61 protein-coding genes and 1 tRNA gene (1 of these 62 running past the window's edge) are annotated in these 57,671 nt (G+C 43.1%); 51 read left to right on the plus strand and 11 right to left on the minus strand.

Annotated elements, in window-relative coordinates; genetic code table 11:
- Positions 1-43: 43 nt before the first annotated feature.
- Complete coding sequence (locus ACFI6L_RS01965) at positions 44-820, minus strand: 3-hydroxyacyl-CoA dehydrogenase (RefSeq protein WP_462573333.1); 777 nt, start codon at positions 818-820, stop codon at positions 44-46.
- A gap of 103 nt (positions 821-923) precedes the next feature.
- Entirely contained in the window at positions 924-1,217 is a 294-nt protein-coding gene (gene yhbY / locus ACFI6L_RS01970) for a ribosome assembly RNA-binding protein YhbY (RefSeq protein ID WP_014949363.1), read from the minus strand.
- Positions 1,218-1,312: 95 nt separating this feature from the next.
- Between yhbY and rlmE the strand changes: the two genes are divergently transcribed.
- The 9 genes from rlmE (at position 1,313) to ACFI6L_RS02015 (ending at position 10,749) form a co-directional block, all read left to right on the plus strand.
- Positions 1,313-1,942, plus strand: coding sequence for a 23S rRNA (uridine(2552)-2'-O)-methyltransferase RlmE (rlmE, locus tag ACFI6L_RS01975; RefSeq protein ID WP_014949364.1), 630 nt, complete (start codon positions 1,313-1,315; stop codon positions 1,940-1,942).
- Positions 1,943-2,043: 101 nt separating this feature from the next.
- Positions 2,044-3,990 carry an ATP-dependent zinc metalloprotease FtsH gene (gene ftsH, locus ACFI6L_RS01980; protein ID WP_014949365.1) on the plus strand — a complete coding sequence of 649 codons (1,947 nt, stop codon included), beginning with the start codon at positions 2,044-2,046 and terminating at the stop codon, positions 3,988-3,990.
- Positions 3,991-4,330: 340 nt separating this feature from the next.
- Positions 4,331-5,155 (plus strand): dihydropteroate synthase, encoded by an 825-nt coding sequence (gene folP, locus ACFI6L_RS01985; RefSeq protein WP_156086379.1) that lies wholly within the window; start codon positions 4,331-4,333, stop codon positions 5,153-5,155.
- A 9-nt stretch (positions 5,156-5,164) separates the two neighbouring features.
- Positions 5,165-6,508: a phosphoglucosamine mutase gene (glmM, locus tag ACFI6L_RS01990; protein WP_014949367.1), complete on the plus strand. Its 1,344-nt coding sequence runs from the start codon at positions 5,165-5,167 to the stop codon at positions 6,506-6,508.
- Positions 6,509-6,604: 96 nt separating this feature from the next.
- The gene (gene tpiA / locus ACFI6L_RS01995; protein ID WP_039232718.1) at positions 6,605-7,348 is read left to right on the plus strand and encodes a triose-phosphate isomerase; all 744 of its coding nucleotides are present in this window, start codon (positions 6,605-6,607) and stop codon (positions 7,346-7,348) included.
- A gap of 10 nt (positions 7,349-7,358) precedes the next feature.
- Entirely contained in the window at positions 7,359-7,772 is a 414-nt protein-coding gene (gene secG, locus ACFI6L_RS02000) for a preprotein translocase subunit SecG (RefSeq protein ID WP_281716320.1), read from the plus strand.
- Positions 7,773-7,781: 9 nt separating this feature from the next.
- Positions 7,782-7,867, plus strand: a tRNA-Leu gene (locus tag ACFI6L_RS02005).
- A gap of 235 nt (positions 7,868-8,102) precedes the next feature.
- Positions 8,103-10,397 (plus strand): putative bifunctional diguanylate cyclase/phosphodiesterase, encoded by a 2,295-nt coding sequence (locus ACFI6L_RS02010; protein WP_039229424.1) that lies wholly within the window; start codon positions 8,103-8,105, stop codon positions 10,395-10,397.
- 193 nt (positions 10,398-10,590) lie between these two features.
- A complete protein-coding gene (locus ACFI6L_RS02015) occupies positions 10,591-10,749 on the plus strand; it encodes a YqaE/Pmp3 family membrane protein (protein ID WP_014949371.1) in 159 nt (52 codons plus the stop codon).
- A gap of 152 nt (positions 10,750-10,901) precedes the next feature.
- Here the strand turns inward: ACFI6L_RS02015 and ACFI6L_RS02020 are convergent, their stop codons facing one another.
- The 3 genes from ACFI6L_RS02020 to ACFI6L_RS02030 form a co-directional block, all read right to left on the minus strand.
- Positions 10,902-11,357, minus strand: coding sequence for a hemerythrin domain-containing protein (locus ACFI6L_RS02020; RefSeq protein WP_014949372.1), 456 nt, complete (start codon positions 11,355-11,357; stop codon positions 10,902-10,904).
- Between the two features lie 229 nt (positions 11,358-11,586).
- Positions 11,587-12,942: an NADP-specific glutamate dehydrogenase gene (gene gdhA / locus ACFI6L_RS02025; protein ID WP_281716321.1), complete on the minus strand. Its 1,356-nt coding sequence runs from the start codon at positions 12,940-12,942 to the stop codon at positions 11,587-11,589.
- A 7-nt stretch (positions 12,943-12,949) separates the two neighbouring features.
- On the minus strand, positions 12,950-14,578 hold the full coding sequence (locus ACFI6L_RS02030; RefSeq protein WP_281716322.1) for a diacylglycerol kinase family protein: 1,629 nt from the start codon (positions 14,576-14,578) through the stop codon (positions 12,950-12,952).
- Positions 14,579-14,728: 150 nt separating this feature from the next.
- On the opposite strand from ACFI6L_RS02030, the gene ACFI6L_RS02035 reads away from it, so the two are divergent.
- On the plus strand, positions 14,729-15,259 hold the full coding sequence (locus ACFI6L_RS02035; protein WP_039229417.1) for a DUF2878 domain-containing protein: 531 nt from the start codon (positions 14,729-14,731) through the stop codon (positions 15,257-15,259).
- 20 nt (positions 15,260-15,279) lie between these two features.
- The gene (locus ACFI6L_RS02040; RefSeq protein WP_281716323.1) at positions 15,280-15,984 is read left to right on the plus strand and encodes an SDR family NAD(P)-dependent oxidoreductase; all 705 of its coding nucleotides are present in this window, start codon (positions 15,280-15,282) and stop codon (positions 15,982-15,984) included.
- Between the two features lie 71 nt (positions 15,985-16,055).
- Here ACFI6L_RS02040 and ACFI6L_RS02045 read toward each other — a convergent pair whose 3' ends face one another.
- Positions 16,056-16,886 carry an HAD family hydrolase gene (locus ACFI6L_RS02045; RefSeq protein ID WP_014949377.1) on the minus strand — a complete coding sequence of 277 codons (831 nt, stop codon included), beginning with the start codon at positions 16,884-16,886 and terminating at the stop codon, positions 16,056-16,058.
- 179 nt (positions 16,887-17,065) lie between these two features.
- Positions 17,066-17,656 carry a hypothetical protein gene (locus tag ACFI6L_RS02050; RefSeq protein ID WP_462573334.1) on the minus strand — a complete coding sequence of 197 codons (591 nt, stop codon included), beginning with the start codon at positions 17,654-17,656 and terminating at the stop codon, positions 17,066-17,068.
- Positions 17,657-18,240: 584 nt separating this feature from the next.
- Between ACFI6L_RS02050 and ACFI6L_RS02055 the strand changes: the two genes are divergently transcribed.
- The 5 genes from ACFI6L_RS02055 (at position 18,241) to ACFI6L_RS02075 (ending at position 24,621) form a co-directional block, all read left to right on the plus strand.
- Positions 18,241-19,287 carry a DNA topoisomerase IB gene (locus ACFI6L_RS02055; protein WP_462573335.1) on the plus strand — a complete coding sequence of 349 codons (1,047 nt, stop codon included), beginning with the start codon at positions 18,241-18,243 and terminating at the stop codon, positions 19,285-19,287.
- Between the two features lie 367 nt (positions 19,288-19,654).
- On the plus strand, positions 19,655-21,169 hold the full coding sequence (gene putP / locus ACFI6L_RS02060; protein ID WP_462573392.1) for a sodium/proline symporter PutP: 1,515 nt from the start codon (positions 19,655-19,657) through the stop codon (positions 21,167-21,169).
- Positions 21,170-21,185: 16 nt separating this feature from the next.
- The gene (gene proB, locus ACFI6L_RS02065) at positions 21,186-22,295 is read left to right on the plus strand and encodes a glutamate 5-kinase (protein WP_014949381.1); all 1,110 of its coding nucleotides are present in this window, start codon (positions 21,186-21,188) and stop codon (positions 22,293-22,295) included.
- On the plus strand, positions 22,292-23,539 hold the full coding sequence (locus ACFI6L_RS02070; protein WP_039229394.1) for a glutamate-5-semialdehyde dehydrogenase: 1,248 nt from the start codon (positions 22,292-22,294) through the stop codon (positions 23,537-23,539). Before proB ends, ACFI6L_RS02070 begins: the two co-directional genes overlap by 4 nt.
- Before the next feature lie 131 nt (positions 23,540-23,670).
- Positions 23,671-24,621: a mechanosensitive ion channel family protein gene (locus tag ACFI6L_RS02075; RefSeq protein ID WP_168533464.1), complete on the plus strand. Its 951-nt coding sequence runs from the start codon at positions 23,671-23,673 to the stop codon at positions 24,619-24,621.
- A 3-nt stretch (positions 24,622-24,624) separates the two neighbouring features.
- Here the strand turns inward: ACFI6L_RS02075 and ACFI6L_RS02080 are convergent, their stop codons facing one another.
- Positions 24,625-25,179 (minus strand): HNH endonuclease, encoded by a 555-nt coding sequence (locus ACFI6L_RS02080; protein WP_014949384.1) that lies wholly within the window; start codon positions 25,177-25,179, stop codon positions 24,625-24,627.
- 339 nt (positions 25,180-25,518) lie between these two features.
- Here ACFI6L_RS02080 and pnp point away from each other — a divergent pair, with 339 nt between their 5' ends.
- From pnp to ACFI6L_RS02095, 3 genes are all read left to right on the plus strand, one after another.
- A complete protein-coding gene (gene pnp / locus ACFI6L_RS02085) occupies positions 25,519-27,630 on the plus strand; it encodes a polyribonucleotide nucleotidyltransferase (protein WP_039232945.1) in 2,112 nt (703 codons plus the stop codon).
- 174 nt (positions 27,631-27,804) lie between these two features.
- The gene (locus ACFI6L_RS02090; RefSeq protein ID WP_462573336.1) at positions 27,805-28,098 is read left to right on the plus strand and encodes a DUF1244 domain-containing protein; all 294 of its coding nucleotides are present in this window, start codon (positions 27,805-27,807) and stop codon (positions 28,096-28,098) included.
- A 125-nt stretch (positions 28,099-28,223) separates the two neighbouring features.
- Positions 28,224-29,117 (plus strand): SinI family restriction endonuclease, encoded by an 894-nt coding sequence (locus tag ACFI6L_RS02095; RefSeq protein WP_171337108.1) that lies wholly within the window; start codon positions 28,224-28,226, stop codon positions 29,115-29,117.
- 15 nt (positions 29,118-29,132) lie between these two features.
- On the opposite strand, the gene ACFI6L_RS02100 is transcribed toward ACFI6L_RS02095, so the two are convergent.
- The gene (locus ACFI6L_RS02100) at positions 29,133-30,554 is read right to left on the minus strand and encodes a DNA cytosine methyltransferase (RefSeq protein WP_171337107.1); all 1,422 of its coding nucleotides are present in this window, start codon (positions 30,552-30,554) and stop codon (positions 29,133-29,135) included.
- A 374-nt stretch (positions 30,555-30,928) separates the two neighbouring features.
- On the opposite strand from ACFI6L_RS02100, the gene ACFI6L_RS02105 reads away from it, so the two are divergent.
- The 29 genes from ACFI6L_RS02105 (at position 30,929) to ACFI6L_RS02245 (ending at position 51,337) form a co-directional block, all read left to right on the plus strand.
- The gene (locus ACFI6L_RS02105; protein ID WP_462573337.1) at positions 30,929-31,498 is read left to right on the plus strand and encodes a hypothetical protein; all 570 of its coding nucleotides are present in this window, start codon (positions 30,929-30,931) and stop codon (positions 31,496-31,498) included.
- 66 nt (positions 31,499-31,564) lie between these two features.
- On the plus strand, positions 31,565-32,032 hold the full coding sequence (locus tag ACFI6L_RS02110; protein WP_171337105.1) for a hypothetical protein: 468 nt from the start codon (positions 31,565-31,567) through the stop codon (positions 32,030-32,032).
- Between the two features lie 44 nt (positions 32,033-32,076).
- Positions 32,077-32,526, plus strand: coding sequence for an acyltransferase (locus tag ACFI6L_RS02115; RefSeq protein WP_171337104.1), 450 nt, complete (start codon positions 32,077-32,079; stop codon positions 32,524-32,526).
- Between the two features lie 296 nt (positions 32,527-32,822).
- The gene (locus ACFI6L_RS02120) at positions 32,823-34,322 is read left to right on the plus strand and encodes an amidohydrolase family protein (protein WP_462573338.1); all 1,500 of its coding nucleotides are present in this window, start codon (positions 32,823-32,825) and stop codon (positions 34,320-34,322) included.
- A gap of 34 nt (positions 34,323-34,356) precedes the next feature.
- Positions 34,357-34,767: a hypothetical protein gene (locus ACFI6L_RS02125; protein WP_462573339.1), complete on the plus strand. Its 411-nt coding sequence runs from the start codon at positions 34,357-34,359 to the stop codon at positions 34,765-34,767.
- A gap of 193 nt (positions 34,768-34,960) precedes the next feature.
- On the plus strand, positions 34,961-35,689 hold the full coding sequence (locus ACFI6L_RS02130; protein WP_014949399.1) for a trypsin-like serine protease: 729 nt from the start codon (positions 34,961-34,963) through the stop codon (positions 35,687-35,689).
- 172 nt (positions 35,690-35,861) lie between these two features.
- Positions 35,862-36,716: a DUF1444 family protein gene (locus tag ACFI6L_RS02135; protein WP_462573340.1), complete on the plus strand. Its 855-nt coding sequence runs from the start codon at positions 35,862-35,864 to the stop codon at positions 36,714-36,716.
- A gap of 159 nt (positions 36,717-36,875) precedes the next feature.
- Entirely contained in the window at positions 36,876-37,370 is a 495-nt protein-coding gene (locus ACFI6L_RS02140) for a P-loop NTPase family protein (RefSeq protein ID WP_462573341.1), read from the plus strand.
- 150 nt (positions 37,371-37,520) lie between these two features.
- On the plus strand, positions 37,521-37,844 hold the full coding sequence (locus ACFI6L_RS02145; RefSeq protein ID WP_283622558.1) for a hypothetical protein: 324 nt from the start codon (positions 37,521-37,523) through the stop codon (positions 37,842-37,844).
- Between the two features lie 48 nt (positions 37,845-37,892).
- The gene (locus ACFI6L_RS02150) at positions 37,893-38,291 is read left to right on the plus strand and encodes a hypothetical protein (RefSeq protein WP_171337168.1); all 399 of its coding nucleotides are present in this window, start codon (positions 37,893-37,895) and stop codon (positions 38,289-38,291) included.
- Positions 38,292-38,429: 138 nt separating this feature from the next.
- On the plus strand, positions 38,430-38,897 hold the full coding sequence (locus ACFI6L_RS02155) for a nuclear transport factor 2 family protein (RefSeq protein WP_171337101.1): 468 nt from the start codon (positions 38,430-38,432) through the stop codon (positions 38,895-38,897).
- Between the two features lie 262 nt (positions 38,898-39,159).
- On the plus strand, positions 39,160-39,618 hold the full coding sequence (locus tag ACFI6L_RS02160) for a hypothetical protein (protein WP_171337100.1): 459 nt from the start codon (positions 39,160-39,162) through the stop codon (positions 39,616-39,618).
- A gap of 98 nt (positions 39,619-39,716) precedes the next feature.
- Positions 39,717-40,748 (plus strand): serine hydrolase domain-containing protein, encoded by a 1,032-nt coding sequence (locus ACFI6L_RS02165; protein ID WP_171337099.1) that lies wholly within the window; start codon positions 39,717-39,719, stop codon positions 40,746-40,748.
- An 88-nt stretch (positions 40,749-40,836) separates the two neighbouring features.
- Positions 40,837-41,244: a DUF6419 family natural product biosynthesis protein gene (locus ACFI6L_RS02170; RefSeq protein WP_171337098.1), complete on the plus strand. Its 408-nt coding sequence runs from the start codon at positions 40,837-40,839 to the stop codon at positions 41,242-41,244.
- Between the two features lie 126 nt (positions 41,245-41,370).
- Positions 41,371-41,652 carry a hypothetical protein gene (locus ACFI6L_RS02175; RefSeq protein WP_171337097.1) on the plus strand — a complete coding sequence of 94 codons (282 nt, stop codon included), beginning with the start codon at positions 41,371-41,373 and terminating at the stop codon, positions 41,650-41,652.
- 55 nt (positions 41,653-41,707) lie between these two features.
- Positions 41,708-42,649: a hypothetical protein gene (locus ACFI6L_RS02180; RefSeq protein WP_462573342.1), complete on the plus strand. Its 942-nt coding sequence runs from the start codon at positions 41,708-41,710 to the stop codon at positions 42,647-42,649.
- A 24-nt stretch (positions 42,650-42,673) separates the two neighbouring features.
- The gene (locus tag ACFI6L_RS02185; protein WP_462573343.1) at positions 42,674-43,078 is read left to right on the plus strand and encodes an MAPEG family protein; all 405 of its coding nucleotides are present in this window, start codon (positions 42,674-42,676) and stop codon (positions 43,076-43,078) included.
- A gap of 14 nt (positions 43,079-43,092) precedes the next feature.
- Positions 43,093-43,317, plus strand: coding sequence for a hypothetical protein (locus ACFI6L_RS02190; RefSeq protein WP_014976508.1), 225 nt, complete (start codon positions 43,093-43,095; stop codon positions 43,315-43,317).
- Between the two features lie 21 nt (positions 43,318-43,338).
- Complete coding sequence (locus ACFI6L_RS02195) at positions 43,339-43,596, plus strand: hypothetical protein (protein WP_462573344.1); 258 nt, start codon at positions 43,339-43,341, stop codon at positions 43,594-43,596.
- A gap of 1 nt (position 43,597) precedes the next feature.
- A complete protein-coding gene (locus tag ACFI6L_RS02200; RefSeq protein WP_462573345.1) occupies positions 43,598-44,188 on the plus strand; it encodes a hypothetical protein in 591 nt (196 codons plus the stop codon).
- Positions 44,189-44,266: 78 nt separating this feature from the next.
- Positions 44,267-45,313: a DUF2157 domain-containing protein gene (locus tag ACFI6L_RS02205; protein ID WP_462573346.1), complete on the plus strand. Its 1,047-nt coding sequence runs from the start codon at positions 44,267-44,269 to the stop codon at positions 45,311-45,313.
- A gap of 165 nt (positions 45,314-45,478) precedes the next feature.
- Positions 45,479-45,586 (plus strand): DUF4328 domain-containing protein, encoded by a 108-nt coding sequence (locus tag ACFI6L_RS02210; protein WP_249922609.1) that lies wholly within the window; start codon positions 45,479-45,481, stop codon positions 45,584-45,586.
- 9 nt (positions 45,587-45,595) lie between these two features.
- Positions 45,596-45,832 carry a hypothetical protein gene (locus ACFI6L_RS02215; protein ID WP_462573393.1) on the plus strand — a complete coding sequence of 79 codons (237 nt, stop codon included), beginning with the start codon at positions 45,596-45,598 and terminating at the stop codon, positions 45,830-45,832.
- A 267-nt stretch (positions 45,833-46,099) separates the two neighbouring features.
- Complete coding sequence (locus ACFI6L_RS02220) at positions 46,100-47,815, plus strand: OFA family MFS transporter (protein WP_462573347.1); 1,716 nt, start codon at positions 46,100-46,102, stop codon at positions 47,813-47,815.
- A gap of 127 nt (positions 47,816-47,942) precedes the next feature.
- On the plus strand, positions 47,943-48,989 hold the full coding sequence (locus tag ACFI6L_RS02225) for a succinylglutamate desuccinylase/aspartoacylase family protein (protein WP_462573348.1): 1,047 nt from the start codon (positions 47,943-47,945) through the stop codon (positions 48,987-48,989).
- A gap of 95 nt (positions 48,990-49,084) precedes the next feature.
- Positions 49,085-49,261, plus strand: coding sequence for a hypothetical protein (locus tag ACFI6L_RS02230; protein WP_014979255.1), 177 nt, complete (start codon positions 49,085-49,087; stop codon positions 49,259-49,261).
- Between the two features lie 100 nt (positions 49,262-49,361).
- On the plus strand, positions 49,362-50,054 hold the full coding sequence (locus ACFI6L_RS02235; RefSeq protein WP_239257561.1) for an energy transducer TonB: 693 nt from the start codon (positions 49,362-49,364) through the stop codon (positions 50,052-50,054).
- 9 nt (positions 50,055-50,063) lie between these two features.
- Positions 50,064-50,666, plus strand: coding sequence for an RNA polymerase sigma factor (locus ACFI6L_RS02240; RefSeq protein WP_462573349.1), 603 nt, complete (start codon positions 50,064-50,066; stop codon positions 50,664-50,666).
- A 2-nt stretch (positions 50,667-50,668) separates the two neighbouring features.
- The gene (locus ACFI6L_RS02245) at positions 50,669-51,337 is read left to right on the plus strand and encodes a hypothetical protein (protein ID WP_075176555.1); all 669 of its coding nucleotides are present in this window, start codon (positions 50,669-50,671) and stop codon (positions 51,335-51,337) included.
- A gap of 93 nt (positions 51,338-51,430) precedes the next feature.
- Here ACFI6L_RS02245 and cdd read toward each other — a convergent pair whose 3' ends face one another.
- The gene (gene cdd, locus ACFI6L_RS02250; protein WP_039220705.1) at positions 51,431-51,838 is read right to left on the minus strand and encodes a cytidine deaminase; all 408 of its coding nucleotides are present in this window, start codon (positions 51,836-51,838) and stop codon (positions 51,431-51,433) included.
- A 135-nt stretch (positions 51,839-51,973) separates the two neighbouring features.
- Here cdd and nlpI point away from each other — a divergent pair, with 135 nt between their 5' ends.
- Both nlpI and ACFI6L_RS02260 read left to right on the plus strand, forming a co-directional pair.
- Positions 51,974-52,876, plus strand: a complete 903-nt coding sequence (nlpI, locus tag ACFI6L_RS02255; protein WP_014949420.1) for a lipoprotein NlpI — start codon at positions 51,974-51,976, stop codon at positions 52,874-52,876.
- Between the two features lie 12 nt (positions 52,877-52,888).
- Positions 52,889-54,553 carry an SEL1-like repeat protein gene (locus tag ACFI6L_RS02260; RefSeq protein WP_321825436.1) on the plus strand — a complete coding sequence of 555 codons (1,665 nt, stop codon included), beginning with the start codon at positions 52,889-52,891 and terminating at the stop codon, positions 54,551-54,553.
- A 35-nt stretch (positions 54,554-54,588) separates the two neighbouring features.
- Here ACFI6L_RS02260 and cysZ read toward each other — a convergent pair whose 3' ends face one another.
- A complete protein-coding gene (gene cysZ, locus ACFI6L_RS02265; protein WP_014979262.1) occupies positions 54,589-55,326 on the minus strand; it encodes a sulfate transporter CysZ in 738 nt (245 codons plus the stop codon).
- Positions 55,327-55,588: 262 nt separating this feature from the next.
- On the opposite strand from cysZ, the gene smc reads away from it, so the two are divergent.
- On the plus strand, positions 55,589-57,671 hold the 5' portion of the coding sequence (gene smc / locus ACFI6L_RS02270) for a chromosome segregation protein SMC (RefSeq protein ID WP_462573350.1). The gene runs 1,457 nt beyond the window's last position; only the first 2,083 of its 3,540 coding nucleotides appear in the window; it begins with the start codon at positions 55,589-55,591; its stop codon lies off the right edge, out of view.

The following is a 57,671-nucleotide window of genomic DNA, read 5'->3' on the forward strand; positions in this document are numbered from 1 at the left end:
GAAAGGCGGTTTTTTTTGATTAAATTATTAATGTGCTTATTCACTACTTTGGAGGCATGCGCAGCCCGCCGTCTAAGCGGATTGTCTCACCATTTAGGTAGCTATTGTTCGCCATATGGATAACTAACTTAGCAAATTCTTCTGGTAGCCCAAGGCGCTTAGGAAACTGAACGTTAGCAGAAAGGGTGTCTTGCACTTTTTCTGGCATAGCAAGTAGCATTGGCGTGCCCATTACACCCGGCGCAATGGTGTTAACACGAATACCCAACGGGGCTAAGTCTCGAGCCATTGGAAGGGTTAAGCCGATAATACCACCTTTACTCGCGGCATAAGCGGTTTGCCCTATTTGACCTTCGTAACCAGCAACTGAAGCAGTGTTTACGATAAGACCGCGTTCGCCTTCCTCGTTAATTGGCGATTGCTTTGCCATCGTCGCTGCAACTAAGCGAGAAACATTAAAGCTTCCTACTAAGTTAATATCGATAGTTTTCTGGAAGTCACCCAACGGCGCCGGATTGCCTTCTTTGTCAAGCAGTCGCTTAGCTGGGGCGATGCCTGCACAGTTAACCACTAAAGAAATGGCGCCAAACCTTTCGGTTGTCGCGTCTATAGCCGCTTGAACAGAAGTTTCATCGCGTACATCGACTTTGGTGAAAAGTGTGTTGTTATTGCCTAATTCTTCTACGCGCTGTGCGCCAAGCTCTTCATTTAAGTCGAAAAGGCTGACGTTAGCACCTGCATCTCGAAGTGCGATAGCAGTGGCGTGACCAAGTCCGGAGCAACCGCCAGTAACAATGGCAGTAAGATTATTTAGCGTCATAGATTTCCCTTAAACCCTAGTTTTTCACTATTATTAACGTGATGTTAACGGGAAGTAAGAAGAAAAACTACGGTGCCGACGGGGATCGGCACCTTATATTCAGCTATTTTGGCAACTGAATTTTACAGTCTTCGCTTTGACGGTAGATAATTAGCGTGTGGCCGATTACCTGTAGCTTAACTGAGTTTGTTTCACGAACAATGGCATCCATGATTAGCGCTTTTTCTTCGCGATCGTCTGTTGGCACCTTAACTTTAATTAATTCGTGATGGCTAAGGGCGTTGTCAATTTCGGCAACCACACCTTCTGTCAGGCCGTTCCCACCTAGCTGCACAACAGGTTTTAAAGGGTGTGCAAGGCCTTTTAGGAATTGTTTCTGTTTATTTGAAAGTTTCATGAAGTAATATTTCTTACAATTAATCTGTTAGTTTATGCTTGAAATAACGTATTCTAACGCCATCTTCTCTACAATCCTAATGACATTGTATTGGAATGACAAAAAAGAAACACTCCGCCAGCAGTAAACGCTGGCTACAAGAACACGTTAACGACCATTATGTGCAAAAAGCAAATAAGGAAGGTTGGCGCTCGCGAGCTATCTATAAACTGGAAGAAATTCAGAAAAAAGATAAGCTTATTAAACCAGGAATGACACTTGTAGACCTTGGTGCTGCACCGGGGGGCTGGTCACAGCTAGCCGCACAGCTCGTTGGCGACAATGGTCAAGTTATCGCGTGCGATATTTTGCCCATGGACCCAATCGTGGGCGTAGACTTTTTACAAGGTGATTTCAGAGAGGACGCTGTTCTCGACGCACTATTGAACAGAATTGGTGGGAACACCGTAGATATTGTGTTGTCTGATATGGCACCGAACCTTGCAGGTAACGCGTCGGTTGACCAGTCTCGCTCTATGTATCTTTGCGAACTAGCGCTTGATATGTGTCACCAAGTGTTAAAGCCCGGTGGTTCGTTTGTCATAAAGGTGTTCCAAGGTGAGGGGTTTGTTGAGTTCATGAACGCACTTAAACAATCTTTCACAACCATAAAGACGCGTAAGCCTGACTCGTCCAGATCACGTTCGCGAGAGGTGTATTTGGTGGCTTGTGGGTATAAAGTGTAGTACGCTTTGAGATAAGCGGTTTTCGTTGCGAGTTGTGTCGTTTATTCAATAAACAACTTGTTGAATATACAAGCAATTCGGGTTTATAGAGGTTAGTAGCATTGAGCGATATGGCAAAAAATTTAATCTTATGGTTAGTCATCGCCGTTGTTTTAATGTCGGTTTTCCAGAGCTTTTCACCGAGTGAATCGTCTCGTTCGCAAACTGACTACACAACGTTTTTGAGAGAAGCAGAACAGGGAAATATTCGAGAAGTTCGCATCAATAATAGTGGCGAAATTCGAGGTACTAAGCGTTCAGGCGAAACTTTCCAAACATTCGTACCTTACTTCGATGACAAGTTAGTATCTGACTTGGTTAAGAACGACGTAAGAGTGTACGGTGAACCACCAGAAGAGCAGTCTCTTCTGACGTCTATTTTCATTTCATGGTTCCCCATGTTACTGCTTATTGGTGTATGGATTTTCTTCATGCGTCAAATGCAGGGTGGCGGCGGCCGTGGCGCTATGTCATTCGGTAAAAGCAAAGCTCGCTTGCTTGGTGAAGACCAAATTAAGACAACATTTGCTGACGTAGCAGGCTGTGACGAAGCGAAAGAAGATGTATCTGAATTGGTAGACTTCCTGCGCGACCCGTCTAAGTTCCAAAAGCTTGGTGGTAAAATTCCGAAGGGCGTACTTATGGTAGGTCCTCCTGGTACAGGTAAAACGTTGCTTGCAAAAGCCATTGCCGGTGAAGCGAAAGTACCATTCTTTACGATCTCTGGTTCTGATTTCGTTGAAATGTTCGTGGGTGTAGGTGCATCTCGTGTACGTGACATGTTTGAGCAAGCGAAAAAAGCGGCGCCTTGTATCATCTTCATCGATGAAATCGATGCGGTAGGCCGTCAACGTGGTGCTGGTCTAGGTGGTGGTCACGACGAACGTGAGCAAACCCTTAACCAGATGCTTGTTGAAATGGACGGCTTTGAAGGTCATGAAGGTATTATCGTTATTGCGGCAACTAACCGTCCTGACGTACTAGACCCTGCGCTTCTTCGTCCTGGTCGTTTTGACCGTCAAGTAGTGGTTGGTCTTCCTGACATCCGCGGCCGTGAACAAATTCTTAAGGTTCATATTCGCAAAGTGCCAGTGGCTGATAACGTAGAGCCGTCAGTTATTGCTCGTGGTACACCAGGCTTCTCAGGTGCTGACCTTGCTAACCTAGTAAACGAAGCTGCATTGTTCGCTGCTCGCGGCAACAAGCGCCTTGTTTCTATGGAAGAGTTTGAGAAAGCGAAAGACAAAATCATGATGGGCTCTGAGCGTAAGTCTATGGTGATGTCTGAGCCTGAAAAAGAAATGACTGCGTATCACGAAGCGGGTCACGCTATCGTAGGTCGCTTAGTGCCAGAACACGATCCGGTATACAAAGTGTCAATCATTCCGCGCGGTCGCGCGCTGGGTGTGACCATGTACTTACCAGAGCAAGACCGAGTGAGCCACTCTAAACAGCACTTAGAAAGTATGATTTCTAGCTTGTTTGGTGGGCGTATTGCTGAAGCCATTATTTATGGTGACGACAAAGTTACCACGGGTGCATCTAACGACATCGAACGCGCAACTGAAATTGCACGTAAGATGGTGACCCAATGGGGCTTGTCGAGCAAAATGGGCCCAATGCTTTACGCTGAAGACGAGGGTGAAGTGTTCCTAGGCAAGTCTATGTCTAAGGCAACAAACATGTCTGATGACACAGCACGTGCCATTGATGCGGAAATTAAGTCACTGATTGACCGCAACTACGAGCGCGCTCAAAAGATCCTTGAAGACAACATCGATATTTTACATTCAATGAAAGACGCACTGATGAAGTACGAAACCATTGATGCTAAGCAAATTGATGATTTGATGAACCGCACTGACGTTCGTCCTCCTGCTGACTGGGATGACAGCAAGCCATCGGGTGGCGACAAGCCAAGTGGTGGTGCGCCGGTTCGCGAAGGTGAAATCAAAAATGACGGTGTAGACAAGCCGTCGGTAGGTAAGCCGGGCGATATTCCAAGCTAACCTTCTACATCCATTGAAAAACGCCAGTTTAACTGGCGTTTTTTGTTAGAGCTGATTGATTTTAACCTGGGAATTTGACTTACAGTTTATGTCACTGTGTTAGCTGAGTTATTTATTTCGTTACGCTTTACACTGTTCTTTGCAAAGAACAATGAAAAAATCACGGCGAAGAACTAACCAAAGAATTCAGCAAGCAACAAGGCAAAGATCATGCATTTTTAAGTAGGTTTCATTGGTAACACAGCGGGTCAAAATCAGTTTGCTTTATAGCTTCATTTCTCAACATATTTTCTGACTAAGAAATACGGTAATTTCAAAACAAAGATAATGCAGGTAATTCATGCAGTTTGGTAAGTACTTCATAGATCTGTCACAGCCTCAGGTAATGGGCATTTTAAATGTTACGCCTGATTCATTTTCTGACGGCGGCAAGCACACAAATGTATCTCAAGCCCTTGACCATGCGCTTCGCATGATTGAAGAAGGGGCAACTTTTATTGATATAGGTGGTGAATCGACAAGGCCAGGCGCGCCCGACGTATCGCTGCAGGAAGAGCTTGATCGCACAATACCCGTTATTGAAGCCGTAGCTAAAAATACCTCATGTGTTATTTCTATTGATACCAGCAAGGCCGACGTTATGCGGGAAGCGGTGAAAGCCGGCGCGGGGCTAATCAACGATGTACGCGCTTTACAAGAGCCTGGTGCATTGCAAGTAGCAGCTGAAGCACAAGTACCTGTTTGTTTAATGCATATGCAGGGGCAACCCAGAACCATGCAGCAAAGCCCTGAGTATGATGATGTAGTGAATGATGTGGGTCAGTTTCTACTCGCGCGTACCAAAGTGTGTGAAGAAGCGGGCATTGCTAAAGACAAGATTTTGTTCGACCCTGGCTACGGTTTCGGAAAGTCACTGGAACATAATTATACGTTGGTGAAACACTTGCCATCGCTTATGAAGCTGGGTTACCCAGTGTTAGTAGGCATGTCTCGCAAGTCGATGATTGGCAATTTGCTAAATAGAAAAGTGGATGAGCGCTTGGCGGGAAGCATAAGCCTCGCTACAATTGTCGCCCAAATGGGCGCACAGATAATTCGCGTTCACGACGTGAAAGAAACAGCTGATGCTGTCAATATCGTGAAAATGCTGAATTCAGTAAAATAAGGAATAATAATGACGCAGCGCAAATATTTCGGCACCGACGGTATCCGCGGAAAGGTAGGCGAGAGCAATATCAACCCAGAGTTTGTTACAAAACTCGGGTGGGCAGCAGGTAAGGTCCTTGCCGGACGAGGGACGAACAAAGTACTTATTGGTAAAGACACGCGTATTTCTGGCTACATGCTAGAGTCGTCTTTAGAGGCGGGTTTATCAGCTGCTGGTATCAATATCGGCTTGCTAGGCCCCATGCCAACGCCAGCCATTGCTTATCTCACCAAAACATTTCGCTCAGAAGCAGGGATAGTGATTAGTGCGTCACATAATCCGTTTTATGACAACGGCATTAAGTTTTTCTCAGCGCAAGGCTTTAAGCTTGATGATGATATCGAGTTAGCGATTGAAGATATGCTTGAGCGTCCAATGACATGTGTGGCATCTGATAAGCTGGGTAAGGCTACGCGTATAAACGACGCTGCGGGTCGTTATATTGAATTTTGTAAGGGGACATTCCCTTCAGAATTATCGCTGACAGATCTTAAAATCGTTGTGGACTGCGCACATGGCGCAACGTATCACATTGCCCCCAATGTATTGAGAGAGTTAGGTGCTACGGTTATCGAACTTGGTACAGCGCCCAATGGTTTAAACATTAACGACGGTGTGGGCGCAACCTCAATGGATGCGATTGTTGAAAAGGTTAAGGAGACCGGTGCTGATCTTGGCTTTGCCCTAGACGGCGATGGTGATCGCATTATGATGGTAGACCACCTTGGTAATGTGCTTGATGGTGACCAGATTGTTTACATCATTGCCCGCGACGCGCTTAAGAACGGCAAAATGCAGGGTGGTGTCGTTGGCACGTTGATGAGCAATTTAGGCCTTGAAAATGCGTTGTCAAAGCTTGGTGTTCCTTTCGCAAGAAGTAATGTTGGCGACCGTTATGTGATGGAGCTGCTACAGCAAAAAGGCTGGTCTATTGGCGGTGAAAACTCTGGTCATGTTCTCAATCTTAATATGAGCTCTACGGGTGACGGTATTGTAGCTGGGCTTCAAGTGCTTGCAGCAATGCTTCGTTCGCACATGGACTTACACGACTTAGCAAGTGGGTTTGAAATGTACCCGCAAACGTTAGTTAACGTGAGGTACGCTAACCAAGAAGTGGATTATTTAGCACACAGCAATGTACAAAATGCTAAGAAAGAGGCTGAGTCTGCGTTAGGTAAAACGGGCAGGGTACTTCTACGTAAAAGTGGTACTGAGCCGTTAATTCGTGTGATGGTTGAGTCGAATGACGAAAGCCAATCTCACAAATGGGCAGAGCATATTGCTGAAACTGTTCGTAATCTCGCCAATTAGTTGGCGTAGCAGGAAATTTTGCTTTTTGTGCTTGTATCTTCTCAATTAAATAGTTAATATCACGCCCGCTTTGAAGACAGGGCTAAGGTCTGCGTTGTGAGTAAAAATCTTAGAAAGCCATTCGTGGCTGGCAACTGGAAAATGAACGGAAATTTGGCATTAGTTGCTGAATTTAATCAAAAACTGGCGAATGTAAAAGCTGATTCGGAAATCGTAATTTGCGCTCCTTCACTTCTTTTACACGCATTTGAAACCCATTCGTTTGCCATTGGTGCTCAAAACGTAAGTCATCTTAATAACGGCGCTCACACTGGTGAGTTGTCAGTTGAAATGCTTAAAGAAGCAGGTTGCGGTTACGCAATTGTTGGGCATTCAGAAAGACGAGAAGACCAAGGCGAGTCAAGCGAACTTGTTGCATTAAAGGCAAAGCAATGTGTTTCTTCAGGTGTCGTACCCATCATTTGTGTAGGTGAGCCACTTGAAGTGAGAGAAGCAGGTGATGTTGAATCGTTTGTTGGCGAGCAACTAGATGCACTAGTTAGCGCCATGTCGATAGACGAACTCAGCAAAACTGTTATTGCATACGAGCCGATTTGGGCAATTGGTACTGGTAAAACAGCCAGCCCTGAGCAAGCACAAGAAGTACACGAATTTATTCGCGGCTACTTTAATAAAGTAGACGCACAATTGGCTCAAGGCCTTCGTATTTTGTACGGTGGTAGTGTTAAGCCAGATAATGCTGAAACCCTATTTGCACAGAAAGATGTAGATGGCGGTCTAATTGGCGGAGCCAGTTTAAAAGCTGAAGATTTTATTTCAATTTGCCAAGCGGCAAACTGACGAGGTATTTATGATTTACGAAGTGCTATTAGTAGCATACCTAATTGTAGCGCTATTACTTATTGGATTTGTATTGATCCAACAAGGTAAAGGTGCAGATATGGGCGCTTCATTTGGCTCAGGCGGTTCAAACACTGTTTTCGGTTCATCGGGTTCAGGTAACTTCATGACTCGTACGACCGCTATATTAGCAGGCTTGTTCTTCTTAATTAGCCTTTCTTTGGGTGCAATGACTGCAAACCGTGAAAGCGCAGAAGATGAGTGGAACAACCTAGAAGTTCCAGCGACAGTAGAAGAGCCAGTAGAGCTACCAGCTGATCAAGACGTACCAGTTATTGAAGATGCAGCTCAAAGTGATGTTCCTGTTGTTGAAAGCGATGTGACAGACGTACCAAAGTCTGACGACGCTGAAAGTTCAAACTAAAAAGTTTTCGCGGAAGTGGTGGAATTGGTAGACACGCCATCTTGAGGGGGTGGTGAGCATAGCTCGTGCGGGTTCAAGTCCCGCTTTCCGCACCAAATAAATGTAAAGGCCAGCGCAATGCTGGCCTTTTCTGTTTTTACACCGTGAAATTCTTGTTAAGGTGACCCTGTACGCTCACTTTTAATTGGCCTTGTTAATTGTAACAAAGCGTTAAAATCTAAAATTTACAGGATGTTATGTCTGTTCCTATTTTTATTATTCGGCTATGCTTTTCAATACTTAGTCATACTGTCTGCGACATAAACAAAACAATTTTTACGAGGCACTATAGTGCAAAAAACACTTAGTCAGAGTTTGTTCCAAACCCTATTCATAGGGATTGTGATAGCATCACTTCTGATAATTGGAGCAGTGTGGCGCTCAGCCAATACTCTCGTTGTTCAAAACATTGACCACAATATTGTTTTAGCAGAGAAAGTATTCGATAAAGTGGTTGCGGATCGTCAAGCTGTCATACGCAACGTTTCAAAAGTACTATCTCGTTCATTTGATTTCAGGCGTGCGGTTGGCACAGAGAATATACCCTCTATTGAAGCGGCGTTTACCAGTTACGCGCAGCGACTAAACACCGATATCATCGCTCTGGTAAGTCTAGACCATCAAGTAGTTGTAACGCGTACAGACCTATTCGAAGTCGGTCAAAATGTGGAAAGTAGCCTAGCATTGGTTGCTAAAGGGAAAGACAGCGGTTTCTTCGTAGTCGATAACAAATTAGTACAGTTAAATCTAATTCGCGTAGAAATACCTACCCTTAGATATTACATGCTAATAGGCGTTGAGTTTGATAGCAGATTATTAGAAGAGCTAAAAGCGCTCGTAGACGCTGAAATTATTATCTCAAGAACTGATACCAATGACGTTCTTACGACTACCTTAAAAGAAAATGATGCGCAACGGATCCTCGCGTCAGAACACGACCCCTCGTGGATAGATGTAACCTTTAAAGACGAGCTTACTTACTTTGCCCGTGAGGTGAATATCGCCTCTGATGGCAATTTGCCGGTTAAGATAACTCTAGCTGTAGATACAACGTCTTCATTTAGTGCTTTCACACGTATTCAATTGACGATTCTGGCGTTTTGCTTAGTCGCAATATTCATTGCTCTGGGTCTTTCTCTGCTGCTTGCCAGAAACGTGAGTCGACCAGTGTCTACCTTGGTAAAAGCAGTGAATAAGGTCGCGTCAGGAAGCTATGGCGCAACCCTTGACGCACCGTCGAACCTCAAAGAGATTACCGAACTTGCCAACGCAGTCGACAGCATGCAAGCAAGTATTAAAAGCCGTGAAAATCATATTCGTTATCAAGCAGAACACGACGTGCTTACCGGGCTTTTCAATCGGAACTATGTTGAAGGCTTCTTTGAGTCACAACTTCAAGAAGAAAGAGAGTTACAGGTTGTTGCCATTACCGTAATCGGATTTCGAACCATTAACGACCTCTACGGTTACTCTAACGGCGATAATACACTGAAAGCATTGGCCGAGAGGCTCCAGCGTTGGCCTGGTACATCCGCAAGATTAGCTGGCGGTGAGATTTTATATATTACGCAAGATTCACTTAATGATGACCAGCTCGAAACGCTCAAGCACATATTAGAGCAACCAGTGGAAAGTAACCTGATTGCAATTCCAGTAAAAGTCGCAATGGCGGTTATCCAGTGCCCGCAAGATGCAACAACATCAGAAGAATTATTCAGAAAAATGAATATTGTTACTGATGAAGCGATACACAGCGACAGCTGGTGCGTTCGCTACAGAACGGAATTAGAAGATAAATACAATCGTAGACTATCAATTACCACTGAACTAAAACGTGCACTGGCTAGCCAGCAAAACGAACTGTCTATGGTTTACCAGCCAAAAATAGATCTGCAGACAATGAAAGTATGCAGCATGGAAGCGCTTATTCGCTGGAATAATAGTGTTCTGGGCTTTGTTCCACCTGATGAGTTTATTACCATTGCTGAGCAAGCAGGTTTAATTGAGCAAGTTACGACTTGGGTAATGAAGCAAACCATTTCAGACTTAGCCTATTTTAGAGGCATGGGGTATGGGTTCACCGTTGCGATGAACTTATCTACTCAGGATATTCAAAATAAGGTACTTCTAGGGAAGCTAGTGTCGCTTCTAACCCAGGAAGGCTTGTCACCTGAGGCTCTGGAACTTGAAATAACAGAAAGCGATTTAGTTGCAGATGCGTCGCTTGCTATAGAGAACCTGAATGAACTAACGGCGCGGGGCTTTCATTTCGCCATCGACGACTTTGGTACAGGCTATTCGTCGTTAGCCTATTTAAAGAACTTGCCCGTAAAAACGATTAAAATTGATAAGAGTTTTATTCTGTCGCTGGCGAGTGATGAAAACGACCAGCAAATTGTTCATACCGTGCTGAGTTTGGCGAATGTGTTTAATTTAAAGGTTGTGGCTGAGGGTGTTGAAGACGTAGCGTCGCTTGAAATCTTAAAGGACTGGGGCTGTGATATCGTTCAAGGTTATTACATTAGTCGCCCACTTAGCCGTTCAGACCTTGAAGACTGGCTTCAAAATACGCCTTTCGGTGAATAGCTATTTCTTCAAATTAAATTTATTGTTTTACAGTAATCACCATGCCTTTGCCGCAGTATTTGGCGACATGGCATCGTAAATGCAAAACTAATAATGAAGCGTGTAAAACGCTCTGCGGGCCTGATTTCTTCGCCAAAGTGTGAGTATTTTGCCCACTGAGTTGTGAAATTACTTCAAAAACAAGGAATTTATTATGGACATCATTCGTATACTTTTATCGATTTTACTTCCACCGCTGGGCGTATTTTTACAAGTGGGTATCGGTGCTCACTTTTGGATTAATATCCTCTTAACTATTCTTGGCTATTTCCCAGGTGTTATTCACGCTGTTTACATCATCGCTAAAAAGTAGGTGGTGAAAAACGCTGTATTGGCGGCTATGCAATAAATCGCATAGTCGTAGTGAGTACAGCAACCAAAAACAAAAGCCAGCGTTAATAGCTGGCTTTTTACGTGATGACGTTTGTCGAATAGGACGATTTCGGCAACGTGACATATTCCATGTTAGGCGGTGAGCTTTTCGTCGTCTAACTCTTGCTTCATCTCTTTTTGATATTCATCTGCAAGTTTTGTTTTTTGGCGGTCATTAAGCACATTGCCTGCAACTTGGAAGAATTCCTGTTCTTCGTCGGCAAGGTGATGTTCCACCTTTTCCTGAAGTGTTTTCAAATGACGCAACCAAGCTGGTGAACTCATATCCGTATCATCGAGCTTTGCGAGTAGCTCATCAATTTCGTGATGCTCTGCAATGCCGTGACGTGTTAAATCTACAGTGGCATCTTTCTCCAGAAGATGAGAATAGAAATGGCGCTCTTCAGCGATGGCATGACTTTCAAGCTGTGTCTTAAGCTCTTGATAATATTCACGGCGCGCAGCAGTGTTTCCGCTTGTTTCAGCTAGAATTTTAAGCAGTAAACGTTGCTTTTCATGGTCTTGACGCAAAGCTTCAAAAATTTTCATGGGTAGTTCCTTATAAATACCTAAAAAATGAATCACACCCGTGGTAATGCTATTTTTATTCCATTAGTGAGATATCTGTTACGCGCTGATTTTTAAAAGAAATTTCAAATGAAGTGACACAGAGTCATTGAATTGGGGAAGGGGACAACGCAAATTTTACAAGTCAGTTTCCGATAAATTCACGGCAGTAAGTCCGTGAATTTACCGAAAGAGGGAGATGGGATATGCGCTACACGCCTTGTGCGACCATAGCGTCAGCGAGTCTACGAAATGCTGCTACATTGGCGCCTTTCATATAATCAACGTAGCTGCTTCCAGCATCGCCTTCAGATTTACCCTCATCAACACAGCGCTGATGAATGCTTTCCATAATTGAATAGAGCTGTTCATCGAGTGCGCTTGCGTTACGTTGATTGAACATGGCGTTCTGGCTCATTTCTAAGCCTGATAGCGCAACGCCGCCAGCGTTAGATGCTTTGCCTGGTACGTATGCAATTTGGGCGTCTAAAAACAAAGCCTGCGCTTCATTTGTGCACGGCATATTCGCACCTTCTAGTACCATTTGACAGCCGTTATCTAGCAGTGATTTTGCATCTTCTTCAAGTAGTTCGTTTTGCGTAGCGCAAGGCAGTGCTATGTCGCATTTTAAATGCCAAGGCTTTCTATCAGCTATCCACTTGCCCATGTTTTCATCTGCCATGTCAGCAAGAATATTGTTGCGGTTTGCATGGTTGTCAATTGCCCATTTAAGCGCGGTATCAGTTAACCCATTCTCATTATGTAAAAGTCCTCGGCTATTAGACAGCGAAATAACTTTTCCGCCTTTCTCTACCGCTTTAAGTGCAGCATGCAACGCTACGTTTCCGGCTCCAGACACTGCAATGGTTTTGCCTTCAATTGGAGTACCTTGATGTCGACATACCGCTTCTAAAAAGTAAATTAAGCCAAAGCCTGTAGCTTCAGTACGTACATAGCTACCACCAAATTCTAAGCCTTTACCTGTTAATACGCCTTCGAACTTATTGTTTAGTCTGCGATACTCGCCATAAAGGTATCCTATTTCTCTTGCGCCAACGTTTATGTCACCTGCAGGTACATCGGTGTTCGCGCCAATATGTCGCTGTAATTCACGCATGAAGGCTTGGCAAAACAACATAATGTCGCGATCAGTACGCCCTTTGGGGTTAAAGTCTGACCCGCCTTTACCTCCACCCATGGGTAAGCCGGTCAGGGCATTCTTGAAACACTGTTCGAAAGCTAGAAACTTAAGCACCGATAAGTTGACGGTAGGATGAAAGCGCAAGCCACCTTTGTAAGGACCCATGGCTGAATTGTGCTGTACACGCCAACCTTGATTGACTTCAATATTGCCATCACTGTTCATCCACGACACGGTAAAATAAATAATGCGTTCAGGCATGCAAATGCGTCTTATAATATCGAACGCTTTGTAGTCTTTGTTTGCATTGTAAATAGGAACAATATCTTCTAATACTTCGTGTACCGCCTGTAGATATTCCGTTTCGTTAGCAAACTTTTCATTAAGAAAGGTATAGATTTCTTCAAAGTTACTTTTCTGAGTCATGTACTGCTTAATCCTTTTCTTCAAAATTGGTGAGAACGTTAAGGCTTCGAGGGCATGTTTTTATCTCAAGCTTTTCGCCTTCGTAGATCTCGCCGTCGACAGCATACGCCGTGGGCTTATCAAATGTTAACGTTATGCTTGATGCGCGTTCGTGCCGTATTGATTCAGATTGCTTCTTTGCTTCAGCTGGACTTAGCACTAGCTCTGCTAACGATGCGAATTGTTTATCAGAGCTAGGCTGAGGTAATAGCCAGGTCAAATCAAGCTTCCCATCGGTGATGTCAGGCGGTTCGGCGCCCTGAGCAAGTGCTGTGGTCATTGGGGCTGCGTTTGCAATAACAAAGCTCGGCGTTTCTAAGGTTTCAGCTGGCTGGTTGTCTTTTGCTACTTTAAACGTCATGTTTTCGTTATTTGAAATCGCGTTCCATAGCCCTTTTAGGTAGGCAAACTGGCCGCCTACATTCTTTTCTTCGCGATCAGCGGCTGAAATCATTTTTTCCTCGAAGCCAACTGCTGCCACCAAAAGCATAACGTGGTCGTTACAGGTCGCGGTATCTATGGCTAAGGTGTTGCCCTCTATAATGATGTCGCATGCTGTACTAATAGGCATGACTTTACTAATGTAGCCATGCAACACTTGGCTTAGTGCGTTTGCTGTACCAAAGGGGATAATCCCCATGGTAACGTCGGTGTTGACCAAAGCCGAGGCGACTTCAGTTAACGTTCCATCGCCGCCGCATGCGACAATAATGTGGGCGCCGTCTTGTTTTGCCTTTTCTGCTAGTGCCTTACCGTCTACTTCAGGTGTGGTTTCTTTCACGGTCACTTTGAATTTTTCATTTAATCGAGAAAGAACGTCATCTCGGTATTGCTCCCATTTACCGCCCCCAGCAACTGGGTTAACGATAAGGGTTAGATTCTTTTGTAGTGAAAGTAGGCCACCATCTCTGATCTGCTGCAGCGATGCTAATTGACGTTTGTTGAGCCTTGCTGTTTGGCGTATCTGGTTAATTTCACGTAATGCATCATCTACACTCAACGTAGGGTTTTTGGCCAGTAAATAGGCTGCAACCACCAGAACAGAGCGACCTCGTCCAAGCGCACAATGCACAACAACATTTTTCTTTTCAGAAATTTGCTGATTCAACCAATTTATCGCTAAAACAAGTTGTTCAGGAGTGGGGCTGGTATGGTCGAGTACCGGTACGTTTAAATAGCGGTAATCTTCTTGATATGCCGTCCAATCCAGTCCGTCAAATTCAGCGGTTACGTCAAGAATGGCATCAATGTTGTTTTCGTTTAAAAGGCTAACGTGTTTTCCCGACATGCGGCACGCAAGGAATAAGTGCGGCTCAATTTTTTGTAGGGGAGGGACTTTATCCGTTCTGCGTGCGTATTCATTGTAAAGCCAAGAGCCCAGTAAAAAAGGTACAAAAATCCAGCGTATGTAGAATGGTATCGAGCCATCCTCACGTTTGCGAAACAGGCTTGGATAGTTGAGCAAATAGGCGCTGCTTACGGCAATAAGGGAAAATGCAATCCAACCAAATACCACTTTTAATAATATCACTGGCACGGTCAGCGTTAGTGCTAACGCCACTAATGCACCAAGTACGTAATACTTCACCATTTTCACGATTAACACATCCTTTGTAATTGGAAAGAGCAAACAGTCTATGCATCTATACTTACACTTGAGCGTTTTCGTTTACTTTTGTCGCAATAGGGTTGAACTATCACGTACCGGTAAACGTATGCTTTGGTATTGAAAATATGAGCGTTTCAAATGAAGAATAGTGCGGTACTAAAGGTTGCGAACTTTGTATGGTTCCAAGGAATTTGGTGGCTGGTCATCTTGTTCCAGAATAAAGCAGTAATTCCAGTGTTAGGGTTAATCCTTTTGTGGATAGCCATTTCGCCCAAGCGAGTGGAAGATATAAAGCTAATGGGCACGGTATTTTTACTGGGCACGGTGGTTGATGCGCTTTTAACCCTAAGCGGGCTGTTCATTTTTAACGAGACTGAAACGCTGGTCAGCTTCTGGCCAATTCCAATTTGGCTAAGTCTTCTATGGGCTGCCTTTGCAGGTACGGTCTATCACAGTTTAACCGCCTTTAATGGCCGAATGGCCGTTGCGGCGGTTGCTGGAGCTATCTTCGCGCCGCTCAGTTATATCGCCGGCGCCAAATTCGGCGCGGTTGAATTGGGCGCAAGCGTTGTGCTTTCTTATATTTTTATCGCTCTAGTGTGGAGTGTAATCTTCCCGCTGTGTTTTTATTTATCCAATCGTTTTGAGGCAAAACAAGCCCAAGCGTAAATGCAAGGAGTGTATTGGCAATGACGAAAAACGTATTAGTTACAGGTGGAAACAGAGGTATAGGTCTAGAAATAGTAAAAGGAATGCTGTCTAAAGGCTACAAAGTGCTAATGGGGTGTCGAGACGAAGAGGCCGGCCTTGAAGCCAAGAAAGATATTGTGGGAGGGGATTTGCATATTATTGAGATGCCTCTTGATAACGAAACAGCCATCGTCGATGTGTTTGTTCGAGCTGAGGCCGTGTATGGCCCTGTTGATATCCTCATAAACAATGCAGGTATCTTAGACGACACGCCATGGAAAGATGTAAATTCTGAGACGTTGGCTAAATCGATGCAAATTAATGTGAACGCCCCGCTTACACTTATCCAGCAAACGTTACCGCAAATGATTGAGCGAGGTTTTGGACGTATTATCAATGTAAGCTCTAGTTACGGTAGCTTCGCCGAGGGGCTGAAAGGGCCAATGTGCTATGCGATAACAAAGGCTGCTATTAATGCGCTTACGGTTAAGATGGCAGCGGTAGTTGATGAAGCTGCTGACGGTAAGTCTCTTGATGTAACCGTTAATAGCATGACCCCGGGTTGGGTGCATACCAGAATGGGTGGAAGTGATGCGCCCAAAACGCCCGAGGAGGGAGCAGATACGGCTATTTGGTTAGCAACCATGGAAGAGGGCGGCCCCCATGGCCAATTCTTAAAAGATAGAGAGCCTATAGAGTGGTAGCCTTAATTAACTAGCCTAATTCATATAGTTTGAAGGCTACCATTTTCACGATGCTTTTTAATCAGCATCTTCTAAAGTGAGAATCGCTCTCGTAGAAAGCGGGCGATTCCATCTTCATCGTGATGCCCAATGACGGAAGTGGCGGCGTCTTTGATATAAGGTTTAGCGTTAGAAGGTGCATAAGCCTCGTCTGCTAGCTTAAACATACTTAAATCATTATCACTGTCGCCAAACACAATAACGTTGCTTGCATTCAACTGTTGGCGCAAAAGCTCTACCGCACTGCCTTTATTCGCAAGATTGTGGTGTACATCCATCCAACGGTACTCGTCTCCTTCGATAGCTGGCCCAGAGTACGCTATCAGTCCTTCGTGCATGTTGAGCTGCTTATACATGTCATAGACTAGCGGTGCATCTCCGATCATACTGATGTTTGTTATATGTGCATTAGCAGGTAGCGACTCAATAGACGCTAGTCGCGCTTTAGTGCGCGAAAAATATTTCTCAATTAAATCGTGTTCCACCTGATGCTTAGGCGACGAATGGTAAATCACGTGCTCGTGATCTGGGCTATCCATATTCACTGTGTTAATGAAAGGCGTAATATTGTTATTTACGGCGTGCTCGATAATAAGATTTACTTCACTGGGCGCGAGCAAATTTTCTAGTGTTAGCGCGTTTCCGGCAGGATCCCAAATTGCCACCCCATTATTATAAATGTGAGGGAGTACAAAAGACTGACCTTGTAGCACAAATTGCGCTGAATGCATGGTACGACCCGTCGCTACGGTGAATGCAATGTCTCTCTCACCAAGCAAGCCCAACGTCTCTTTAGTAAACGAGGAGATTTCAGAAGACTTATTTAATAAAGTGCCATCTAAATCAAAAAATATTAAATCCATACAATTGGTGCCTAATCTCTCTTTCAGAATAACGCCGACCAAACGACGAAGGGCAATAAACGTGGAGTTCGTTATATTGCCCTTCGAAAATATTGGAACAGCTAGATTGATAACTCCGCTATGATTACTGTATCACATTCTGCTTTGAAGCAGCGTTCCATATTATGTCACTAGTCTTGCTACCGAATAGATTCGACCACTTTGTCGGTGTGCTGCTTCAGTAATTGCGAGACTTTAGAAGCAGACTGTGACTTTTTAAGGTTAATTACCAGCGCAACTTTACCATATCTAACCGCATGTCTTACGGTTTGTATAACCTCATTTCTGTCTGGACGTAAACCGATTAAACCCGCTATGAATAACCCAATGAATATGCCTGGGCTAATTAGCGCTATGTAGGTAAACAAAGGATTTTGTTGAGTAAGCGCTGGGCCAAACTGCGTTAACAAAAATGCCGCCACCAAACCTACAATCAGACCCATTGAACCAAGCAACAGGTGGGACGACCACATGCTTTTGCCAATGGATGCGCTGTTACGTTCAAGTTTTTCACTCATTTTAGGGTCGCCAGCTTCGATAATTTCTACTTGAGATACCTCAACAGATGTTTGGTCTTGAACTATCTCAAGTACTTCCTGCACTTTAAGTTTTGACGGAAATACAGCCGCGACTTGCAAATCACCGGTTGATACAACATGGGCTCTCAAATTCTCATGTTCATTACTGTTTTCGCTTTTTGACTCTACGTTTTTCGAACTTTGAACATTCATCTTTAAATCCTCGACTTCTTACTTGGACTCTCTAAATCAATCCACTTCACTTGCACTTCAAAGGGTATTGCTGTTCGGCTTCACCCAAGTGCATAGGTAACTCGACAACTATTGTTCATACTTATTCAAGTTGCATTCCGACGAAGAAAAGTAGCGGTTTATACTTTAGTAGAAAAAAGAGAAAGTTCGTTTTTATATTATTGTTTTTAATGGTTATTTTTGGAATGTTAAATATGATTTAGTAAGCTGGAAGGCGAAATAAAGAAGGATTTCGAAGCGATATGCTGAGTTTTAGCAATCGCCGCTACCGGACCAAACAGCCGGTACTGAGATAATTTTACACATAGCGTGAAAATTCGTTATGGCCTTTAAAATCACTGTCTTGCCGTGGAAGCGTCGGCTTGCGGCAAGGTTACTTGCGTGTAGTGATCATTTCTGTACGTTCTTCTGTAGATTCTATTTATAAATTGAGATTTGGTACCGTTGTTTGCAATCTGACTAAGAAAGCACAGCGAGCATCTGCGGCCGTAGCAGCACCTTAACAGTCGGTCTTACTTAGCTGGTAAGGAAAGGAGTATCTATAAATGAAACGGATTAAAGGCTATTGCAACGTCTACTCTGATGATAGCCATCTATCAATAAGGCGCATCGCTTGCGGTGATAAACGGTTTTACTATCGCTATGCAAGTGGAAAGAAAGTCACAGGAGAGCGCGTGCTAAAGCGTATCAAAAAGCTTGTCATTCCTCCAAATTGGCGCGACACCTTTATAAGCCGTGACAGTAAAGCCAGCGTTCAAGCCGTCGGCTATGACGAAAAAGGGCGAAAACAATATATCTATCACGACAAATGGCACGAGCAGCAGCAAGTAGAAAAATTTGAGCGTTTGGTTGCCTTTGGTAATGCACTTCCTGAGTTCCGTGAGCACTGTCTTTCATTAATTTCACAGCCAACATGGACGCAAGAAAAAGCTTGCGCGCTGGTGTGCCTGTTGCTCGATTACACAGGTGCTAGAGTTGGCAACGCTCAATATAGCAAGGAAAATAACACATATGGGTTAACTACATTGCGGCGCAAGCATGTACAAGCGCAGTGTGACGATAGTGTTGAACTTGCTTATATTGGTAAGCACGGCAAACCAAGAACACTAAAAGTAAACGACCCTGAGCTTGCTTCATTAGTTTGTGACTGTGCACAACAACAAGGTTACTGTTTATTTCGTTATCAAGATGAGAATAAACAATGGCACGACGTAACGAGCGAAGACGTTAATGCGTTCATCCACAAAGAACTAAGTGAACAGTTCAGTTGTAAAGACTTTCGAACGTGGGCATCAAGTCGATTTGCACTAACAAACCTGCCCAGTGTGTATGAACAGATAGCAAACTCCAGAACCAAGAAATGGGAGAGTACGTTAAGTAAGTGTGTTGCAGCAGAACTAGGCAATACTCCCACCGTTTGCAGGAAATATTATATTCATCCGAAACTATTTACTGTGAAAAATGACGAAAAGGCGTGTGAGAAGCTAATTAATCGGGTTCGCTCGCTACATAGCGAAGATTGTACGCAACTTACCCATTTACTGCCTGTAGAAAAGCTTCTTTTGGATGTTATTTCGTCTGAGTGCGCGTAACAAAGTATTTTTAATGAAAATGTTTTAGCTGATAGTAAAGTTGCTGTTTTCCGCGCCTTTTTAGCTAAAGTTAAATTGTTTCATAAATGACTTAGTGTTTTTAACTTAATGAATAATAATGATAATTTGGGGTTTTATTAGCGTAATATGCTGTGAAACATGGTTGGTGCTAATTTAAACATAAGTGCCTGTTAAACGATATTGTTTAAAAAATGCACTTGAAATTTTCTGTCAGATCCTTATATTGTTAGAGCTCTAATGATTATTGTTCTATTTAATTATTTGCTTTTGAATTTCAATTAGCAAAGGTTAAATGGCGTTTTCATTTACGAGTTTTCGAAGAGCAATAGAGGAAATAACGAACGTTATGCCAATGGAAAGTTACCTATCACTAGCAGTGTATTTTATAGCGATGTTAGGGATAGGGTTGTTTGCTTACCGACAATCTACCAGTGATATTTCTGGTTATATTTTGGGAGGGCGACAAGTTAGCCCTCAAGTAACCGCACTGTCTGCGGGTGCGTCTGACATGTCTGGCTGGATGCTAATGGGCTTACCAGGTGCAATGTATTTAACCGGTTTCGATGCGGTTTATATTGCTATAGGGTTGGTTGCAGGTGCGTTAGCCAATTATTTACTAGTAGCGCCGAAACTTCGCGTTTATACCGAAGTAGCGAACGACTCCCTGACTGTGCCTGAGTTTTTTGCGAAGCGTTTTAATACGCCTAACTCAAGCTTACGCATTGTTTCAGCGGTGATTATCGTACTGTTTTTCACGCTATACACCTCTGCTGGGTTAGTTGCAGGTGGTAAGTTATTTGAAAGCGCGTTTTCGGTCGACTATCAGCTAGGCCTATTTATTACGCTGGGTGTAGTGGTGTCTTATACGCTGCTTGGTGGTTTCTTGGCAGTAAGTCTTACGGACTTTGTACAAGGGTGCATCATGTTCGTGGCGCTGGTACTGGTTCCAATCGTCGCGTTTACCGAGTTCGATAGCGTGTCGCAAATGACAAGCGCCGCTTATCAATCTGTACCCAATTTTTCTGAATCGTTAGAAACGCTAACGATTGTAGGGTTGCTATCGAGTTTAGGTTGGGGCTTAGGTTACTTTGGACAGCCGCACATTATTGTTCGCTTTATGGCAATTCGTTCTGTTAATGCCATTGGCACAGCGCGAAATATTGGTATGTCGTGGATGTTAGTGACCATCATTGGTGCACTGGCAACAGGATTCGTAGGCATTGCTTATGCCAATCAGTTTGGTCTTGCTGTCGACGACCCTGAGACGATATTTATTATTTTCTCACAATTGCTGTTCCACCCACTTATTAGTGGATTTTTAATGGCCGCTATTTTAGCCGCTATTATGAGTACAATTTCGTCGCAACTGCTGGTTAGCGCAAGTTCGTTAACCGAAGACATTTACCGCGTAATGGTAAATAAAAAGTCTTCAACCAAGGCGCTGAGTGAAAAGCAAACGGTAACAATTGGCCGTTATGGTGTAGCAGGTGTAGCTGTGGTTGCATTGTTATTAGCCATGGATGCGTCGAACACAATTTTATCTTTAGTAAGTAATGCTTGGGCTGGTTTTGGTGCAGCATTTGGTCCGTTAGTACTGTTTTGTCTGTATAAAAAAGATTTAACAGCGAAAGCGGCAATGGCGGGCATGATCAGCGGTGCGGTAACCGTACTGTTCTGGATTTATGCGCCCGTTTTAGCTAACGGTAAAACGTTAAGCAGCGTTATTTATGAAATTATTCCAGGGTTTGCGGTAAGTACGTTAACGCTTTATGTGGTAAGTCGCTATGGCGAAAACCCATCGTCAAACGTACAGGCAACATTCGCGCAAGCCAGTGAAGAATTAGCAAATCAACAATCTTAAGGTTAAAAAGTTTATTATGAGTCATCCAAATTGGAAACGCGTAGTCATCAAAGTGGGTAGTGCATTGATATCGCCCAACCAACAAGGTTGTAGCAGTCATTACCTTTTGAGCATTGCGCAATTTATCGTGCGATGCAGAGCCAACGGTACACAAGTTGTACTCGTGTCTTCTGGTTCTGTCGCAGCGGGTGCGCACCTGTTTCCAGAGCAAGAAAAGTCAGATATTGCAGTTAAAAAAGCAATGGCAGCAGCGGGTCAAACCGAAATGATTGCCACGTGGGACAGACTGTTTGATTTTCCGTCTGCTCAGATGCTGTTAACGCATGCTGATTTGCGAGACAGAGAGCGTTACGTAAGTATCCGTGAAACGATATTCAGTTTATTGGATAACAATATCCTGCCTATCGTGAACGAAAACGACACCGTTACCACTGACAAATTGAAAGTGGGTGATAACGATAATTTATCGGCCATGGTGGCGTCGGCAGCTGAAGCAGATGCGCTTATCATCTGTTCAGACATTGATGGGTTGTACGATAAGAACCCGCATGAACACGACGACGCACAATTGCTAAAATCAGTTAATACCATTGATCAAAGCATTTATGACATGGCTGGCGGTGCGGTGAAAGGCGGTGTAGGCACCGGTGGTATGCGCACTAAAATTGAAGCGGCCGAAAAAGCCGTTTCGCATGGTATAGATACATATATTATTAACGGCTTTACTGAACTGTCGTTTAATATGCTGCTAGCAGGTGAAAACCCAGGCACGCATTTCAAACCTCACGCCAAGCCAATGCAAGAGAATGTGCATTGGATGCGCCATACGTCAAACGCGCAGGGCGAGGTGATAGTAGAAGGGGACTTTGACGCCTCTTTAGCTGGCGACGCAGAGCAACTAACAAGTAGCGAAATTATTGACGTGAAAGGTGAGTTCTCGGTAGGCGACACCATTCTAGTACGTAAAGAAGACGGTACTAAACTGGTAAAAGCCAAGTCGAATTACAGTAGCTGTTTATTGAATTTCATTGCGAATCAGGAAAATGAAGAATTCGCCCATGAGTTTGAGGAAAAGACTGGGCCAATTATTTCTGATCAGCACATAGCAAATCTGGAGAAAGAATGAGCATTATTACAGAGTTAGCACAACAGGCAAAAAAAGCTGCACGTACACTGGCTATTTTAAGCGAAAGCCAGAAAAACGCGGTGTTAACTGATATGGCCGCGGCAATTCGTGCAAACAAAAGCAAAATTATTGAAGTAAACGAAAAGGAAGTCGCGCGCGCCAAAGAGAATAACTTAGACGCAGCGATGGTTGACCGCTTAATCCTAAACGATGAGCGTATTGAAGCCATGGCTGAAGGCATCGAAGTTATTGTTGAACTTGACGATCCTGTGGGTAAAGAGCGCGTTATCGGTACACGTCCAAACGGTATTGAGATTAAGAAAATGCGTATACCGCTTGGTGTTGTGTGCATGATATATGAAGCACGACCTAATGTTACTGCCGACGCAGGCGCGCTGTGCTTTAAATCGGGTAACGCAGTGATATTACGTGGTGGTAAAGAAGCACTAGATACGAGTTTAGCCATTGCTGAGCTTATGCAAGACGTGCTGGAGAAGCACAATTTACCAAAAGCGCTGGTAACGGTAGTTCCGAATCCAGATCGTGCATTAATGCAAGAGCTAATGGAGCAGCGTGATTACATTGACGTAATTATTCCTCGTGGTGGTGAAGGTCTAATCAACTACGTGACTGACAACGCTAAAGTGCCGGTAATTCAGCACTTTAAAGGTGTGTGTCACCTTTACGTAGACAAAGATGCAAATTTAGATAAAGCGATGGCGCTACTTCTAAATGGTAAAACTCAGCGTACTGGCGTGTGTAATGCCTTAGAAGGCTTAGTAGTACACCAAGCCGTTGCGGGTGATTTTCTGCCAAAAGTAGCCGACGCATTCAAAGAAAAGGGTGTTAAGGTTCACGTAAACGAAAAAGGCAGCCAATATTTTGATGGTGCTGACGTTATTTCTGAAGACGCGTATGGTGAAGAGTATCTTGGTCTAGAAATCGCTATCCGTGTAGTTGACGATTTCGAAGCAGCTGTTGACCACATTGCGCAATTTGGTAGTAACCACACTGAAGTAATTTGTACGGAAGATGCTGAAAAAGGCAAGTTATTCCAACGTGCAGTTGATGCAAGTGTAGTAATGGTTAACGCCTCTTCACGTTTTTCTGACGGTAGTCAACTTGGATTGGGTGCAGAAATTGGTATTGCAACCACTAAGCTACATGCTTATGGCCCAATGGGCTTGGAGTCATTGACTTCAGAGAAATATTTAGTGAATGGCGAAGGTCAAATTCGCGACTAATAAAAAGATGTTTTAACTGGTCGGCATTGTGCCACGAGTTTACATGCTTCATAATTAAAAGCGCTGACATTCGTCGGCGCTTTTTTTTCGCCTATTCAAATATTTACCCTCGGAGTACAGACGGAGCTTACATGGAGATTGTGATAGACCCCGCGCAGTTATGGCATCAATTTATAAGTTTTGCCAATGATTATAAACTGCTGACATCTCTAGTACTTTTAATTGTACTGCTCTTTCTTAAAAAGGGTGTGTTGCGCCTTATCAGGCGCATTAGTTCTCATCGTGGCGAAGACCGCCGAAACCAAATCAATATCCTAGAGCAGTTGGGTAATGCCTTTATCATTATTGTGTTAATGATGGTGTGGAGTTCTGAAATCCAAACACTGGCAATCTCCATTGCTGCCTTTATGGTGGCCATTGTGTTGGCAACCCGCGAGTTTATTCAGTGTTTTATGGGGTTCATTTACTACCTGGGCGCTCGGCCGTTCAGGGTAGGCGACTGGATCCAAATGAACAACATCATTGGTGAAGTGGTAGAAATGGACTGGGCGAAAACGGCGCTTTTAGAAGTAGACCCTGAAAGCTTTAACTACACGGGTAAACACGTGTACGTGCCTAATAGCCAGCTAGTGACCCAAACTGTACGAAATCTTAACTTTATGCGTCGCTACCGTTTGCATTCATTTGAAATAGTGAACGAGCCTTCTGTGAACGCCTATAGTCTGCTTCCAGCGTTTCATGCCAGGGCACAGGCACATTGTGAATATTTCCGCGATGTAGCAGAGCGCTACAAAGGCCTAATTGAACGTCACTTAGAGCAAGAGTTTATTCGCATCGACCCTGAGGTTGAGATTAAAACCAATGAACTTGCCAAAGTGGTGGTAAAGGTAAGCTTGTTTTGCCCTACAGCCGAAGCTCACGAGTTAGAGCACAAAATGTGCTCAGATTGGTTAAGCCTGTGGTTCAAAGCGCAAAAAGAAGAGCAGCGCCAGCTTCACGCACAGCACAGCGATTCCTCTTCAGTGCAGAATCAAGCTAAAGCAATGCCCGAAGCACAGACAACTACTAGCGGTGCGCTATAGCGTTTATTCCAAGCACGTCCATTCTCTGTGGCTGGTAAAGTGGCCTTGTAAAAAGGCCATTTGGTCAGCCAAAATTCGCCTGTTCATTAAATAAAAGCGCTCGTACACATTTGGCCTAAACGGAACCGCGAGTAGGGGCATGTTGGCTTCTTCTGGCGTTTTCGCACCTTTCGCGTGATTACACCGCTGGCAAGCCGTGGCAACGTTCGTCCAACTGTCTTTTCCGCCGCGAGAGCGTGGGATAATGTGGTCTCGGGTAAGCTGCTTTGGCGTAAATTTATTGCCGCAGTACATACACAGGTAGCTATCGCGCCTAAACAAATAGCGATTAGTAAGGGCAACTTTGCCAGATAAATCTGTTACCTTGCCGTCGCACGCGATAATACTAGACAGGGTAAGCTGACTTTGCAGCCCTTCGTGATTCCAGCCTCCCTTGAGCGTAATAGCATCGCTACCTAGCTCAAATAGCACCTTATCTTGACTGTAAAGCTTTGCGGCTTGTTCAACATCTATCCACTCTTGTGGCATGCCTGCTTTATTAAGTCGAAGTACCAACATGGTTATCTCCTTTAGCACACTAATATTAGACGTTCTTGTTGTGGTTAATCACTTCTGCGCATTTGTCGCACGTGATGTTTATTTAAGTTCTTACTTTGTTCGCTTTTTGTTCTAGCATACGCTGTTTTGTGTCAGTATGATGAAAATATAGTCAATAATTGAAATTTCACAGATATTTCATATAGTCATGGTGCTATAGGTGGTAGCGGTTAATGACCAAATAACACGACAAATTCCGCGCGGGGCTGCATTTGACCATGGTATTAACGCCACTTCATGGCTATACTATGCGCCGCGTTTAAAAGCGATAAAATAAAGATTGAAATTAAAGGACAAATAGTGACTCCTATTACTAAATCATTTCAGTATGGACAGCATACTGTAACTCTAGAGACGGGTGTAATTGCTCGTCAGGCAACAGCTGCGGTTCTTGCGAGCATGGACGATACGTCTGTACTGGTAACAGTAGTTGGTAAAAAAGAAGCCAAAGCAGATCAAGACTTCTTCCCACTTACTGTTAACTACCAAGAAAAAGCGTACGCTGCGGGTAAAATCCCAGGTGGTTTCTTCAAGCGTGAAGGTCGTCCATCTGAAGGTGAAACACTGATTGCACGTCTTATCGACCGTCCAATCCGCCCATTATTCCCAGAAGGTTTCAAAAACGAAGTACAAGTTGTTGTTACTGTAATGTCTGCTAACCCAGATATCCCTACAGACATCATCTCTATGATTGGTACTTCAGCAGCCCTTGCTATCTCTGGTATTCCTTTCAACGGCCCAATCGGTGCGGCTCGTGTTGGTTTTAGCAACGGTGAATACATTCTAAATACACGCGCAGAAGAGCAAGCTGAAAGCGAGCTTGACCTTGTTGTTGCGGGTACTGAAGGCGCAGTACTTATGGTTGAATCAGAAGCAAGCGTGCTTTCTGAAGACACCATGCTAGGTGCGGTTATGTTCGGTCACGAGCAAATGCAAACTGTAGTTAACGCTGTTAACGAATTTGCTGCTGAAGTTGGCACTGAGAAGTGGGACTGGGCACCAGAAGCAGAAAACACTGCGCTTAAAGACAAAGTTAAAGCACTAGCTGAAGCAGAAATGACTGCGGCTTACCAGATTTCTGACAAGTTAGAGCGTAAAGACGCAGTAACTGCAGCAACTGAAAAAGCACTAGAAGCTATCCTTGCTGAAGACGAAGAGCAAGATAAGAAAGAAGTACTAGACCTTCTTCACGACCTTGAGTCTGACGTTGTACGTTCACGCATTCTATCTGGTGCGCCGCGTATTGATGGTCGTGACCCAGCAATGATCCGTGCACTAGACGTAGCGACAGGTATTCTTCCTCGTACTCACGGTTCTGCACTATTTACTCGTGGTGAAACGCAGGCACTTGTAGCTGCTACGCTTGGTACAGAGCGTGACGCACAGATGATTGACGAGCTTCAAGGTAAGCGCGACAGCCGTTTCATGCTTCACTACAACTTCCCTCCATACTGTGTTGGCGAAACCGGTATGATTGGTTCGCCTAAGCGTCGTGAAATTGGTCACGGTCGTCTAGCGAAGCGTGGTATTCAAGCAGTAATGCCGAGTGAAGAAGAGTTCCCGTACGTAGTACGTGTGGTTTCTGAAATCACAGAATCAAACGGTTCATCATCAATGGCGTCGGTATGTGGTACTTCACTAGCGCTTATGGATGCAGGTGTTCCAATTAAAGCGTCTGTTGCGGGTATCGCAATGGGTCTTGTTAAGAGTGACGACAACTTTGTTGTACTTTCAGACATCCTTGGTGACGAAGATCACCTTGGCGACATGGACTTTAAAGTAGCGGGTACTACCGAAGGTATTACTGCACTTCAAATGGACATTAAGATTGAAGGTATTACTAAAGAAATCATGCAAATTGCGCTTAAACAAGCAAAAGAAGCACGTTTGCACATTCTTAAAGTAATGGACGAAGCGATTGGCGGTCACCGTGAAGAGCTAAGTGAATTTGCTCCACGCATTTACACAATGAAGATTGACCAAGACAAGATTCGTGACGTTATCGGTAAAGGCGGCGCAATGATCCGTCAAATTACTGAAGAGTCTGACACTAACATCGAGATTGAAGACGACGGTACTATCAAAATCTTCGCGACAGAGCGTGCGAAAGCAGACATCGCTATTAGCAAGATTGAGCAAGTAACGGCTGAAATTGAAGTTGGTAAGACTTACAACGGTAAGATTACACGTATTGTAGACTTCGGTGCGTTCGTAGAAGTACTTCCAGGTAAAGAAGGTCTTGTTCACATTTCACAAATCGCTCACGAGCGTGTGAACAAAGTAACTGACTACCTAGAAGAAGGCCAAATGGTTGACGTTAAGGTTATGGAAATCGATCGCCAAAACCGTGTACGTTTAAGCATTAAAGAGCTTCTAGAAAAGCCTGCGCCTAAGTCTGACGACGCAGAGTAATGGCAATTAGGTTTTAAACCTAGTTAGCTGTATATGAGTGAAAAGGGAGCTTGGCTCCCTTTTTTCGTTTTAGGTTTCAAAGGTAATAACGGGTTGGGTTTTACTTGTTAACCCGCACGTTTAAGCCTTACATTTAGGCCATAACGAAAAACGCTTTATTAGAGGTAATAGATAATGGATAAGCAAACGCAAACCGAAGTAGAAGCAGCAGTATTCCGCCGCTTAGTAGAACACCTAGACGCGAATAAAGACGTTCAGAACATCGACCTGATGATTTTGGCCGATTTCTGCCGTAACTGCTTGGCAAAATGGTATTCGGCAGCTGCAAGCGAGAAGGGCGCTGATATCGACTACGAAGCCGCACGTGAAGTGGTATACAAAATGCCGTATTCAGAGTGGAAAGAGAAGCATCAGCTTCCAGCTACTGATGAGCAGTTGGAGAAGTTGGCTGCTAGGCAGGAGAAGTAGTTTTTAGATAGGACGGAACTTGTCTTTGTGTTTTGAAAGCCAGCTTATGCTGGCTTTTTTGTTTTTGGGTGGGGTGGAATACATTGAAAGCATTTGCATGCAGAATCGTTGTATTTGATATATGAGTGATAAAAGGTATTGCGGTTTTTCTTTATTTTTCTGTTGGTTGTGGGGTATCGTATTTCTTAATACAAGGACAGGTTCCCGAAAGTGGTGTGGTAAAGCATGACGGTTTGGGGACGGGTAAGCTTTTAGGGCTCCGAAGAATTTCAGAATGGAGAGTTAAATTGAAGTTAAAAAAAGCGTTAGAAAGCCTAGGTAAAGAAGAGTCAATTAGGGTTGCTAATCAGGCTGCCTCGGATTTAGGCATAGAGTGGTATGGGGGTATATCTATTGTTTTCAACGCCATTGCCTCTGATGTTGAAAGGGCACCTGGAAATATTGGTGGTAAAAATGACAATGAATACGATGTTATTCGCAAATGGATTTCGAAATACCAAGCTGGAAAAAGTGGGCGGGCGAGCCGAAGATTCTCAAATCCACCTGGCACAGTTGCCGATCCAATTATTGAAAAAATTATTGGCGCTAGGTTAAGTGGTCTCTCTCAAGATGATTTGCACCGAATTAATTATGCCCACAGGCTGGGTATGTCTGCTGAAAATATTCTAGGTCTAATTTTAGAGGAGTACTTAGCAAATGAATTGGAGCCTTTTCGTTGGCATTGTGCATGGGGAGAAACTGTAAAATCTGTTGATTTCGTGAATGAGGATGGAAGGCTTCTCCAAATTAAAAATCGGAGTAATTCTGAAAACAGCTCAAGCAGTGCTGTTCGAAATGGGACACAGATTGAAAAATGGTTTCGCATAAAGGCACGTAGGGTTGAGTATATGTGGGGCGCCTTAAATGATATTTGCGGCACCTCTTCTCTTTCAGAAGAGTCTTTTGTGAGCTTTGTGCAAACCACCCTTGAAAACAACCCTGCTTGTCTAGCTATAGAGCCTGAAAATCCTTGGAATTAACGAGGGAAGCTGGGGTTAACCAAACCCCATCTCTTTCTGAAATGCGTTTCCGTTGTGGCGCTTTAACAGGTCTTCGAAGTCTGAGGTCCACTCAATATCAGACGTGCGTTTGTAGCGAGAGTACTTAAAGCCCTTAAATTGGATGGTATCAATGCCACTTAACAGGCCTTTTACTAAACGACCTACGGCGTAACCCAAGCTGATAGGTACTGCGTTACCAACCTGCTTATACCGTTGAATAAGTGGGCCCGCGAGCTCCCAATTGTCAGGAAATTCTTGAATCCTTTTATATTCCTGAATGGATAATGGTCTATTTTCTACAGGATGGGCCAGATCCGTTGCGGGCATTGCTGGGTGAGTGACAAGCGTCGGAGAAGGCTTATCCCACGCTAATCTTCGAAGAAAACCTGTCTTCCCACCTCCAGAATAATAAGATTTTCCCATAGCTTCTTTTTGCAAATCGTCTGGTAAATTTCTCCAATTCTGCCCGGGTTTTAGCAACCGATAATACTGAAGCCTTTTTTCTGGGAAGTTCAAATGATCGTGCTCTGGGATATTAGATAGGCATGACTTTAACGTCTTCCATTTCGGCAATCCGTGTTCTCCATTCTCAGAGTAGGTGGGAACTAGGTAAGGAGGTTTTTTTCCGTCTCGAGAACAAACGATTATCACTCTTTCTCTATTTTGCGGTGTTCCAAAGTTAGCTGAGTTATATAAATTGAATGAGAACCCGTAACCTGAATTATTCAGCCGGTTTATTATGAAATTTAAAGCACCGCCTTTGAGCTCGTCTTCGCTGAGGTCTGGATATCCTTCACCTCTTTTATCATGTGGTCTGTGATCCATTGGGCACGACAATAAGCCCCGAACGTTTTCAATAACAAAATACTTTGGTTTCAGATCTAGGCAAAGATCTAAATATTTTATAAATACGTTTCCCCTATCATCATTGAAGCCTTGTCTTTTACCTGCGGTACTAAATGCTTGGCAAGGTGGGCCACCGACAATCAAGTCTATATCATCTTTTTCTGATAAGTCTGCTGACTCGCGGATATCGTTCGCATTATAATTGTTTATGTCAGATAGCAAGGCTGCGTTAGGTTTGTTGAGAGCTATAGTTTGTCTGCAGTATTTATCAACTTCGCACGCAAGCCTGATTTCAAAGCCAGCCTTCTCAATACCTAAATCTAGACCCATAGCACCTGAAAAAAAGCTAAGGGCAACAGGTCGCTTTTTGTTGACATAATAGGCTGGATGATCCTCCGCCACTTTGTGAGAAGTTTTTAATCCATATGATTGTAAGCTTTCGCTATTTATAACCCACGAGCTGCCTATTTTTCGTGCACTTAATTCGTTGTTTCTACATAGAGTTCGGATGCGCTGCTCACTGATATTTAGTTGTTTAGCAGCTTCTTTTATCGTAATTTCGGTACCCATTTAGTGTTTCCTTTACGAAACCTTAGATAAGTACCAATATAGCTGTATAAAAACACATGTCAAGCCATAACAAGCGTAAGTTGACTGACTGGTTTTCAGCTGCGCTCCATACCAAACGCAAAGGCGAGATCTTAGGAGGTCCATAAATACTAGATTAAGCAAGCCCAAGATGAAAACTTAGCAATGCTTATTGATTAGATTGGGCAATATTCGGAAAGAAACGATACATTTTCTTATGCGGCTCATAAACAGTTTTTCGAAAGCCCATCATGGTCAGAAAAAGATGAACTAAACAAGACAGTCACTTTCGCACTTTTTCAAAGAATCGACCTATAGAAGTTAACGAACTTTTAAAAACTACAATAGGGGTTTAAATGGCATTGCACTTACTTTGGGATGAGTTTAGGTCCTCTTTCGTTAAGAATTTAGAAGCTTTACCTGTTTCTCAATTCAATGAGGCTTGGAAGACATCGAAGAATCGTACTCGCCTATATGAGCATACTATCTTAGAGCCAGTTTGTCGTGAAATAGGCTTAAACTACAAAAAAGAACTCTTTAAAATCGACTATACATTTTGTCGAAAATCTAAAAATGGAACAGATGTTCCACTGGTTTTTATTGAATCGGAAAATGTTGCGCTCGACGCTGAGCACGAAATGAGAAAGTTATGTTGCCTTTCAGCACCGCTAAAAGTGCTAATTACTTGTGCAGAATGGAGTGATATACCAGGTGACTGGAAAAATGGTGGTTATAAAGAGCTGTTAACCAATAGGTGGTCCGAAATGATTTCCGCGCACAATTCAATATGGCCTCAACCTGCATTGACAGGCGTGTTAATAGCAGAGGCGGTAAATGAACGTTTGCGTTACTACAGCATACTTTTCGGTCCAAACGGTTCTATAGAAAAAGAAAGCGAAATCATATTTGAGATTAAGCTCCGTTAAAAAATACTAAACAAAGCACTAAAAAAGACAGGCATGTTTATAAACTCTCTAATTAAGGATAATTAAATGAATAAATTACTACCACTAATCTCTTTTATGTTTTTACTTGCACTTCCTTCAACGGCTTATGCTAAGGATGAATTGATAGTTATCCAAAAAGAGAGTAGTGATGGTAAACAAAGAGAGGATTATTTCTACTTGATAGGTACTCAATCAAGAGGAAAGCCCGCCAACTTCACCTTGTGGCGAAATCAGTTTGATTTTTATAAAGCTTGGGATGGTAAAGGTAATCCTAAACTTACAATCGAAAATGCTGCTTTAAAAGCCAAGGAATTTTATAAATCTGAAGGCGCATTTCAACTAATCGGACTTGAATTACGGTTAGGTTATTCATTTGATTCTAGTGTTTGGTATTATTTAATTAGCCTTGCAAAGACTAGCGATATAACAGAGCGAGGAGTTGAAAGTGATAAAATTTATAGGGTTGTTGTATTAACAAGTGGAGAAGTTCTTCCACCATACACTCCAAAATAAAATACTAAACAAGACAGGCATATTCGTGGCTATACGGAATCACCATGAAAAGTAAACTCTCACTTGCACAATATGTTAAGAAGCGAAATGGGGTTCCATTAGGGGCAAGTGGCTCCATGACAAACATGCTTTCGCGCTCTTTCGGCGCCGCATCTTTTCCGGTTTTTTGGCACTATTGGAATCCGATCTGGGGTTACTATTTATCACGCAATGTCATGCGTCCACTTGCGAGTTTTCTTCCTGTTTCGTTAGCCACTTTTCTTACATTTCTTGTTAGCGGGGCGCTTCACGATTTAGCGGTCTCTATCGTCAAGCTGAAAACCATTTTTTTCTTCACCCTTTGGTTTGGATTAATGGGTTTGATTGTTGTAGTTTCTAAAGGGGCAGGGATCTCATACGGCCATGTAAGTTGGCCTGTTCGTGCGTTAATAAATTCGTTGTTTATTTTAGTATCGTTAGGTTTAACGTACTTTTTGGAAAAGTTGTACGCATAAAGGAAGCTTCTAAAGACTAAATAAGACAGGCATATTTGTGTATTTTACACTGACCTTAGACGAGGGAATACGGCCATAATGAAGGGGCGTCGCTCCACGTTTCTCTTCACAATACGCAACTTCGTGAGACTCTTTATGCGTATCCAACCCTATAAAAATCATGCTATGTTTGTTCATGCTAGCCTCCAAATTGATTTAGTATTGAACAAACTAATAATGGACTCCGGCCGGCGCTCCGGTGGCTGACAAGTTAACCCACGAAAATGCGGGGGCTAGCACTTATACGGGGAGTCATAGTGTCTAGCGAGATCACAACAACAAGGAAAGTTATGCTTAAACATATGCTCACTGCGATTCTGTTTCTACATTATCCTACTTTTGCAAAAGAGAGTGTGCTGATTGAAAATGTGACCGTCGTATCATCGCACCTTCAGGAGCCATTACTAAAGGCGCATGTTCTTATTTCTGATGGACGGATAAAGACAGTATCGTCATCTAAGATTGAAAAAACATTTGATGTACAGGTAATAGACGGGTCTGCTTTATACCTAGCTCCTGGAATAATGGATAGCCATGTTCATGTTTCATCCATTCCTGGCATGGGATTTGGCGTGGAACCTGTGGCGCAAAAGAATGAAGCACTTGCTGAAGAATACTATAAACAGCAACCCTTTAGCTTCTTGTACTACGGTATAACACAGGTTGTCGACCCAAACCCCGGGCTCGAATGGAAGAAATTTACTGCTTCTGAAATACATCCTGATTACTATCGTTGCGAGGTCATTACCTCACGCTCAACATTTCCTTTGGTAGAGAAAAATGATGAGCTGTCGAAATCCATGTTTTCCTATATCGTTGAACAGGACGTTGCTGAGACAGCACTGAACTCTCCTGAACAAATTGGAAAACGTATTGCTGAATCCGGCGCATCTTGCATAAAAATATACTTTGAAGATGGCTATGGGGATGAAAGTCAGTGGCCGTTATTGTCTGACGATACCCTGAAACGTATTCGAAAATCTGCATCACAACATAAACTACCTCTAGTAGCACATGCCAATGCATTGGATATGTATCAAAGAGCTATTGATGCAGAGGTGGATGTAATTGCGTACGGGCTCTGGAATTGGGGGGAGTTTTCGCGTGAAACTGAAGTGTCCAAATCAATGCATGGCGTGCTTAACCAGTTAATGAGCAAAAGCACTGGGTACATGCCAACCCAAAGGGTAATTGCCGGACTAGGTGAACTCATGTTGCATAACTCACATGGTGTTTCTGAATTTAGTAAGGTAACGCCCGAAGAATTAATTGAATGGTATAAGCAACCTTCGGCACAATGGTTTAAAGAAGAATTACGCGCAGGATTTGACGGACTACCCGACGAGGTTATTGCTCGAATCTTTTTGAAAGATCGGGTGGGGAAAGGTAACAAAATTTTAAAAATCCTCACCGAGGCAGACTATCCGCTGTTATTAGGTTCTGATTTTCCGGGAAGTCCCAGTTTTTCCAACCAACCTGGTTTAACCACTTTCCTTGAAATGAAAGCAATGGCAGACGCTGGCGTATCTTTAACTGCAATACTCTCAGCTGCGACCATTAACAATGCGCGACAATTTAATATTGATGAAGATTACGGAACGGTTGAAGTTGGTAAGGTTGCAAATTTACTTTTGCTAGAACAAAACCCTTTAAATACTGTGGACGCTTGGAGCAACATCCACCACATTATCCTACATGGAGAAGTTTTTAATCGATCAGATTTTGCTGCAGATACTATAGCTAACAAATCATTGTAGCGGACGAGCCGCTGAATGCGGCGTTAGGGTTAAAATGGAACTTCACGTCACAAGCGTAGATTACGCTCCAGAGGAACTACATGATCAAGTACCTTTGGTGTTTGAGTTATTAAGGGAAATTCCAGGCAGTGACCGTCCTGACTATTGGATAGGAAGGTGTAAAACTCCTATTCAATGGATCGAAGGCAATAAAGATATTACTTATGTAGTTGTTGCGGCTAGATGGCAAGGCACAAGAATCGAACCTCATGTCAAAAACTTGCCCGTTGGAATATCCTACGTCTTAGACGAATCAGTTTTAACTGACGAAACATTGGACTTTAAAAAGTGCAGCTATGTAGCTATCGGCATATCCCATGAAACTACGGGTTGCACACTGCCAGAGAAACACAAAGGCATATTGGCGGGTACTATTGGTAAGTTCTTTGGCAAGGGTAGTCAATAAAATGACTAAATCATCTAACAAACACATCAAAAATCGCCCCCCAAAAGGCGTGGGGAGACTGGTCAGTAAAAATGATCAGTAATATTTAACATTGACTAACGAAAAACAAATTTTGAATTTATCCCTATTGCACCAATGCAGACTAGTATGGGTGTTTTTGGCGCTCTGTTGTTTTGAAAGTAATGCAGTAGTTATGAGACACGATGTTTCTGCAGAAAAATATCGTGTTGAAAAAATGCCAGAATATGTTGTAGATATGCCGGGTGAGGGCCACGGAGTTCTCATCGCAGAGCAGTGGGTTGTTACTGTCGCACATAGTATCTTTTACGATTATACGAATACCAACTTAAAAGTTGGTTCTAAATACTATGAAATAGAAAAGGTTTATATTCATCCAGGTTACATAAAGCCAAGGGGCAATGAATTAAGCGGTGATTTAGCTCCGCTAATGCAAGTTTTGAAATCCAGCAGCGATATTGCGTTAATAAAACTATCCAGTCCAGTTTCAGACATTATACCCATTTCAGTCTATTCAGAAGCTGCAGAGAAAGGGCGTGTCATAACAGTTTTTGGTAAAGGCGCAACTGGAAATGGGTTAACAGGTGAGAACGTAGAAACTAAGTCGCTCAATCAGGCAAACAAATTTCAAAATGTCGTAGAAAGTGCAAATGGTAAATGGCTAACGTTCAAATTTGATTCTCCTAAAAATGCGCTTCCCCTAGAAGGAATGCATGGCTCAGGAGATAGCGGAGGCGCTTCTATTATTTATCAAGATGGCGAACCATATCTAGTGGGGTTATCGAGTTGGCAATTTGCGACTGGAGATATTTCTGAATTTAAAGGCGGACTGTATGGTACTACTGCTTATCAGACTAGATTATCAAATTACTACCATTGGATTCTGAATATTATTGGTAATTAAAAAGTAAGCTAATTTATTCGTGTGCTCGTAGGGCGCGAATACATTTACTTCGTAACGCAAGAAGATTGTTCAGGCTGTTTTCTCGCTATACTAAAAACTTTAATCAATGCATGCGTAGGCCAAATCAATAAGTCGCAAGTTTTACGATAAATAGGGAAATAAGTGAGTAACTATGAAAATAATAATCATAGCTTTTGTATGGCTTTTTGTTAGTAGTTCGTTCGCTGAAATCGTTTTAGATGAAAGTGCGTTTACTCAGCGCTATGCTAAAGCAATGAACATCAGAGAAGATGGCGTAAGGGCAGATATAAAGGGTCGTTTGGAAGTGGAAATGACTTACAGCAACGGAGAAACATCTACCGCGTACCTCGATAACGCCTACATGAATTACCGCTCAAGCCCAGGCGAACTAGACGCAATTATAAACGCTTACATCAATGCATTAACCAAAAGCAGTAGCGATGTTAAATCCAACATAGAAAAAGAGCATATCTTTCCCGTTATCAAGGACAGGGGCTATATGGAGCAAATAACGAAATTAATGAATCATAGCAGCAAGGGGGAACTACCTTTCTATTATGAAAAATTAAACGACGTCCTGTATGTTTTGTATGCCATTGATACGCCTTCTTCTATTAAATTCATGCCAAAGGAAGATATCAATGCTCTCGGAGTAGAAGAGGGAGAACTTAGAAACCTTTCAATGGCTAACTTGATGAATGCTAATGAGTCATTACAAATTCAGGGTGACCGGTCGACGGTCTCGATGGTTGTAGCTGATGGAATTTACGAAGCATCTTTTTTGCTTTATGACGATCTATGGACGAAAGAAAACTTTCCGGTGAGAGGAGATATAGTAGTCTACGTGCCATCCAGAGATGTGTTGATTGTTACGGGTTCAGAAGATACTGAGAGCCTTGAAACAGTGAGAGGTATTGTGCATAACCCTGAAAGTCAGTGGTCTCATGCTGTGACAGATATTGGATTTGTGCGAGAAAAAAATAAATGGGCTGAATTTCACAAGTAATAGGAACGTCTAGCTGATGCGGTATCTCTGTAGATGCGACTAATAAAGATACGCTACCTATGATTTGTCATCATCTACGTTTAGCAGTTAATAGGTTAAATGCGATAAAACAATCTACGCTGGGTGAAGTTACTGTTATTTGGTCTAAGGAATAGAACATTGGCAAGAATTCTAATATTTGGAAACTCTGGTTCTGGAAAATCTACGCTGGCAAAGCACTTATGCAAGACACAAGGTTTGGCTCATTTAGATCTAGATACATTAGCGTGGAATCCTACTAGCCCACCTGAGAGAAAGCCTATCGTAGAGTCTGAAGAAGAGATAAAGACGTTTATTTCTTCCAACGACAAATGGGTAATTGAAGGCTGTTATACAGACTTACTAAAAACTGTAGAACAGCAGTCTACTGAAATTATATTTATGAACTTACCCATTGAATCCTGCATTTCAAACGCAAAGGCGAGACCTTGGGAGCCCCATAAATACAAAACAAAGCAAGCCCAAGATGACAACTTAGCAATGCTTATTGATTGGATTGGGCAATATACAGAAAGAAACGATACATTTTCTTATGCGGCACATAAGCAGTTTTATGATGGCTATCACGGTCATAAAAAGATGATTACGCAAAATGTCCCAACTGAGCAATGTTAGGCAAAGTTTGGAACTTGAAAGATAATAAGTCACTATAGTTACTCGTTTGCGCACTCTGAAACAATAATACATAGACTCAGGTCGCTACGCTCCCAAGTATAGTTTACGTGCAATTCCCCCTTATTTAGGGAGCTGCTACAAGGAATTCTCATGCTGCAAACGCTGGTCATTTGTCTTTTTATCCTGTCTATTTGGGCGTTGTTAAAAAGCGCTACCGATTTCGTTAATGTATGGAAAAGTGAGGCGCCACTTCATTGGCAGAATTGGGGAGAGCCAGAGTTTGTGGATTTATATCGTGGTATGTTTGGAGAGCTTTGGCCTGTAATTTTTGGCAAAGCTTGTGAAGAAGCGGGTAGTGACCTGCTAGTAAAAAAACGAAATGATATCCGTTTTGTTCTAAAAATTATCGTTTTACTTTTTATCGCATCTACTGCTTTCAACGGGTTCTACTTTGAAGTTAAGCCACGCGGATAAGCTAATGTTCCCGTAACGGGTTGATACATGCCAAGAAAGACGACACAAATGCACGTAGCAATTAGTTTTAAAACAGCCATGTTCGATTTATCCAAAGAACATGAAAATATGATAAATCCAATATACGGTGAATCTTTTCTCATTTGGTTAAAAGAGCAATTCGATGGCGAGTTCAGTGTAACAGCGCCTTTTATGGAAGATTGGGGTTGGTACTGTAATGTTTTGTTTCAAGGACAGAAATACTTGGTCGGCTCATCAGTTTTTATCGAAGAGGATGATAGTCCTAAATCAGAACTGAAAAAATGGCTAATTCAAATTGATAAACATAGGTCTTTCATTGAAATCTTGCTTAGAAAAGCACACATATCGGAAACTGATGAATTTGTACTCCTCCTAAAGTCAAAATTGGAAGTTGAGCCCAAAATACAATCAGTAGCTTTTGAGTAAGGTTCCCATTAGTGAAGAGTGAAGTTTTTCATTGGTTGAAGCACTTTCCGAGCTATGGAATAGCGCGTTTAAAAATTTCGCATCTAAAGCTCATTAATTAAAAATAAAATGTATGAAATAAGTGAAACGGAGTTTCTAGTGAAAAAAAATCTACTTCTTGCATTATCACTTCTAGTGTCAGCTACGGTATCGGCTGAAGATATTAAAATAGATCTTAAGCAACTTGCCCAACAGTACTTCGACACAATGGTTGCAACTCAGGCCCCTGGCGCTACAAAAGTTGAGCTTGAAAATCACTTAAATTTGCTCGCGGATGATGTTGGTCATTCACATTTGCCATGGGTGATAGACGATACGCGATTACCTGACGGTAAGGAGCAAATGAGAGAGGGCATGACATTCTATTTAGGCGCACATACAGAATATAGTGCTGAGTTGTTAGATGTTTTTACATTTAATCATTCTGCTATTGCTATCAGATATAAGAATTATGCCAAGGGCGTGCACCCGCAAAACAATCAACCTATTGAATACAGTCAAGTAATGATGGAAGTATTAGAAATAGAGAACGGTAAGATTGCTGTAATTCGAAAGTACCATGAGTAAATTTCACATTCTGATAAGTTGCGTTGGGATGAGATGTCGATCGTTGCTTAGTTTCGTGGTAATGCGCCAGGCATTGACGCTTCTTATCGGTTTGATTTTACATGTATAATTCTTATTCAGGTACTGCTAGTATGGATTGTGTGGTGTCTAATGCCTATAACTAACATTCCCATTGCTTCTCGAAACGATTACCTGAGAGCTCAGCGATAGAACAGGGAGCTTTCTAGCTAGAAAGTAGGTTATTACATTTTAAAGGAACGGTATGTTTAAGAAGCTGTTAAAAGGATTTGGAATAGCGCTTCTAATCCTTATCTGTCTATTTGTGCTTATTGCTGTTTGGTCGGGCTATAAATCTTCTGAATACGAGAAAACGGCAATTCCTTACATGGATACTGCAATTGCTGACATCTCCTCTTGGGAGCTAGGTATCTTTAAAAGTTACCTCACTCCGTCTGAAGTAGAAAATATCAATGAAGATGACCTTAAAAGGCTTATAAAGGCGCTATCAAAGATGGGGGCGTTAGTTGAAATTGGCGAATATCAATTCAATACAGTTACTTCCAGAGCACTAACATCTGGTGGCTCAGGAACGTTTGTTACCTATACTGTTCCAGCAGTATATGAGAATGGCGACGCAGTACTAACGATCACTCTAAAAGAAGAGGGGGATTCCTTTTCAGTTTATCATTTTAAACTAGACTCCCTCGCGCTGTTTGACTAACGAAGTTGTTAAAGCTAATCGCGCGTCGACGCCAAAATGAAGACACCGACAAGCATATTTTTACAGAATATTAGGCCGAGCTTTAAGGACGGAGTAAAATGACGAAGAACCGAAGAACAACCATCATCAGGTTTCTTCTGCTAGTCAGTACTATTGTTTCCTTGTTTTTCGTTCCGTGGATATTAGTTAAAGCCTGGATCCTACCTTTGCCACACACAGTACAAGAACAAGTTGATGAGGCTATTAGCCATGGCTTTGACGGCATAATTGTTTACGTGGATGAGGCGGGAAAACCTCCAGCTTTCTACACAGCAGGCTGGAAAGACAGAGATAACAAAATACCCGCTGCCCCCGACTCTTTATTTAAAATTGCCAGTATCAGTAAGTTGTACACTGCTGTGGCTATCACCAAAATGGCGCGAGAACAGCGACTATCCCTAGACGATTTACTCGTTGATCATTTACCCGAACTCAAAGACAGAATTGAGCATTCAGAAAAAATAACGCTTAAAATGATGGTGCAGCATAAGTCAGGAATCCCTAACTTTACTGATAATGCTGCTTACTGGGAAAACGAACCGGAAAACGGCAAGCGAGCGCTCGACTTTGCGCTAGATCTTCCGGCGAGTTTTGAGCCCGGTGATGGATATGAGTATTCCAACACGAACTATCTGTTGCTTCGCAATATTATGGATAAGGTTTTGGGGAACAGTCACCACGAGTACATTAAGCAAAACATTTTACTTCCGCTTGAATTGAACAACACCTATTTTTCATTGAGCGAAGTCAATATGGACGACGTGATGAGCGGCTATTACGTTGGTTACAAGGAAGATGTTAAAGCGCGCGACTACGGTATGCTAGCGACAGCAGAAGATGTGGGTAAGTTCTTACGAGCGCTAAACAACGGCGCTATTTTCAATGAAGGCGAAGCGGAACTTTACCCTTATGTGTTCGAGCATGGAGGCTTGGTTATCGGTTACCAGAGCCTTGCAGAATATGACAAAGACCTCGATACCGTGGTTGTTCAATTTATCAATACCACTGACTTTGACGGTTACGAATGGAACTTGTCTGAAATCACAATTAGCCGAATTTTTAAAATACTAAGAAAAGCAGAAAACGAGTAGGTGGTAGGCTTGGTTCAACGCTTTTTCAGTGTAGGCCAATCATTACAAGTTAGAAAATAATGGGTGGCAACAGAACGGTTTTTATTATGTGCTTAGTTTATTAATTCGCCGTTTTTACTCTATGCTTTTAGTGATTATTTTATCTCTTCAGCTGCTCGGCAAAAAAAAGGGGCAAAACGTGAAAAAACTCTTCTTAATGTTATCTGTGCTTATATCGGTTTTGTGTTTGCTACTGGCCGCTGCGCCATTTACTCCGGCAGTTGCGGGCTCGTTTTTAATGCTTATCCTCGCTGGAGTTTTAGGCTTTAAAGGGTATTCAAAAATAAGCTTGCTTTTGCTTTGTATCAACACCTTTTCGATAGTTGTCAGCCCCAACATAAACGAGTCTAGTTTTGCCGGATTAACTGTAATATCGATTATCTTTATTTTCTCTTTCACCGGTGTAGCACTTGGTCTGCCGAAAGGTGTTCAAAGATATGATAGTTGCGTTGATTGACGTTTGAGTATTCAAATATTCAGATGTTAGAGTGGATAATTAAAGGGATTAAAAAAACGTTGCCCCGTTTTGTTTCAACCGCTAGAGTTTAAAAACTCGACGCCTACAAAAGCAAGGATGTTATTTATGGTCAGGTATGAACTTCCCGCCAGAATTGTATTATCGCTATTTACTGTCATTCCTCTTTTTTTCGCTTATTCCACGCTTCAAAGCAGTCAGCCATTGCTATTCATTTCAATGCTTCTTGCATCGGTGCTGTTTTTGGTAACGCAACTAAACATAAAACAGTTTTTAATGCCTAAACGCCAACCCAATGCCAAATTACTTAATATGCAAAAAGCTTTAGGAACCGCTTCGGTTGTTTTATTGATGTTAAATATTGCGTTCAAAGACATAATGTTGTTCTAGAAGAATTTACTTTTTTGCCCAGGAAAAATAAAAAAACAACGCCAAAGGAAGGCCAATGAAGAAGCATTTAGTATCGCTTTTAATCTTTTCAATCCCTTTTATCTGTCTTTCTGAAGAGTTACCCAGTGAATTTAAGAATAACTTAATTTACCTAAAACCAAAGCTCGCGGACGGAACTACCCTGACATTTTTTACTGATACTGGTGGTGGTTGGAATGCGATCTCACGAGAGCTCAGCGAAAAATATGGTTGGGAGATAAGTCAAAAAGAATCTGAAAATGGGGTGATCGATGTTACTGATATGCCTCAGTTTGATCCAGAAGCGTCAATCCCCATGGCGGGATTGAATAATTGGTGGGCTGGAAAATTACAAGTAGTACCATCCGAAGAATTTAGTTCGACTAAGAAAAGCGACGGAACGCTAGGCGGACGTTGGCATGCTGAAAAAGTAATTGATTTTAATTACCCTGAGAAAAAAGTAGAAGTGCTAGATGAAACTCCGACATCAACTGAGTTTTCGACGGTTCCTTTGGGATTTCAAAAAGGCCTGGATGGTGGTTATACAATGGCTTTTCCAAGTATCGATATCTCAGTTAATGACAGACAGATTCCAATGTTATTAGATTCAGGTGCTTCGGCATGGCCATCGACAGAGGCGATGGAAAAAGGAGGGCTAGAAGGTGGTCAAGTTGCGACTTCTTTCATTGTCGCTTCAATATTCGATGAATGGGTGAAGTCTAACCCGGAATGGTTAGTGATTGAGGATGCATGTAATTTTTCTCATCAACCCATGATTCGTGTTCCTTATGTAATAATTGGGAATAAAACCGTTGGCCCAGTTTGGTTCACAAGAAGAGCAGACAGTAGTTTCCACCAATTTATGTCTTCGATGATGGATAGGCGCATTGATGGCGCGTTAGGAGGTTCAGCGCTTCAGTACCTAAGACTCATTGTTGATTACCCCAACGAGCAAGCGTTAATTGCTGACGAAATTTAATAACAACGAGATAATTGAACCAAGATGTCTAATTTAATAGCCCCTATGTTTATGCACATTCTTCTTTGTGCATTGCTCTACGTATTTCTCACGCTAGCTCGCGCGCCTTCGGTATGGGGAGTAGGGAAAAACAAAGATGGTTCAAACCCGTTTGCTGAATTACAGCCTAAAGTAAGTGCGAATCTGAGCAATCAGTTTGAGTGGCCGCTATTTTTTCACGCTGTTTGCGCCTTGCTAATTGCCTTAGGTGAGCCAATTAGCAATTCACAAGTCTCCCTTGCGTTGGTATTTGTTATTGGCAGGGTGCTGCATAGTCTTGTACAAATATTTACTGACAATATTAGATTGCGTGGTTTGGTGTTTACTATCAACTTCGTTGCCGTTCTTGCAATGTGGTTGTTGCTTTTTATAGAACAGGTTTTAGGTTAAAGAGCGTAAGGGTTATGGAAGAAGTTTTTGAACCGCTGGGCCGCTTTATGCTTCGAGTAATAAAGTGGATTATCATAGACGCTATTATGGAATTCGTTTTGAAGGGCACGGGCCATGTGGTGCTCAAATTGCTGACCTTCGGAAAATATCCAAGAGCAGGTCGTGATGAAGGAAGGACCGTTGCTGTTGGTTTTATAAGCTTTGTGGTGGTTTTTGTCTGTCTTGCAATGATTGCTTAGAGTTGAAAAAGGATATCTGCGATGAAATCAGAAAAGTGGGCGAGAATAAGAGAAAAAGGAAAACAGCGCTTCGTTCTAGTTTACGGCGTTTTAGGCTGGGGAGTCTCTACCGGTTTATTATGGTCATTACTTATGGCGTTTATCGAGCCTTCCGAAAATATCTGGGGGAGACTCGCCATTGCGATGATCATCTTTCCCATTGCGGGGCTCGCTTTTGGTCACTTAACGTGGAATAAATCTGAAAAAGCTTTTGCAAAAGAAACGACGAAAGCTGTATAGAATGGCTAGAACATGTCTTGTAATAACCAATGAAGGGAAGCCGCTGTTGTTAAGTATCAAAAAATTATTTGTTGTTTCATTAACTTTGCTTGTAGTTAGTTGTGCCAATATACCCATTGCAACAATGCTTGAGTTTCGCTCATTTGATGAGGAGAAATTTGTTGAACTCGACCCCAATCATTTACTTACGAAGATTCACTTAGACAAGCCAGCCGAAATAAAACCAGAAAGCACCTGGCTTACCTTGGGTGTTAGCTCCTCAGAGCAAGAAAGAAGTTTTAAGTATAATCTTGAGGTCATTTCAGAAAATACACTGCCAGCTGAGTCAGGATGGCTGAGTAAAACGCCAGCGCGAACTGAGTACATTTTAGGGTTAAGTACCGAAGCAATAAAAGAATTCACTGAACTTCAAGAGTTCATGGGTTCTGCATCGCCAACGGGCTTTGATCTTCACGTTAATACTGGGTTCAAAGAGGCGGCAAATGAAATGACAAGCATCACAATGTCTATCTTTTTAAAGCTTTACGCTGATGAAGACTATTTTACGCTAATCGATAGAGCGGAATTAGATATCGAGAAAGGAAGCGAGTAACTTCTATTAGGCTGGCTTTTTACCCATAACAAAGTAAAGTAATAATCTTCAGCTCTTCAAGCTTATTTAGAGAAGTACATGGAAGTATCTAAAGCCAGTATTCAAAAAGCAGTAGCTAACAATATCATCTCCGAGCAACAGGGCATTGCTCTGTACAATTTCTTTCAAGAAGAAAATCAGCATACTCCCTCTTTTACCTTCACCCATATTCTGTATTACTTAGGTGGCCTTATTGCAATTGGCGCCATGACTCTATTTATGAATTTAGGCTGGGAGCAATTTGGTGGTGCCGGCATCGTATTTATCTCTATGCTTTATGCTGGCGTGGGCTTAAAGCTTGCCAATTCCTTTGCGCGTAAGCATTTAATAATACCAGCAGGGATCTGTGCCACGTTCGTAGTTTGTTTAACGCCAATTGCTATCTACGGAGCGCAGCAATGGCTAGGGCTATGGCCCGACGAAAATACGGTGTTTCGCCAGTTTCACCACCGAGTTAAATGGCTATGGTTATATATGGAACTTGGAACGCTAGTAACTGGACTTGTCGTAGCATGGCGATATAAATACCCGTTCTTAATAATGCCGATTGCGGTAACGCTCTGGTATATCAGTATGGACGCTGTGATGCTCGTTATTGACCATGAGGACTTATGGAACAGCTACACGTGGCAATTCCGAGCACTTGTGTCGATGTACTTTGGCGCGTTGATGACGCTATTGGCGTTCTGGGTGGACATCAGAGCACGAAACACAGCAGATTACGCGTTTTGGCTTTATCTTTTCGGCGTTTTAGCGTTTTGGGGCGGCCTTACCAGCCAAGATTCAGACTGCGAACTGTCTAAGTTTATCTATTTCTGTATAAACCTTGCCATGATTGGCGCTGGTGCTCTGTTGGTTCGACGTGTATTTGTCATATTTGGTGCTTTGGGATGCTGTTTATATTTAGGTCATCTTGCTTCTACCGTTTTTGAAGATAGTTGGCTTTTCCCAGTGGCGCTATCAGCGATCGGTTTAGGCGTCGTATATTCGGGAATTTGGTGGCAAAAGAATGAGGCTCGCATAACAAAGATTGCGCAAGCGATACTGCCGAAAGCGCTACAGGAACTATTAGCTAATAAAGCTTAGTTCACCTAGGCAGTAAATAAACCAGTAACTAACTCAATACAGATAACAATTAACAAAAGATAACGCTTACGCAGTAGTAAGGGGAAAGAGGTAAATGGAGATGTCGGAAAATAACGTAGAATTTAAGGAGCCTGATCGCCTCACTACGTGGATAAAGTATTTATTGTGTCGTTATGGAAACCTTATCAAGCGATGAAAGAGATTTGGCAAGCCAGCCAAAACCCTAACAATTGGCAGTTAGAAAAAGCAGGCCCTATTTTAGGCATATGGTGATTTTTCTGGATCGCCAACAGTGTGATTGGACAGGTCGTTTTTCGTATGTCCAGAAGGGCACAAGAAATCTCCGAAATAATGAATGTTAATCTGGTTTCGCAGGTTTCTGAGGTCCTGTCCATTCCAGTAGCCATAGTTACTTGGTTATTGATTAACAACATCTCTAACATGCAAAAAGCACAGATTGAAGGTGACGTGGAAAAAGCAGAAACTGCAGAAGATTCAGATTTACAACCCGCAAAATAGTAGTATCCATTTCGCTTGTTGCTCTGCCACAAAGGTAGAGCAACTGTCTTTATAAGACTAAAGTCTTACTCTATATGTAAACATTAAGTAAAAATTAAGTTGCGCGACAGTATCGTTATACTTAAGTATAACAAAAGGTCAGGATAACGCTGGCTTACGTACACATCTTCGTTTCTATACCTTTGATTTAATACAATAATGGGAGCCATACACCCCCAGTAATAAAGCGGCATAGAAACGCGCACAATACATGTAGGGGAAAAATGTATGTCAACTTCAGGAACGGGGGCGCTTGCTTTCTTACGCAAAGAAAACATTGTCGCACCAGATGGCTATAACCGCTGGCGGGTTCCGCCAGCATCTATCGCAATCCACCTTTGTATCGGGTCTGTTTATGCGTGGTCAGTTTTCAACACGCCGCTAACTCGAGACTTGGGCGTTGTTGCGTCTTCTGCTAACGATTGGAGTTTATCTTCGGTTGTTTGGATCTTCTCAGTGGCTATTGTTTGCCTTGGTTTAGCCGCCGCATTTGCAGGTAAATGGCTAGAGAAAGTAGGGCCTCGTTTTGTAGGCGTGGTTGCGGCTTTTTTGTGGGGCGGTGGTTTTATTGTTGGTTCGATAGGTATCTCTACCCATCAACTGTGGCTGCTGTACTTGGGCTACGGTGTACTCGGCGGCTTCGGGCTTGGGCTCGGTTACGTATCACCAGTCTCAACACTTATACGGTGGTTTCCCGATCGACGAGGTATGGCAACAGGTCTCGCAATCATGGGTTTTGGTGGAGGTGCAATGATAGGCGCTCCGCTTATTAGTGCACTGCTTGAAACCTTTCAAAGAGCGCCAGAATACTTAGGTGCAGAAAACATGGTTGCGCTGGTTACCGAAGAAGGGCGTCGTTTTGCAGAGACGGCAGCAGGAAAAGTAGAAGTGGTTATTGCCTCTGCAAATCAAGCGGCCTCGTTCGGTGGCGAAGCCGGTGTTTATGTCGTTGGTACGGGCGAAACTGGTGCGGCATCGACTTTCCTTACCCTTGGTATCGCTTATTTTATTGTAATGATGTTTGCGTCTTTCCAGTATCGCGTACCGAAAGAGGGGTGGAAACCAGAAGGTTGGCAGCCTAAACCTGAAGCATCATCGAAAGGAATGGTATCGAAAAATCACGTCCATATTGATCAAGCCCTTAAAACACCTCAATTTTGGTTGCTTTGGATAGTATTATGTTTCAATGTCACCGCGGGTATTGGCGTTATTGGCGTAGCCAAGACCATGATCAATGAGATCTTTGGAAACTTAGCCATTGTTACCGCAGGTTTTGCAGGTACCTATGTATTGATGATCTCGGTGTTTAACATGGTAGGGCGCTTCTTCTGGGCTTCTACGTCTGATTATATTGGCAGAAAGAATACCTACCACTGCTTTTTCGTAATAGGTACGCTGCTTTACTTGTCTATCCCATTTTGGGCTGGAATGGGGAACAGCACCGCGTTAATTGGGTTCTACATTGCAACAATGATAATTTTCACAATGTATGGCGGTGGCTTTGCAACTATTCCTGCATACTTGGCAGATTTGTTTGGTACCTTACATGTAGGCGGCATTCACGGCCGATTGCTAACAGCATGGTCTACTGCCGGCGTATTAGGGCCATTCGCTATTACTTATTTGCGCAATATGTCAGAAGAAAATGCAATTGCCGATTTAGCGGCAAAAGTCGACCCTGCCGCGTTTGCAAGTAAGTTTGGTGCGCCAATGGCTGACTTGCAAAAATTGGTAGAAGCTAAAACGGTAACGGTTGCACGCTTGCTGGAAATTGCGCCAGCCGGAACGGTAGACCCAACCTCAACGCTCTACAATACCACTATGTATGCAATGGCTGGGTTATTGGTATTGGCATTTATTGCTAACTTACTTGTAAAACCTGTGCGAGAGAAGCATCACGTAGAGAACACGCACCCCGAACTGGAGCCCGCGCGAGCAAGCTAATTTACCCATCGAGAATACCCGCTTTATAGTGGGTATTTTTTTGCAAAGGTGTTTTAAAATACTCTTTATTGATTAAGTTGAAACGTTCTGGCTTACTAGTGCGCTATTTTCTCATGAGTTGTCAGCTATGCTATTTAAGAAGAATCCTCTTTCCTCCATTGTTGTTTCCCTATGCTGTGCGTTTAGCCTCAATGTTAGTGCAAATGCGCCGTATGAATTAATGGGGGTGACAACAAAAACGGGGGAGAAAACGTCATATCTTGCTAAAGAAAACAACATAACCTTGCCAGTGACGGTTATTAACGGAAAAAGTGACGGTCCTGTATTGTTGCTTACCGCTGGTATTCATGGCGATGAGTTTCCATCTATGTATGCGTTGCAGCAACTACAGCAAAGCATTGATCCTAAAGAGATGAGCGGTGCGTTGGTTGTGTTGCACTTGGCAAACTTAGATGGGTTTCACGCAAATAGAATCGCATTGAACCCTAAAGATGAGAAAAACCTAAATCGGGAATTCCCAGGGAGCGTTGATGGCACACCAACAGAACAGATTGCGGAGCTGCTAACCAGAGAGTTTATTGGCAAAACAGATTTCTTGATCGACATGCATTCTGGTAGCGCAAACCAAACGTTGCTGAATCACGTGTATTCTCCTTTTGTGGGCGACAAAGAACTTGATGCGTTAACATTTGAATTTGCCAAAGCCACGGGCATGCAGCATATCGTTATGTATGGCGACCGCCCAAGAGATCCCAACAATTCAATTTCATACCCTAACACAGCGATGACGAGAGGAAAGCCGGGACTGACGACTGAAATTGGGCATTTGGCACAGATAGATGAAGAATCGGTAGCAAAAGCGCTAGATGTGGCTAAAAACGCCATGTATTTTTTGAAAATGTTGCCAGAGACGCCAAAGCAGCACCCCGAGCCAGTTATCTATGAAACAATCAAATATCCAAAGAGCTCAAAAAACGGGTTCTTCAAAGCTTCTGTGGTGATAGGCGATAAAGTAAAGACAGGACAGGATGTAGGTGCGGTCACGGACTATTTTGGAAATCTCGTTGAAACCATTAAATCGCCCGTTGATGGCACGGTTATGATGGTTAATCAAATGCCAGCCATCAAAGACGGACAGTCTGTTATGGCTATTGGTGTTGAAGTTTCTGAATAACTAAGCTGGTGGCGTAGTTACAGTGGTGATCTAATTAACCTACTCAAACAAATAAATGTTAAAGTTATTTCACGAAATTGTGATTAGGGAATGATATGGACTTTCTTTTTAATGTATTGATTTGGGTGGGCGTTGTTATTTTTGCCATATTTTTTATTGGATTTATGGCCGCTGCTAAACTGAATAAACGCCAAGAAGAAAACCGCGCCAATCAGACGTCTGCAGAGCCTACTCGTGAAGGCGAAAAGCCGAGTAACCAAAATAAAAGTTAACCTTTCGTTCATTGTAAAACGTCAACGTTAAATAAAAACGTTCACATTTATTCACCCCTTTATATCAGTTCCCCCGTTTAGTGAAAAAAGGGGGAACATTATGCAAACAACAATCTTACCAAACGCCAACCCAAAGCACTTAACACACCAAAGTGTATTACCGTTTGAAAAAGCGCCTTTCGCTAAACGTGCTTTAAACGCAGCCACAATTGCTATAGCTGGATGTACCGTTACGGCAGGGCTTTTCGTATTAATGGCAGAGCTCATTAAGCAAGACAAAGTAAACATAAGCGAAGCCCCACCGGTGTTCTTTGAGCCCATTATTTACCAACCTGAAGACGAACGGACCATCACTAAAAAACCAATGGTGCCAATTGAGCAGGTAATTAAAACGCCACCTCAAAAAGTTATCGAGATTGACCCTGAGCCCAATGAAGGCCCAGGCGGCTTTGAGATAAAAACGCACATACCTAATACGGGGTTAGATTTGTCGATTAACTTGAACAGTGCGCAAGGTGATATGCAAGCCACACCCCAATTTAGGGTAGACCCCACTTATCCACCTGAGGCCAGTCGCGACGGTATTGAAGGCTGGGTAAAGCTAGGGTTTACAATAAGTGCTAGTGGCTCAGTGTCTGATATTACAGTACTAGATTCTGAGCCCAAGCGCGTGTTCGATAGAGCTGCGCGCAGAGCGCTTAAAAAATGGAAGTACAAACCCAAGCTGAATGGCGGTAAACCTGTTAGTCAATCAGGTATGGTTGTAGTATTAGATTTCAAATTAGAACAATAAGGACTGCCTATGAGTATAGGCGCAAGCTTGCAAAGCCTGTTTAAAGGCAAGCGCGAAAAAGTGCTGGGAGTCAGCGAGAGGCTAATGCTGCGGTACAGCGCAAAAGGTGATGAAGCATCGTTAGCCGCGCTGTATGACTTACACAGCCATAAGCTATTTTATTTTTTGAAGGTGTTAAGTGATAGCACTGTTGCAGAAGATATGTGTCAGCGCACATGGATTAAGGTTATCGAAAATCGTCACTTATTTAAAAGCGGCGATAATTTTCAGGCTTGGCTTTTCACTATTGGTAGGCGGACGCTTATTGATGAATTCAGAAAAAACGCCAAGCTTGAATTTAACAACGAGGCAGTTGAGTCGTTTTCGTTAAGCGAGTTGCTTAAAAATGCACAGTCTTCGGTAGAGGATGACGTAGCAAAAGGGATAGAAAAAGACGTGTTTAAGGCATGTATTGAGCAGTTACCCTACAAACAGAAAGAGGCGCTTTCGCTACAGTTTGAAGGTTTTTCGTTAGCGGAAATCGCCACTATTTGCAGTGCTGAAAAAGAAACGATTAAAACCCGGATACGTTATGCCAAAGACAGCCTTAAAACCATGCTGGAGAAACTGTAATCATGTCTACATCAGATAAAGAGCTACAAGATGCGTTTAAACGCAGCCAGCAGGTACAAAAGCAAAATGATGGAATGAGTGAAAAGGCTAATGCTCGAATTCGTGAAAGGGTTCTCGCGTACAACAAGGCAATAGAAAGTGATAGTGGAATAAAACGCGTATTTGCCGTTACGGCTGCTAATATTCGAGCGTACTTCGCTTCTTCAACCCTACGTTTCACGGCTGTGGCATTTGCAATCGTTGCCATGTTGGGCGTATACAATATCGGTACATTCCAACGTAATAGTTCGTCGCCTTTTCAAACGGCAGCACACCGTGTAGACATTGTTCAATATCACGGATTCGAAGGGGAAGATAAGCTGCTAGCTGGTAAAGCCGGAACTGATTATAAAGCGCGATTTAATGCCTATACTCAACAATATATTGAAAGCAATTTAGTCGCTAGAGCGGTTACCTTAGAGCCAGCCACGCTTACAGCGCAAAATGGGTATTGGCTCTTGGTGAGCTGCAAAAATCAGCAAGTTGTGGTTTCTGAAAACCTTATCGCATCATTAAATATTAACGGTCGCATTGAAGGGGATATCAATATTGGCACGCATGTGGCGCTCGCCTTTGATGCGCAAGGAAGAATACTTTCAATTAAACAGTCGAGTAAGCCGTTGATGTGCTGATTTATAGGGTGTTTAGCTGGATGCGTTCGTAAACGAGGTAAAGGCGGTGAAACTCGCTCGAGCCTCGATTACGAACAGTATTTTAGGAATGACTTATTTGTCTAAATCGTGTGCTCTAAAGGCATTTGGAAGTAACTCACCAATGGTGGTTTCGAATGTCTCGCCGTTTTGACTTACCATGGTAACGGGAGTTTCATCTGGGGCAAATTCAGCAATTTTCTGTCTGCATCCACCGCACGGAAAGCAAAACTCGTCGTTCGGGCTCGCAATAACGATATGCGAAATACGTTTTTGTCCCTGTGTGACCATATTGCCAATAGCTGTGGCTTCAGCGCATTGTCCTAATGGAAAAGCAGCACTTTCTACATTACAACCAGAGAAGGTTTCGCCACTTGGAGTAAGCACCGCAGCACCAACTTTAAAGTTGGAATAAGGTGAGTGTGAGTTTTTCTGTGCGTCAAAAGCAAGTTGTGATAGTTGTTCTAAATTATTTTTCTTCATAGCTACCTGTGTTAACCACCCAATACGCTTTACTTTTATCATCAAATGCGAGAAGGTTGGCGGCATTAGCGCCGCAACAAGCGTATACTTAATACTCAGGCGGTTTTTTCTTTTTTTATAGAATGCTTTTTTACCATGTGCAGAAACGTTAGTCTCATCTTTTTTTCTCTATTCGCTGCTATTTTAACCGGTTGTGCGCAAACACCACCTGTTTCAGAAAGACCACAAATGGGAAACCTGCTTTTAGCCGAACCTGCGCCCATTAATCCTCGTTCCGAAATGGCTATTGCTCGTTACAATCAGGTGCTTACCAGCCCTGCGTTATCAGATGAAGACAAAGCTGAACTGCACTTTCAGCGAGGCATGTTGTACGACAGCGTGGGCCTATCGGGCTTAGCGCAGTTTGATTACACCCAAGCCATTAATTTAAAGCCAGATTTGGCTGAAGCCTATAATTCTATGGGTATTCACTATATTCAGCAGAACGACTTTATTCAGGCTTACGACGCATTCGACTCCACGCTGGAAATCAACCCAGAGTATGATTTCGCGTTCCTAAATCGCGGTATTGCGCTTTATTACGGTGGCCGCGCCGAACTCGCGACCAACGATCTTAACCGCTTTTTTGAAAAAGATGACAGCGATCCATTTCGCGCTCTGTGGGCCTACTTTGCGCATCACGACGTGTCAGAGCTTGAAGGACAAAAATACTTGGCTTCTATTCGACCAACGCTGGACAACCAGCACTGGGCTACTACGCTGGTGGATTTGTTTTTAGGTACTGTTGATGAGAACGATGTACTTAACTCATTGTTAGACGGTGTGAAAAGCCAAAAAGCGTTAACAGACAGGTTGTGTGAAGCGTATTTTTACTTAGGTAAATTTCATACCCAGCGCGGCAACAGCGGTATTGCATCAAATTACTTCAAGCTTGCATTAAGCACCAATGTATTTGATTACGTTGAACACCGCTACGCACGAATGGAACTTAACCGTTTGCGTGAACTAGCTAGCAGCGATCTGGTTAGCGAAGAGTAAGCAGCAAGCGTTATGCGAGGCTTATTTTTAGCAGTGTTCGCACTGCTCATAGTTGCGGGCGATAGCGGACGCTATGTCCCGCAACTAATTGCTAATGCAAGCAAGGTACTTACGCCGGCAAGCCTAGTGTCAGATAGCGAACTAACTGAAAAGGCGAGCTCTGCTTCAGCAAATACTGCCGACGGCATGGCACAGGACAGCACAGAATCTTCTCCCGACGCTCAAACTTCGGATATTACCGAACGTTTCAATTATTCTGACTATCACCTTAAGCATGACGCACTAGCGCTACTTTGGTTAGCTGCAAAGCAGGGCAGTGAAAATGCACAGGCACGCTTGCTCGGTGAATTTGAGCGTGCGTATAACGCAGGCTTCATTGCTACTGACTATATCGATGAAGCCACTGCAACCTATTTTCTAGAAAAGCTAGTGAATCTTGAAAACGCAGACGCTGCATGGCTGCTGTACCAAATATTAGGTGAAGAAGGTGCGTCACAGCGCTTTATGCGCTTAGCGGCGCTCGGCGAGGTCGCAGAAGCACAGCTTGCGTTTGCAATGTCTACCGATTCGCCAGAAAAACGTGAGAAGTGGCTGGTACGCGCGGCTTCACAAAACTACGTACCCGCACAGGCCGCATTGGCCGATTGGTATCTTCTACACGGGCAACAACAACTAGCGAAACCACTGCTCGCAGCAACAGCAACTTTAGACATGCAAAGTGCATTTAAGTATGCTCGCCTTCTGTGGGACGAAGGGGAGTTTTCTGAGGCCAAGCAGCATTTTAGCTTTGCCGCGAAGAAAGGGCATCTTCAAGCGGAAAAAGCCTTAGAGGCCATCAATCTCTACACGCCGTATTCTATACAGCAAGCACTAAAGCAGTCTCCTTCATTTAACTGGGAGAATGAAGGGAAATGCCTTCAGCGTATTCAGCCTTTTGCTACCAGTTTAGCTACTATCATGCGTGCTCACAGTCTTTATAACTCATTCAATGACGACAAGCGCCTGCAGAACCTTTCTATTTGCCTGGCCCCGCCTATTTGGCTTAAACCCGATGTACTAAGCTGCGATCCGGATTATAAGAACGCTGGGATCTTAGGCTGTAGTATTACTCCTTTGGCAAGCATTGCGAAAAAGCAGAAATTTAGTCATGCAGTAGTAGTGGCAGAGCAGGGTAAGGCTAATGTTCAAAACGGCGTAATGTACTTAGACATCAGTGACGCTTATTCAGTGTTTGTTCATGAGCTAGCGCACTTCGCAGGCTTCGCTGACGAATATCCTATTGGCAAGGGCATGGCGAATAGGCTGTGCGATGAAGATGGAATAAGCGATTTTGCACCACCAAACCTAATCGTAGACTCTGAGTATTGGTACGCACCTCACGAAACGGTTGAAAATTGGCTAGAGATAGATCCTGCAACCATTATTGCACGCGCCAAAACGTGCACCGTATTGGGGAAAAACAGCTATAAGCCCAGTCGCAGAATTACCTTTATGGAACATCACGATAGCGGCGTGATCCCGCCTTTATATTTGGTACTGTGGCAGCAGCAGCTGGAAAAACAAAATGCCCAGCGACCTATTTCAATGAATTTTTTCCAGGCGTTCCACAATAGCGGCAACCAAAAAGAAGCCGCACACTGGTTAGCTGAATACGAAGCGTTTACTGGTGGCAAATAACCGCAGCTCTCATTACTAAAACAATGCACTCGCCACTATTTGGCGAGTGTATCTTTAAGCTCTCTTACCCACATAGACGTTGCACCACAAATTGCTACGGGCATAACGATAAAGTTAACCACGGGAATAAGTGAGAATATATTCACCATCATTCCAAACGTCATCGCTTTCCCTTTGTGTTCGCCAAGGTGCAGGCGCATGCGCGTAAAATCTATTTTGTGGTTGTCGTATGGGTAATCGCAGTACTGAATTGCCATCATCCAGGCGTTAAATAAGAACCACAAGACTTGCCCAATAATGGGCAGAAAAAAGAACAATAACAAAAAACCAATAGCGCGAGGTAAATACCAAACCAGCTTGGTGAGTTCGCGGCCTACTGTTCGAGGAATGTCTTTAACTAAAGACATCACGCCCTCGTCACCTAAATCTTGACCCGTTAAATGACGCTCAACCTTTTCTGATAGAACGCCATTAAACGGTGCTGCAATCCAGTTTGCGAGTGTGCCAAAGATCAGTGCGAAAATGAGCAATACGCTGATGACTGCTAGGGGCCACAAGAAAAAGCTGATCGCTGTTTTTATCCAGCCTAACCATTCAGGTACAAGATCAATCACATAAGCGATACCCATTTCTATTTGGCCAAATAAGAAGTAAAAAGCCACAGAAAAAAGCACTAAGTTTATTGTTAGGGGTACAAAAACAAAACGCTTTAATCCTTTGGTTTTTATAAGCGAAAAGCCTTCAAAGAAATAATGTACACCGCCTGAACTCATTCGTACTCCTTCGCGTTTGAAACGCTGTGTTTGTTAACTATCTGCTCTATCATACGCGCTTGGCGTATTCTCTGCCTATCTCAGTGAAATGGTAATTGTTACAAGCTGTTAGATTTGGTAGAGTCGAAGCATAATAACAAAAGAATCTGCCGTGTGATTGCATCATTTCTACATCAACTGCTATTTCAGCCGATGGTTAGCTGGTTTCTGGCTAATATCAAGGCGATACCGCGTGCAGCTTTGTGTTTAAGAGGGATGATGTGTGAGGCTTAAAAAGATTAAGCTCGCGGGTTTCAAGTCCTTTGTTGAGCCAACTACTATTCCATTCCCCGGCGAAATGACCGCCATCGTAGGTCCTAACGGCTGCGGCAAGTCGAATGTCATTGATGCTGTACGTTGGGTTTTAGGTGAAAGTTCTGCCAAAAACTTACGCGGCGATGCAATGACCGACGTGATTTTTAATGGCTCTTCGTCTCGTAAGCCAGTGGGGCAATGTAGCGTTGAACTTGTTTTCGATAACAGTGCAGGGCGGATAGTGGGTGAGTTTGCCAACTACAATGAGCTATCTGTTAAACGCCTAGTTACACGGGACGCCACCTCTACCTATTTTCTAAACGGCACTAAATGTCGCCGGCGTGATGTCACCGATCTGTTTTTAGGAACAGGGCTAGGCCCCCGGTCTTACGCCATCATTGAGCAAGGTATGATCTCGCGGCTTATTGAATCTAAGCCACAGGATTTGCGTGTATTCATAGAAGAAGCCGCGGGTATCTCAAAGTACAAAGAGCGCCGCAGAGAGACAGAGAACCGTATAAGGCACACGCAAGATAACCTTGAACGCTTGAATGATGTGCGCGATGAATTAGGCAAGCAGCTCGAAAAATTACAGCGTCAGGCGGCCGCGGCTACTCGTTACAAAACGCTACGTGCACAAGCCAGAGAGCTGAAAGGCCAGTTAGCAGCCCTTCGTTTTCTAAAAAATAGTGAACATATTGAAGCGCTGCAAAAACAGCAGCAATCACTACAGTTAGAAGTGGACGACTTAGTGGCTCGACTACAGGGCGATGAAGCGGGGCTTGAGTCGTACAAAACCAAGCAGCTGGAAACAAAACAAACTATTGATGATCTTCAGCAGCAGCTGTTTACTACTAGTAACGCAATCACACGACTAGAGCAAAATGCGCTGCACGCAAAACAACGCAAAGGGCAGGTTGAGCAAGAGTTAGCAAGAATTCGCGAGCAACATGAATTGCTTAACCACTCTATTGACGAGGCACAGGAAGCACTTGCAGTATCAAATGAGGCGCTTGAAAACATTGAGCCTGAATTTGCCCTTAAGGAAGCAGAGTTAGAGCATGCCAAAGAGCGTTTTGAAGACGCTGAACAAGCGCTAAGAGAATTTAACGCACAAGCGCGAGCGCAAGAACAAACCTATAATCAACTTCGTCAGAATGTTCAGCAATGCCATAGCCAAATTCAGTCAACGATGAGCATGCAGTTACGCACTTCTCAGCGTATCAGCGAACTACAAGACGAGCTAAAACAGCTAGATGAAGAAGATTTTGCCAGTCAGATAACACTTTTAGAAGAGCAATGTAGCGAACTCGATTTTGACATTGATGAAGCTAAGCAATTACTTCAAGAGTCCAATCAAAAGGTGTCGCAGCAACAAGGCGAAGTCAACGCAATAGAAGCGAAGCGCCGTGATACCCAGGGCCAGTTACAAACTGCACTGTCCACAAAAGCTGCGCTAGAAGCGCTTCAACAAGATGCCTCAAATAATGAAGACGTAACGTTAGACGGAATAGAAAAGCTGTGGCAGCAGTTTAGCTCTAACCAAACTCTTGCGCCTTGCGTAGAATCGATTTTACAACACACCAAAGACCCCGTTGTTGCTAAAAGCCATGACATACAGGCACTGCTGCAAAACCAAGATAATTTGCCAAGCGGCATTAAAGTGTTTACCGATAAGGCGTTTGTAAGCACTGCCAGATCGGGTTCACTTGCACACGCTTTATTAACTGAATCTAGCACTAATGAATCGTCAACACAGCGTGTTCCCGCATTTTTTAATGACATTTACCTTTGTAGCAACGATGACGAACTTGCGGAAACGATTGAAAGTGCTTTTGTAAGCGTTCTTGATAAAGAAGATGAACCTGAAGGCCTAGCTAAGGGGTTTACTAGCGCAATCTCGCCTTCAGGGTTGTGGGCTAGCTCGCAGTGGGTAGTGAAACCTGGCGAAGCAAGCGACGGTGCTTTGCTGCGGGCGAACAAAATTAAGGGACTGGTAGAAAGCATTGAAGAAACTGAAAGCCTTATAGATGAGATTGAGCATTCACTAG

It is taken from the genome of Alteromonas sp. G4i35, from assembly GCF_054960375.1.

Bases quoted from the DNA above. Each gene is read 5' to 3' on its own strand.
- ACFI6L_RS01965 (WP_462573333.1), bottom strand. From the start codon at position 820: ATGACGCTAAATAATCTTACTGCCATTGTTACTGGCGGTTGCTCCGGA.
- yhbY (WP_014949363.1), bottom strand. From the start codon at position 1,217: ATGAAACTTTCAAATAAACAGAAACAATTCCTAAAAGGCCTTGCACAC.
- rlmE (WP_014949364.1), top strand. From the start codon at position 1,313: ATGACAAAAAAGAAACACTCCGCCAGCAGTAAACGCTGGCTACAAGAA.
- folP (WP_156086379.1), top strand. From the start codon at position 4,331: ATGCAGTTTGGTAAGTACTTCATAGATCTGTCACAGCCTCAGGTAATG.
- glmM (WP_014949367.1), top strand. From the start codon at position 5,165: ATGACGCAGCGCAAATATTTCGGCACCGACGGTATCCGCGGAAAGGTA.
- secG (WP_281716320.1), top strand. From the start codon at position 7,359: ATGATTTACGAAGTGCTATTAGTAGCATACCTAATTGTAGCGCTATTA.
- ACFI6L_RS02015 (WP_014949371.1), top strand. From the start codon at position 10,591: ATGGACATCATTCGTATACTTTTATCGATTTTACTTCCACCGCTGGGC.
- ACFI6L_RS02020 (WP_014949372.1), bottom strand. From the start codon at position 11,357: ATGAAAATTTTTGAAGCTTTGCGTCAAGACCATGAAAAGCAACGTTTA.
- gdhA (WP_281716321.1), bottom strand. From the start codon at position 12,942: ATGACTCAGAAAAGTAACTTTGAAGAAATCTATACCTTTCTTAATGAA.
- ACFI6L_RS02035 (WP_039229417.1), top strand. From the start codon at position 14,729: ATGAAGAATAGTGCGGTACTAAAGGTTGCGAACTTTGTATGGTTCCAA.
- ACFI6L_RS02040 (WP_281716323.1), top strand. From the start codon at position 15,280: ATGACGAAAAACGTATTAGTTACAGGTGGAAACAGAGGTATAGGTCTA.
- ACFI6L_RS02045 (WP_014949377.1), bottom strand. From the start codon at position 16,886: ATGGATTTAATATTTTTTGATTTAGATGGCACTTTATTAAATAAGTCT.
- ACFI6L_RS02050 (WP_462573334.1), bottom strand. From the start codon at position 17,656: ATGAATGTTCAAAGTTCGAAAAACGTAGAGTCAAAAAGCGAAAACAGT.
- ACFI6L_RS02055 (WP_462573335.1), top strand. From the start codon at position 18,241: ATGAAACGGATTAAAGGCTATTGCAACGTCTACTCTGATGATAGCCAT.
- putP (WP_462573392.1), top strand. From the start codon at position 19,655: ATGCCAATGGAAAGTTACCTATCACTAGCAGTGTATTTTATAGCGATG.
- proB (WP_014949381.1), top strand. From the start codon at position 21,186: ATGAGTCATCCAAATTGGAAACGCGTAGTCATCAAAGTGGGTAGTGCA.
- ACFI6L_RS02070 (WP_039229394.1), top strand. From the start codon at position 22,292: ATGAGCATTATTACAGAGTTAGCACAACAGGCAAAAAAAGCTGCACGT.
- ACFI6L_RS02075 (WP_168533464.1), top strand. From the start codon at position 23,671: ATGGAGATTGTGATAGACCCCGCGCAGTTATGGCATCAATTTATAAGT.
- ACFI6L_RS02080 (WP_014949384.1), bottom strand. From the start codon at position 25,179: ATGTTGGTACTTCGACTTAATAAAGCAGGCATGCCACAAGAGTGGATA.
- ACFI6L_RS02090 (WP_462573336.1), top strand. From the start codon at position 27,805: ATGGATAAGCAAACGCAAACCGAAGTAGAAGCAGCAGTATTCCGCCGC.
- ACFI6L_RS02100 (WP_171337107.1), bottom strand. From the start codon at position 30,554: ATGGGTACCGAAATTACGATAAAAGAAGCTGCTAAACAACTAAATATC.
- ACFI6L_RS02105 (WP_462573337.1), top strand. From the start codon at position 30,929: ATGGCATTGCACTTACTTTGGGATGAGTTTAGGTCCTCTTTCGTTAAG.
- ACFI6L_RS02110 (WP_171337105.1), top strand. From the start codon at position 31,565: ATGAATAAATTACTACCACTAATCTCTTTTATGTTTTTACTTGCACTT.
- ACFI6L_RS02115 (WP_171337104.1), top strand. From the start codon at position 32,077: ATGAAAAGTAAACTCTCACTTGCACAATATGTTAAGAAGCGAAATGGG.
- ACFI6L_RS02125 (WP_462573339.1), top strand. From the start codon at position 34,357: ATGGAACTTCACGTCACAAGCGTAGATTACGCTCCAGAGGAACTACAT.
- ACFI6L_RS02130 (WP_014949399.1), top strand. From the start codon at position 34,961: ATGAGACACGATGTTTCTGCAGAAAAATATCGTGTTGAAAAAATGCCA.
- ACFI6L_RS02135 (WP_462573340.1), top strand. From the start codon at position 35,862: ATGAAAATAATAATCATAGCTTTTGTATGGCTTTTTGTTAGTAGTTCG.
- ACFI6L_RS02145 (WP_283622558.1), top strand. From the start codon at position 37,521: ATGCTGCAAACGCTGGTCATTTGTCTTTTTATCCTGTCTATTTGGGCG.
- ACFI6L_RS02150 (WP_171337168.1), top strand. From the start codon at position 37,893: ATGCACGTAGCAATTAGTTTTAAAACAGCCATGTTCGATTTATCCAAA.
- ACFI6L_RS02160 (WP_171337100.1), top strand. From the start codon at position 39,160: ATGTTTAAGAAGCTGTTAAAAGGATTTGGAATAGCGCTTCTAATCCTT.
- ACFI6L_RS02165 (WP_171337099.1), top strand. From the start codon at position 39,717: ATGACGAAGAACCGAAGAACAACCATCATCAGGTTTCTTCTGCTAGTC.
- ACFI6L_RS02175 (WP_171337097.1), top strand. From the start codon at position 41,371: ATGGTCAGGTATGAACTTCCCGCCAGAATTGTATTATCGCTATTTACT.
- ACFI6L_RS02180 (WP_462573342.1), top strand. From the start codon at position 41,708: ATGAAGAAGCATTTAGTATCGCTTTTAATCTTTTCAATCCCTTTTATC.
- ACFI6L_RS02185 (WP_462573343.1), top strand. From the start codon at position 42,674: ATGTCTAATTTAATAGCCCCTATGTTTATGCACATTCTTCTTTGTGCA.
- ACFI6L_RS02190 (WP_014976508.1), top strand. From the start codon at position 43,093: ATGGAAGAAGTTTTTGAACCGCTGGGCCGCTTTATGCTTCGAGTAATA.
- ACFI6L_RS02195 (WP_462573344.1), top strand. From the start codon at position 43,339: ATGAAATCAGAAAAGTGGGCGAGAATAAGAGAAAAAGGAAAACAGCGC.
- ACFI6L_RS02200 (WP_462573345.1), top strand. From the start codon at position 43,598: ATGGCTAGAACATGTCTTGTAATAACCAATGAAGGGAAGCCGCTGTTG.
- ACFI6L_RS02205 (WP_462573346.1), top strand. From the start codon at position 44,267: ATGGAAGTATCTAAAGCCAGTATTCAAAAAGCAGTAGCTAACAATATC.
- ACFI6L_RS02220 (WP_462573347.1), top strand. From the start codon at position 46,100: ATGTCAACTTCAGGAACGGGGGCGCTTGCTTTCTTACGCAAAGAAAAC.
- ACFI6L_RS02225 (WP_462573348.1), top strand. From the start codon at position 47,943: ATGCTATTTAAGAAGAATCCTCTTTCCTCCATTGTTGTTTCCCTATGC.
- ACFI6L_RS02230 (WP_014979255.1), top strand. From the start codon at position 49,085: ATGGACTTTCTTTTTAATGTATTGATTTGGGTGGGCGTTGTTATTTTT.
- ACFI6L_RS02235 (WP_239257561.1), top strand. From the start codon at position 49,362: ATGCAAACAACAATCTTACCAAACGCCAACCCAAAGCACTTAACACAC.
- ACFI6L_RS02240 (WP_462573349.1), top strand. From the start codon at position 50,064: ATGAGTATAGGCGCAAGCTTGCAAAGCCTGTTTAAAGGCAAGCGCGAA.
- ACFI6L_RS02245 (WP_075176555.1), top strand. From the start codon at position 50,669: ATGTCTACATCAGATAAAGAGCTACAAGATGCGTTTAAACGCAGCCAG.
- cdd (WP_039220705.1), bottom strand. From the start codon at position 51,838: ATGAAGAAAAATAATTTAGAACAACTATCACAACTTGCTTTTGACGCA.
- nlpI (WP_014949420.1), top strand. From the start codon at position 51,974: ATGTGCAGAAACGTTAGTCTCATCTTTTTTTCTCTATTCGCTGCTATT.
- ACFI6L_RS02260 (WP_321825436.1), top strand. From the start codon at position 52,889: ATGCGAGGCTTATTTTTAGCAGTGTTCGCACTGCTCATAGTTGCGGGC.
- cysZ (WP_014979262.1), bottom strand. From the start codon at position 55,326: ATGAGTTCAGGCGGTGTACATTATTTCTTTGAAGGCTTTTCGCTTATA.